At 72.5% G+C, this 53,858-nt stretch carries 63 protein-coding genes and 1 tRNA gene (1 of these 64 running past the window's edge); 35 read left to right on the top strand and 29 right to left on the bottom strand.

The features are described 5' to 3' along the window. From ABZX11_RS21600 to ABZX11_RS21580, 5 genes are all read left to right on the top strand, one after another. Window positions 1–122, top strand: partial view of a DUF3558 domain-containing protein gene (locus ABZX11_RS21600; RefSeq protein ID WP_254897169.1) — the 3' portion only. 871 nt of this gene lie to the left of the window's left edge; the window shows 122 of its 993 coding nt (coding positions 872–993); the start codon falls outside the window, past its left edge; the stop codon is at window positions 120–122. A 67-nt stretch (window positions 123–189) separates the two neighbouring features. After that, window positions 190–1,191, top strand: a complete 1,002-nt coding sequence (gene dhaK / locus ABZX11_RS21595) for a dihydroxyacetone kinase subunit DhaK (RefSeq protein ID WP_354915476.1) — start codon at window positions 190–192, stop codon at window positions 1,189–1,191. Then, on the top strand, window positions 1,191–1,820 hold the full coding sequence (gene dhaL / locus ABZX11_RS21590; protein WP_354915473.1) for a dihydroxyacetone kinase subunit DhaL: 630 nt from the start codon (window positions 1,191–1,193) through the stop codon (window positions 1,818–1,820). Before dhaK ends, dhaL begins: the two co-directional genes overlap by 1 nt. After that, entirely contained in the window at window positions 1,817–2,500 is a 684-nt protein-coding gene (dhaM, locus tag ABZX11_RS21585) for a dihydroxyacetone kinase phosphoryl donor subunit DhaM (protein ID WP_354915470.1), read from the top strand. Before dhaL ends, dhaM begins: the two co-directional genes overlap by 4 nt. A 118-nt stretch (window positions 2,501–2,618) precedes the next feature. Further along, window positions 2,619–4,388 (top strand): 3-hydroxybutyryl-CoA dehydrogenase, encoded by a 1,770-nt coding sequence (locus ABZX11_RS21580; protein WP_354915467.1) that lies wholly within the window; start codon window positions 2,619–2,621, stop codon window positions 4,386–4,388. Here the strand turns inward: ABZX11_RS21580 and tsaA are convergent, their stop codons facing one another. The 3 genes from tsaA to ABZX11_RS21565 are packed head-to-tail and all read right to left on the bottom strand — an operon-like array spanning window position 4,389 to window position 6,060. Continuing rightward, complete coding sequence (tsaA, locus tag ABZX11_RS21575) at window positions 4,389–4,799, bottom strand: tRNA (N6-threonylcarbamoyladenosine(37)-N6)-methyltransferase TrmO (protein ID WP_254897170.1); 411 nt, start codon at window positions 4,797–4,799, stop codon at window positions 4,389–4,391. It lies immediately after the preceding gene. Beyond that, window positions 4,796–5,224: a nucleoside deaminase gene (locus tag ABZX11_RS21570; RefSeq protein ID WP_176175232.1), complete on the bottom strand. Its 429-nt coding sequence runs from the start codon at window positions 5,222–5,224 to the stop codon at window positions 4,796–4,798. Before ABZX11_RS21570 ends, tsaA begins: the two co-directional genes overlap by 4 nt. After that, on the bottom strand, window positions 5,221–6,060 hold the full coding sequence (locus ABZX11_RS21565; protein WP_354915463.1) for an LLM class flavin-dependent oxidoreductase: 840 nt from the start codon (window positions 6,058–6,060) through the stop codon (window positions 5,221–5,223). Before ABZX11_RS21565 ends, ABZX11_RS21570 begins: the two co-directional genes overlap by 4 nt. 93 nt (window positions 6,061–6,153) lie before the next feature. Between ABZX11_RS21565 and ABZX11_RS21560 the strand changes: the two genes are divergently transcribed. After that, entirely contained in the window at window positions 6,154–6,618 is a 465-nt protein-coding gene (locus ABZX11_RS21560) for an Lrp/AsnC family transcriptional regulator (protein WP_176175234.1), read from the top strand. Then, window positions 6,602–7,126, top strand: coding sequence for an adenylate kinase (locus ABZX11_RS21555; protein WP_354915459.1), 525 nt, complete (start codon window positions 6,602–6,604; stop codon window positions 7,124–7,126). The genes ABZX11_RS21560 and ABZX11_RS21555 overlap by 17 nt, the downstream gene beginning before the upstream one ends. A gap of 2 nt (window positions 7,127–7,128) precedes the next feature. Here ABZX11_RS21555 and ABZX11_RS21550 read toward each other — a convergent pair whose 3' ends face one another. Further along, window positions 7,129–7,605 carry an Lrp/AsnC family transcriptional regulator gene (locus ABZX11_RS21550; RefSeq protein WP_176175236.1) on the bottom strand — a complete coding sequence of 159 codons (477 nt, stop codon included), beginning with the start codon at window positions 7,603–7,605 and terminating at the stop codon, window positions 7,129–7,131. 58 nt (window positions 7,606–7,663) lie between these two features. Between ABZX11_RS21550 and ABZX11_RS21545 the strand changes: the two genes are divergently transcribed. After that, a complete protein-coding gene (locus ABZX11_RS21545; RefSeq protein ID WP_354915456.1) occupies window positions 7,664–8,782 on the top strand; it encodes a PLP-dependent transferase in 1,119 nt (372 codons plus the stop codon). A 6-nt stretch (window positions 8,783–8,788) separates the two neighbouring features. On the opposite strand, the gene ABZX11_RS21540 is transcribed toward ABZX11_RS21545, so the two are convergent. Continuing rightward, window positions 8,789–9,001, bottom strand: a complete 213-nt coding sequence (locus ABZX11_RS21540; RefSeq protein ID WP_176175238.1) for a zinc ribbon domain-containing protein — start codon at window positions 8,999–9,001, stop codon at window positions 8,789–8,791. A 45-nt stretch (window positions 9,002–9,046) separates the two neighbouring features. Here ABZX11_RS21540 and ABZX11_RS21535 point away from each other — a divergent pair, with 45 nt between their 5' ends. The 3 genes from ABZX11_RS21535 (at window position 9,047) to ABZX11_RS21525 (ending at window position 11,856) form a co-directional block, all read left to right on the top strand. After that, window positions 9,047–10,171, top strand: coding sequence for a nucleotide pyrophosphatase/phosphodiesterase family protein (locus tag ABZX11_RS21535; RefSeq protein WP_354915453.1), 1,125 nt, complete (start codon window positions 9,047–9,049; stop codon window positions 10,169–10,171). Window positions 10,172–10,238: 67 nt separating this feature from the next. After that, window positions 10,239–11,339, top strand: a complete 1,101-nt coding sequence (locus ABZX11_RS21530; protein ID WP_354915450.1) for an NAD/NADP octopine/nopaline dehydrogenase family protein — start codon at window positions 10,239–10,241, stop codon at window positions 11,337–11,339. A 211-nt stretch (window positions 11,340–11,550) separates the two neighbouring features. Further along, window positions 11,551–11,856 carry a hypothetical protein gene (locus ABZX11_RS21525; protein WP_176175241.1) on the top strand — a complete coding sequence of 102 codons (306 nt, stop codon included), beginning with the start codon at window positions 11,551–11,553 and terminating at the stop codon, window positions 11,854–11,856. A gap of 67 nt (window positions 11,857–11,923) precedes the next feature. Here the strand turns inward: ABZX11_RS21525 and ABZX11_RS21520 are convergent, their stop codons facing one another. Further along, window positions 11,924–12,463, bottom strand: a complete 540-nt coding sequence (locus ABZX11_RS21520) for a GNAT family N-acetyltransferase (RefSeq protein ID WP_176175242.1) — start codon at window positions 12,461–12,463, stop codon at window positions 11,924–11,926. On the opposite strand from ABZX11_RS21520, the gene ABZX11_RS21515 reads away from it, so the two are divergent. Next, on the top strand, window positions 12,462–13,223 hold the full coding sequence (locus ABZX11_RS21515) for an alpha/beta hydrolase (protein WP_354915446.1): 762 nt from the start codon (window positions 12,462–12,464) through the stop codon (window positions 13,221–13,223). The genes ABZX11_RS21520 and ABZX11_RS21515 overlap by 2 nt on opposite strands. Here ABZX11_RS21515 and ABZX11_RS21510 read toward each other — a convergent pair. Continuing rightward, complete coding sequence (locus tag ABZX11_RS21510; protein ID WP_354915443.1) at window positions 13,211–14,026, bottom strand: phosphotransferase; 816 nt, start codon at window positions 14,024–14,026, stop codon at window positions 13,211–13,213. The two genes, ABZX11_RS21515 and ABZX11_RS21510, sit on opposite strands and share 13 nt — an antisense overlap. A gap of 135 nt (window positions 14,027–14,161) precedes the next feature. Between ABZX11_RS21510 and ctaD the strand changes: the two genes are divergently transcribed. From ctaD to ABZX11_RS21490, 4 genes are all read left to right on the top strand, one after another. Then, window positions 14,162–15,949 carry a cytochrome c oxidase subunit I gene (ctaD, locus tag ABZX11_RS21505; protein WP_354915440.1) on the top strand — a complete coding sequence of 596 codons (1,788 nt, stop codon included), beginning with the start codon at window positions 14,162–14,164 and terminating at the stop codon, window positions 15,947–15,949. A 115-nt stretch (window positions 15,950–16,064) separates the two neighbouring features. Then, window positions 16,065–17,294 carry a phosphoserine phosphatase SerB gene (gene serB / locus ABZX11_RS21500; protein ID WP_354915437.1) on the top strand — a complete coding sequence of 410 codons (1,230 nt, stop codon included), beginning with the start codon at window positions 16,065–16,067 and terminating at the stop codon, window positions 17,292–17,294. Beyond that, window positions 17,291–18,070 carry a peptidyl-tRNA hydrolase gene (locus tag ABZX11_RS21495; RefSeq protein ID WP_354915434.1) on the top strand — a complete coding sequence of 260 codons (780 nt, stop codon included), beginning with the start codon at window positions 17,291–17,293 and terminating at the stop codon, window positions 18,068–18,070. Before serB ends, ABZX11_RS21495 begins: the two co-directional genes overlap by 4 nt. Before the next feature lie 16 nt (window positions 18,071–18,086). Then, window positions 18,087–18,488 (top strand): OsmC family protein, encoded by a 402-nt coding sequence (locus ABZX11_RS21490; protein WP_176175248.1) that lies wholly within the window; start codon window positions 18,087–18,089, stop codon window positions 18,486–18,488. 242 nt (window positions 18,489–18,730) lie between these two features. Here the strand turns inward: ABZX11_RS21490 and ABZX11_RS21485 are convergent, their stop codons facing one another. From ABZX11_RS21485 to ABZX11_RS21475, 3 genes are all read right to left on the bottom strand, one after another. Beyond that, entirely contained in the window at window positions 18,731–19,072 is a 342-nt protein-coding gene (locus tag ABZX11_RS21485) for a hypothetical protein (protein WP_176175250.1), read from the bottom strand. Between the two features lie 58 nt (window positions 19,073–19,130). After that, window positions 19,131–21,179 carry an ATP-dependent DNA helicase gene (locus ABZX11_RS21480; RefSeq protein ID WP_176175251.1) on the bottom strand — a complete coding sequence of 683 codons (2,049 nt, stop codon included), beginning with the start codon at window positions 21,177–21,179 and terminating at the stop codon, window positions 19,131–19,133. A gap of 101 nt (window positions 21,180–21,280) precedes the next feature. Continuing rightward, window positions 21,281–21,868: a biotin transporter BioY gene (locus ABZX11_RS21475; RefSeq protein ID WP_176175252.1), complete on the bottom strand. Its 588-nt coding sequence runs from the start codon at window positions 21,866–21,868 to the stop codon at window positions 21,281–21,283. A 211-nt stretch (window positions 21,869–22,079) separates the two neighbouring features. On the opposite strand from ABZX11_RS21475, the gene ABZX11_RS21470 reads away from it, so the two are divergent. Further along, window positions 22,080–22,697 carry a choice-of-anchor P family protein gene (locus ABZX11_RS21470; RefSeq protein ID WP_354915800.1) on the top strand — a complete coding sequence of 206 codons (618 nt, stop codon included), beginning with the start codon at window positions 22,080–22,082 and terminating at the stop codon, window positions 22,695–22,697. 1 nt (window position 22,698) lies between these two features. Here the strand turns inward: ABZX11_RS21470 and ABZX11_RS21465 are convergent, their stop codons facing one another. Genes ABZX11_RS21465 through ABZX11_RS21455 form a run of 3 tightly spaced genes read right to left on the bottom strand, consistent with a single transcriptional unit; the run spans window position 22,699 to window position 25,251 of the window. Then, on the bottom strand, window positions 22,699–23,343 hold the full coding sequence (locus ABZX11_RS21465; protein ID WP_354915429.1) for a bifunctional 4-hydroxy-2-oxoglutarate aldolase/2-dehydro-3-deoxy-phosphogluconate aldolase: 645 nt from the start codon (window positions 23,341–23,343) through the stop codon (window positions 22,699–22,701). Beyond that, window positions 23,340–23,918, bottom strand: a complete 579-nt coding sequence (locus tag ABZX11_RS21460; RefSeq protein WP_176175254.1) for an isochorismatase family protein — start codon at window positions 23,916–23,918, stop codon at window positions 23,340–23,342. The genes ABZX11_RS21465 and ABZX11_RS21460 overlap by 4 nt, the downstream gene beginning before the upstream one ends. Window positions 23,919–23,949: 31 nt before the next feature. Continuing rightward, entirely contained in the window at window positions 23,950–25,251 is a 1,302-nt protein-coding gene (locus ABZX11_RS21455; protein WP_354915426.1) for a nicotinate phosphoribosyltransferase, read from the bottom strand. 74 nt (window positions 25,252–25,325) lie between these two features. Here ABZX11_RS21455 and clpS point away from each other — a divergent pair, with 74 nt between their 5' ends. The 3 genes from clpS to ABZX11_RS21440 are packed head-to-tail and all read left to right on the top strand — an operon-like array spanning window position 25,326 to window position 27,141. Further along, the gene (clpS, locus tag ABZX11_RS21450) at window positions 25,326–25,625 is read left to right on the top strand and encodes an ATP-dependent Clp protease adapter ClpS (protein ID WP_004560461.1); all 300 of its coding nucleotides are present in this window, start codon (window positions 25,326–25,328) and stop codon (window positions 25,623–25,625) included. Then, complete coding sequence (locus ABZX11_RS21445) at window positions 25,622–26,179, top strand: DUF2017 domain-containing protein (protein ID WP_176175256.1); 558 nt, start codon at window positions 25,622–25,624, stop codon at window positions 26,177–26,179. The genes clpS and ABZX11_RS21445 overlap by 4 nt, the downstream gene beginning before the upstream one ends. After that, window positions 26,176–27,141, top strand: coding sequence for a P1 family peptidase (locus tag ABZX11_RS21440; protein ID WP_176175257.1), 966 nt, complete (start codon window positions 26,176–26,178; stop codon window positions 27,139–27,141). Before ABZX11_RS21445 ends, ABZX11_RS21440 begins: the two co-directional genes overlap by 4 nt. 12 nt (window positions 27,142–27,153) lie before the next feature. Here the strand turns inward: ABZX11_RS21440 and ABZX11_RS21435 are convergent, their stop codons facing one another. Beyond that, window positions 27,154–27,531 (bottom strand): hypothetical protein, encoded by a 378-nt coding sequence (locus tag ABZX11_RS21435; RefSeq protein WP_354915422.1) that lies wholly within the window; start codon window positions 27,529–27,531, stop codon window positions 27,154–27,156. Between the two features lie 71 nt (window positions 27,532–27,602). Here ABZX11_RS21435 and ABZX11_RS21430 point away from each other — a divergent pair, with 71 nt between their 5' ends. The 3 genes from ABZX11_RS21430 (at window position 27,603) to ABZX11_RS21420 (ending at window position 29,301) form a co-directional block, all read left to right on the top strand. Continuing rightward, complete coding sequence (locus ABZX11_RS21430; RefSeq protein ID WP_176175259.1) at window positions 27,603–28,010, top strand: M67 family metallopeptidase; 408 nt, start codon at window positions 27,603–27,605, stop codon at window positions 28,008–28,010. Between the two features lie 64 nt (window positions 28,011–28,074). Then, complete coding sequence (locus ABZX11_RS21425; RefSeq protein WP_176175260.1) at window positions 28,075–28,347, top strand: MoaD/ThiS family protein; 273 nt, start codon at window positions 28,075–28,077, stop codon at window positions 28,345–28,347. Between the two features lie 3 nt (window positions 28,348–28,350). Continuing rightward, window positions 28,351–29,301: a cysteine synthase gene (locus ABZX11_RS21420; protein ID WP_176175261.1), complete on the top strand. Its 951-nt coding sequence runs from the start codon at window positions 28,351–28,353 to the stop codon at window positions 29,299–29,301. 1 nt (window position 29,302) lies between these two features. Here ABZX11_RS21420 and ABZX11_RS21415 read toward each other — a convergent pair whose 3' ends face one another. Next, window positions 29,303–30,124 carry an MBL fold metallo-hydrolase gene (locus ABZX11_RS21415; RefSeq protein ID WP_354915417.1) on the bottom strand — a complete coding sequence of 274 codons (822 nt, stop codon included), beginning with the start codon at window positions 30,122–30,124 and terminating at the stop codon, window positions 29,303–29,305. Between the two features lie 9 nt (window positions 30,125–30,133). Here ABZX11_RS21415 and ABZX11_RS21410 point away from each other — a divergent pair, with 9 nt between their 5' ends. Then, entirely contained in the window at window positions 30,134–30,850 is a 717-nt protein-coding gene (locus ABZX11_RS21410; protein ID WP_354915414.1) for an aspartate/glutamate racemase family protein, read from the top strand. Here ABZX11_RS21410 and ABZX11_RS21405 read toward each other — a convergent pair. After that, window positions 30,808–31,668 (bottom strand): arylamine N-acetyltransferase, encoded by an 861-nt coding sequence (locus tag ABZX11_RS21405; protein ID WP_354915797.1) that lies wholly within the window; start codon window positions 31,666–31,668, stop codon window positions 30,808–30,810. The two genes, ABZX11_RS21410 and ABZX11_RS21405, sit on opposite strands and share 43 nt — an antisense overlap. 83 nt (window positions 31,669–31,751) lie before the next feature. On the opposite strand from ABZX11_RS21405, the gene ABZX11_RS21400 reads away from it, so the two are divergent. Genes ABZX11_RS21400 through rdgB form a run of 5 tightly spaced genes read left to right on the top strand, consistent with a single transcriptional unit; the run spans window position 31,752 to window position 35,380 of the window. Continuing rightward, window positions 31,752–32,381 carry a rhomboid family intramembrane serine protease gene (locus tag ABZX11_RS21400; protein ID WP_354915411.1) on the top strand — a complete coding sequence of 210 codons (630 nt, stop codon included), beginning with the start codon at window positions 31,752–31,754 and terminating at the stop codon, window positions 32,379–32,381. Continuing rightward, window positions 32,378–33,184 (top strand): glutamate racemase, encoded by an 807-nt coding sequence (gene murI, locus ABZX11_RS21395; RefSeq protein ID WP_354915408.1) that lies wholly within the window; start codon window positions 32,378–32,380, stop codon window positions 33,182–33,184. The genes ABZX11_RS21400 and murI overlap by 4 nt, the downstream gene beginning before the upstream one ends. A 29-nt stretch (window positions 33,185–33,213) precedes the next feature. Beyond that, on the top strand, window positions 33,214–33,981 hold the full coding sequence (locus tag ABZX11_RS21390) for an MBL fold metallo-hydrolase (RefSeq protein ID WP_176175266.1): 768 nt from the start codon (window positions 33,214–33,216) through the stop codon (window positions 33,979–33,981). A 23-nt stretch (window positions 33,982–34,004) separates the two neighbouring features. Then, complete coding sequence (gene rph / locus ABZX11_RS21385) at window positions 34,005–34,781, top strand: ribonuclease PH (RefSeq protein ID WP_176175267.1); 777 nt, start codon at window positions 34,005–34,007, stop codon at window positions 34,779–34,781. Further along, window positions 34,778–35,380 (top strand): RdgB/HAM1 family non-canonical purine NTP pyrophosphatase, encoded by a 603-nt coding sequence (gene rdgB / locus ABZX11_RS21380; protein ID WP_176175268.1) that lies wholly within the window; start codon window positions 34,778–34,780, stop codon window positions 35,378–35,380. The genes rph and rdgB overlap by 4 nt, the downstream gene beginning before the upstream one ends. A gap of 222 nt (window positions 35,381–35,602) precedes the next feature. Here rdgB and bcp read toward each other — a convergent pair whose 3' ends face one another. From bcp to ABZX11_RS21360, 4 genes are all read right to left on the bottom strand, one after another. Beyond that, entirely contained in the window at window positions 35,603–36,076 is a 474-nt protein-coding gene (bcp, locus tag ABZX11_RS21375) for a thioredoxin-dependent thiol peroxidase (RefSeq protein ID WP_354915403.1), read from the bottom strand. 15 nt (window positions 36,077–36,091) lie between these two features. Beyond that, window positions 36,092–36,637 carry a hypothetical protein gene (locus tag ABZX11_RS21370; protein ID WP_176175271.1) on the bottom strand — a complete coding sequence of 182 codons (546 nt, stop codon included), beginning with the start codon at window positions 36,635–36,637 and terminating at the stop codon, window positions 36,092–36,094. 190 nt (window positions 36,638–36,827) lie between these two features. Next, complete coding sequence (locus tag ABZX11_RS21365) at window positions 36,828–37,010, bottom strand: hypothetical protein (protein WP_176175272.1); 183 nt, start codon at window positions 37,008–37,010, stop codon at window positions 36,828–36,830. A 130-nt stretch (window positions 37,011–37,140) separates the two neighbouring features. After that, window positions 37,141–38,028: a hypothetical protein gene (locus tag ABZX11_RS21360; RefSeq protein WP_354915399.1), complete on the bottom strand. Its 888-nt coding sequence runs from the start codon at window positions 38,026–38,028 to the stop codon at window positions 37,141–37,143. A gap of 248 nt (window positions 38,029–38,276) precedes the next feature. Between ABZX11_RS21360 and ABZX11_RS21355 the strand changes: the two genes are divergently transcribed. Continuing rightward, the gene (locus tag ABZX11_RS21355; protein WP_354915396.1) at window positions 38,277–38,513 is read left to right on the top strand and encodes a hypothetical protein; all 237 of its coding nucleotides are present in this window, start codon (window positions 38,277–38,279) and stop codon (window positions 38,511–38,513) included. Here ABZX11_RS21355 and ABZX11_RS21350 read toward each other — a convergent pair. Further along, window positions 38,507–39,463, bottom strand: coding sequence for a saccharopine dehydrogenase NADP-binding domain-containing protein (locus tag ABZX11_RS21350; RefSeq protein WP_354915393.1), 957 nt, complete (start codon window positions 39,461–39,463; stop codon window positions 38,507–38,509). The genes ABZX11_RS21355 and ABZX11_RS21350 overlap by 7 nt on opposite strands. A gap of 70 nt (window positions 39,464–39,533) precedes the next feature. Between ABZX11_RS21350 and ABZX11_RS21345 the strand changes: the two genes are divergently transcribed. After that, a complete protein-coding gene (locus ABZX11_RS21345) occupies window positions 39,534–40,451 on the top strand; it encodes a helix-turn-helix domain-containing protein (RefSeq protein WP_354915390.1) in 918 nt (305 codons plus the stop codon). A gap of 181 nt (window positions 40,452–40,632) precedes the next feature. Here ABZX11_RS21345 and ABZX11_RS21340 read toward each other — a convergent pair. Then, a tRNA-Leu gene (locus ABZX11_RS21340) sits at window positions 40,633–40,706 on the bottom strand. A 100-nt stretch (window positions 40,707–40,806) separates the two neighbouring features. Between ABZX11_RS21340 and ABZX11_RS21335 the strand changes: the two genes are divergently transcribed. Beyond that, window positions 40,807–41,028 carry a DUF3618 domain-containing protein gene (locus tag ABZX11_RS21335; RefSeq protein WP_004559246.1) on the top strand — a complete coding sequence of 74 codons (222 nt, stop codon included), beginning with the start codon at window positions 40,807–40,809 and terminating at the stop codon, window positions 41,026–41,028. A gap of 3 nt (window positions 41,029–41,031) precedes the next feature. On the opposite strand, the gene ABZX11_RS21330 is transcribed toward ABZX11_RS21335, so the two are convergent. Next, complete coding sequence (locus ABZX11_RS21330; RefSeq protein ID WP_176178195.1) at window positions 41,032–41,451, bottom strand: hypothetical protein; 420 nt, start codon at window positions 41,449–41,451, stop codon at window positions 41,032–41,034. Window positions 41,452–41,655: 204 nt separating this feature from the next. After that, the gene (locus ABZX11_RS21325) at window positions 41,656–42,213 is read right to left on the bottom strand and encodes a helix-turn-helix domain-containing protein (protein ID WP_354915794.1); all 558 of its coding nucleotides are present in this window, start codon (window positions 42,211–42,213) and stop codon (window positions 41,656–41,658) included. A gap of 113 nt (window positions 42,214–42,326) precedes the next feature. Between ABZX11_RS21325 and ABZX11_RS21320 the strand changes: the two genes are divergently transcribed. Then, complete coding sequence (locus tag ABZX11_RS21320; RefSeq protein ID WP_354915387.1) at window positions 42,327–43,784, top strand: NAD(P)/FAD-dependent oxidoreductase; 1,458 nt, start codon at window positions 42,327–42,329, stop codon at window positions 43,782–43,784. A 50-nt stretch (window positions 43,785–43,834) separates the two neighbouring features. Here ABZX11_RS21320 and ABZX11_RS21315 read toward each other — a convergent pair whose 3' ends face one another. From ABZX11_RS21315 to ABZX11_RS21305, 3 genes are all read right to left on the bottom strand, one after another. Then, a complete protein-coding gene (locus tag ABZX11_RS21315) occupies window positions 43,835–44,305 on the bottom strand; it encodes a helix-turn-helix domain-containing protein (RefSeq protein WP_176178197.1) in 471 nt (156 codons plus the stop codon). 180 nt (window positions 44,306–44,485) lie between these two features. Further along, window positions 44,486–46,159, bottom strand: coding sequence for an LCP family protein (locus ABZX11_RS21310; RefSeq protein ID WP_354915384.1), 1,674 nt, complete (start codon window positions 46,157–46,159; stop codon window positions 44,486–44,488). A 145-nt stretch (window positions 46,160–46,304) separates the two neighbouring features. Beyond that, window positions 46,305–48,458, bottom strand: a complete 2,154-nt coding sequence (locus tag ABZX11_RS21305; protein ID WP_354915381.1) for a phospholipase A2 — start codon at window positions 48,456–48,458, stop codon at window positions 46,305–46,307. 142 nt (window positions 48,459–48,600) lie between these two features. On the opposite strand from ABZX11_RS21305, the gene ABZX11_RS21300 reads away from it, so the two are divergent. Further along, on the top strand, window positions 48,601–49,608 hold the full coding sequence (locus ABZX11_RS21300; RefSeq protein WP_354915378.1) for a hypothetical protein: 1,008 nt from the start codon (window positions 48,601–48,603) through the stop codon (window positions 49,606–49,608). Here ABZX11_RS21300 and ABZX11_RS21295 read toward each other — a convergent pair. Further along, window positions 49,586–51,001, bottom strand: coding sequence for a GGDEF domain-containing protein (locus ABZX11_RS21295; protein WP_354915375.1), 1,416 nt, complete (start codon window positions 50,999–51,001; stop codon window positions 49,586–49,588). The two genes, ABZX11_RS21300 and ABZX11_RS21295, sit on opposite strands and share 23 nt — an antisense overlap. Before the next feature lie 284 nt (window positions 51,002–51,285). Then, window positions 51,286–52,500 carry an MFS transporter gene (locus ABZX11_RS21290; protein ID WP_354915372.1) on the bottom strand — a complete coding sequence of 405 codons (1,215 nt, stop codon included), beginning with the start codon at window positions 52,498–52,500 and terminating at the stop codon, window positions 51,286–51,288. Window positions 52,501–52,837: 337 nt separating this feature from the next. Here ABZX11_RS21290 and ABZX11_RS21285 point away from each other — a divergent pair, with 337 nt between their 5' ends. Then, a complete protein-coding gene (locus ABZX11_RS21285; protein WP_176175282.1) occupies window positions 52,838–53,737 on the top strand; it encodes an SDR family oxidoreductase in 900 nt (299 codons plus the stop codon). The last annotated feature ends 121 nt before the right edge of the window (window positions 53,738–53,858 follow it).

Below are 53,858 nucleotides of genomic sequence, written 5' to 3'. Positions count from 1 at the left end.
AGGGCGACGACGTCGAACTGGCCCAGGTGGACTACCAGGGCTACGACGACAACGACGGCGATCCGTGCGGCAAGGCGGTGGCCGTGGCGAAGAACGTGGTCACCAAGCTCCCCAAACCCTGACCTGGCGGCGAGCCGCGCGGAGAGGTAGGAAGGGGACACCCCACCCGCCGATGTGCCGGAGGCTGCCGTGAAGAAGATCATCAACGATCCGGCGAACGTGGTCGCCGAGTCGCTGCGGGGCCTCGCCGCAGCGCACGCCGATGTCCTTCGTGTCCAGTACGACCCGGACGTCGTGATCAGAGCCGACGCCCCGGTCGCGGGGAAGGTCGCCGTCATCTCCGGCGGTGGGTCCGGGCACGAGCCGCTGCACGGCGGCTTCGTCGGCCGGGGCATGCTCGCCGCCGCCGTGCCCGGCGCGGTGTTCACCTCGCCGACGCCGGACGCGGTGCAGGCCGCGGTCACCGCGACCACCGGCGAGGCGGGCGCCCTGCTCATCGTGAAGAACTACACCGGCGACGTGCTGAACTTCGAGACGGCCGCCGAGCTGGCCGCCGCCGAGGGCCTCGAGGTGCGCAGCGTGGTGATCGACGACGACGTCGCGGTCAAGGACTCGACGTACACCGCCGGCCGCCGTGGGGTCGGCGGCACGGTGCTGCTGGAGAAGATCACCGGCGCCGCCGCCGAGCGCGGCGACTCGCTCGACGCCGTGACCGCGCTGGCGCAGAAGGTGATCGGCCAGGTCCGGTCGATCGGCGTCGCGCTCACCGCGCCGACCGTGCCGCACGCCGGCACCCCCAGCTTCGACCTCGCCGACGACGAGATCGAATTCGGCATCGGCATCCACGGCGAGCCCGGCCGCGAGCGGCTGGCGGCCGAGCCGGCCGACGCGCTGGTGGCGCGGATGGTCGAGGCCGTCGTATCGGACCTGCCCTTCGCCTCGGGCGACCGCGTGCTGCTGTTCACCAACTCGATGGGCGGCACCCCGCTCGTCGAGCTCTACCTGGCCCACGGCATCGCCGAGCGGCTGCTGGCCGATCGTGGGATCGTGGTCGAGCGCCGGCTGGTCGGCCCGTACATCACCAGCCTCGAGATGCAGGGGATGAGCTTGACGCTGCTCAAACTGGACGACGAGCTGACCGAGCTGTGGGACGCGCCGGTCAACACCGCGGCCCTGCGGTGGGGGCTCTGATGGCCTGTACCGCCGAAGGGGTCGCGGCCGCGGTGCGCGCCGCCGCCGCGGTGGTCGCCGAGCACCGCGTGGAGCTGATCGACCTCGACCGCGCGATCGGCGACGGCGACCACGGCGAGAACCTCAACCGCGGTTTCGCGGCCGTCGTGGCGGCGCTGGACTCCGCGGTTCCGGACACCCCCGGCGGGGTGCTGAAGCTCGTCGCGACGACGTTGATCTCCAAGGTCGGCGGGGCCGCGGGGCCGTTGTACGGCACGGCTTTCCTGCGTGCGTCGGCCAAGCTGGGCGCGGCCGCCGACCTCGACGTCCCGGCGCTGCTGGACGCGCTGCGCGCCGGCCTCGAAGGCGTCCAGGCCCGCGGCAAGGCGGTGGGCGGCGACGCGACCATGGTCGACGCCCTGATCCCCGCGGTGGCGGCCGCGGAGAAGGCGGCCGAGGGCGGCGGCGACGTCGCCGCGGTGCTGACCGCGGCGGCCGACGCGGCCGACACCGGCGCGGAGTCCACTGTGGACCTCGTGCCGCGGAAGGGCCGGGCGTCCTACCTCGGCGAGCGGGCGGTGGGGCACCTCGACCCCGGCGCCCGGTCGTCGGCGCTGCTGCTGCGGGCGTTCGCGGAGGCCGCCCGGTGAGCGTGGGAATCGTGCTCGTGTCGCACAGTGCGAAGCTCGCCGAAGGCCTCGCCGAGCTGGCCGCCCAGATGGCGCCGGACGTCACCATCGTGCCGGCCGGCGGCCTCTCCGACGGCTCGATCGGCACGGACTACGACGAGGTCGTCGCCGCCACCCAGCGCGCGGACTCCGGCGACGGCGTCGTGCTGCTCTACGACCTCGGCAGTGCCCAGATGACCGCGGAGCTCGCCGTCGAATCGCTGGCCGACCCCTCGGCCGCGATCGTCGCCGACGGCCCGCTGGTCGAGGGCGCGATCGCGGCGGCGGTCGCCGCGCAGGCCGGTCGGGACCGCAAGGCGGTGGCCGAAGCCGCCGCGGCGGCCGGCCTCCCGGAGGACCTGGCGCCGCCCGCCGGAGACGACGCCGGCACTGCCGACACCGCCGAAATCGAACTGGAGCTGCACAACGAGGTCGGGTTGCACGCCCGGCCCGCCGCGGTGCTGGTGCGCACGCTCAGCGGGTTCGACGCCGAGGTGACCGTGCGGCTCGGCGACCAGGAGGCCGACGGCCACAGCGTCCTGGCCCTGATGTCGCTCGGCGCCCGCCAGGGCGACCGGATCCGCGTCCGGGCGCGCGGGCCGCAGGCTTCCGCCGCGCTGGAGAAGGCGAAAGAGCTGGTGGACGGCAATTTCGGCGAGTGAGGCCGCGTCGCCGACCGGGTGACTTGAGCGGTACTGACTCGATTCCGTCTGGGCTTCCGGCGATGGCCCTGGCAGTATCGAGGCCAATTACCAGCGAGTAACATCTCTGGAGGCCTCGATGGCGCGGGACATTTCGACGGTCGGTGTGGTCGGCCTGGGCACCATGGGGGCCGGCATCGCCGAAGTGCTCGCGCGCAGCGGGCTCGACGTGATCACGGTCGAACTCGACGAAGCCGGGGTGGCCCGCGGCCGCGGCCACCTCGAGCACTCCACCGAACGCGCGCTCGCCGGCGGCAAGCTGGACGCGGCCGGGCGTGCGGCGCTGCTGGGCCGGATCCGCTACCGCACGTCGCTTTCCGATCTGTCCGAAGTGGACCTGGTGATCGAGGCGATCCCGGAGAGCCTCGAGCTGAAGGCCGAGGTCTTCGCCGAGCTGGACAAGATCACCCGGCCCGAAGTGGTCTTCGCGTCCAACACGTCGTCGCTGTCGATCACCGAGATCGGCGTGCACACCGCGCGGCCCGGCAAGGTCGTCGGGATGCACTTCTTCAACCCGGCGCCGGTGCTGAAGCTCGTCGAGATCGTCAAGACGGTGGTGACCGAACCGGACGTGGTCGCCGAAGTCGTCGAGTTCGCCGAGCGCCTGGGCAAGGTGCCGGTGGTGATCGGCGACCGCGCCGGCTTCATCGCCAACGCGCTGCTGTTCGGCTACCTCAACCACGCGGTGCGGATGTACGAGCAGCGCTACGCCACCCGCGAGGACCTCGACGCCGCGATGCGCTTCGGCTGCGGCTACCCGATGGGCCCGCTCGCGCTGCTCGACCTGATCGGGCTGGACACCGCGAACGAGATCCTCGACACGATGTACCACCAGTCCCGCAACCGCCTGCACGCGCCGGCGCCGCTGCTGAAGCAGATGATCACGGCGGGCCTGCTGGGCCGCAAGACCGGCCGGGGCTTCTACACCTACGACGCCCCGGACTCGCCCAACGTGGTCGTGGATGCGGCGGCAGCGTCCACAGTGGAGGGAGCCCCGCCGCGCCCGGTGGCGCGGGTCGGGGTGATCGGCACCGGGACGATGGCCACCGGCATCGCGGAGGTGTTCGCCAAGCGCGGCCTCGACGTGGTGCTGCGCGCCCGGAGCCTGGAGAAGGCGCAGGCATCCGTGGCTCGCGTCAAGAAGTCGCTCGACAAGGCCGTGGTCCGGGGCAAACTGTCCGAAGAGGACGCTGCGCTTGCCTTGGCTCGCATCACCCCGGTCACCGATTTCGAGGCACTGGCCGACGTCGACCTGGTCATCGAGGCGGTGGCCGAGGAACTGGCGGTCAAGCAGGCGGTGTTCGCCGCACTGGACGAGGTGGTCCGCCCCGGCGCGGTCCTGGCGACGACGACGTCTTCGCTGCCGGTGATCGAGTGCGCGGCCTCGACGTCCCGGCCCGCCGACGTGATCGGCCTCCACTTCTTCAACCCGGCCCCGGTGATGAAGCTGGTCGAGGTGGTGTCGACGATCGCGACCGCCTCGGACGTGGTGGCGACGGCGAGCGCGGTCTGCGCCGCGGTGGGCAAGCACGCGGTGCACTGCGGCGACCGCGCGGGCTTCATCGTCAACGCGTTGCTGTTCCCGTACCTCAACGACGCGGTGAAGATGCTGGAGGCCCACTACGCGGGCGCGGACGACATCGACACGGCCATGAAGGTCGGCTGCGGCCTGCCGATGGGCCCGTTCGAGCTGCTGGACGTCGTCGGCCTCGACGTCTCCCTGGCCATCCAGCGGACGCTCTACAACGAGTTCCGCGAAGAAGGCTTCGCGCCGGCGCCGCTGCTGGAGCACCTCGTGACAGCGGGGCGGCTGGGCCGGAAGACCGGGAAGGGCTTCAAGGACTACTGATCAGCGCTCGGTCACCTCGCCGAGGACCGGCTTCACGTCGAGGACCGGCGTGCCGTCGATGGCTTCGGAGCCGGTGACGGTCACCGTGCCGCCCTCCACCGCCGTCACCGTCACCGTGTGGAGGCCGATCGGGTTCGGACGGTCCGGAGAGCGCGTCGAGAACACACCCTGCAGCGGCCGGTCCGGGTCGCTGCGCGGGTGGACCGCCTGCACCTCGCGGTCCGCCTCGTGCAGCCACGTCAGGAGGACCAGGCGGTCGCCCGGGCGGAGGTCGGCCGCCGCCGCGGTGAACGCCGGGTCGAACACCACCCGGGACGGTGGCGCGCCCTCGTCGCCCTGCTTCGGGGCCGCCGCGCGGTCCGTCAGCGGTGACTCGATGCGCGCCACCGGGTGCACCTGGTAGCTCGTCACTTGTAGTAGCCCTCGACCGGCACCCGGGCCTCGTCGAACAGCGCGGGACCCTCCAGCTTGTGGTCGCCCCACGTCACCGGCGGCCGCAGGGTGAGGAACTGTTCCGTCGACAGCGCGAAGACGACCCGGCCGAGCCCGGACCGCTCGATCGCCCCGGTGCACATCCCGCACGGCTGCGTGCTGGTGAACATCGTCGTGGCCGCCGCGGTTTCCGGGTCGAGGTGCTGCGCCGCCCAGCGGGCCAGCTTCAGCTCCGGGTGGGCCGTGATGTCGTTGTCCGTCAACGAAGTGTTGCGGTCCTCGGCCAGGATGTTCCCGTCGGCGTCGGCCAGCAGGGAACCGAACGGCGGGTTGCCGTGTTCCTCGCGCGCTTCGCGGGCCAGCTCGATCGCCCGCCGCAGCAGGGTTTCTTCGGTGTCCTTCACCGGTTCTCCTTCCAGGACGCGGCCACCGCCGCGAGGTCTCGCCACGCCACCTCCGGGCGCAGCGTTTCGGCCGGGTCCGTGTCGAACGGGTCGAGCACGACCGTGTCCGCCCCCAGCGCCCCCAGCTGCGCCAGATCGTCGAGGACCTGCTCGAGCGTGCCGTGCCCGGCGAGCCGGTCCGGCCCGTCCACCGGCGCCGCCGTCAGCCGCAGCAGGATCCGCGGCGCGAAGGCGGGCACCGGCCGGTCGCCTGCCAGCTTCTCCAGGCGCCCCAGGCCTTCCCGGAACCCGGCCGGCGTCAGCCGCAGCGGGTGCCAGGCGTCGCCGAGCTCGATCGCCCGGCGCAACCCGGCGTCGCTGTGCCCGCCGAGCCACAGCGGGATCGGGTCCACGCGGTAGTCGTCACGCTCGGCCCACGCGGCCCGGATCGCCCGCAGGTGCTCGGTGGTGAGCTTGCCGCGCTGCTCGAACGGCACGCCCAGCGCCTCGAACTCCTGCCTGGCCCAGCCGATCCCGGCCCCGATCACGAGCCGGCCGCCACTGAGCTGGTCGAGGTTCGCGGCCATCCGCGCCACCAGCAGGGGATGCCGGTACGGCACCACGAGCACGGTGGTGCCCAGCCGCACCTTCTGCGTCACGCCCGCCAGCCACGACAACGTCGTGAACGGCTCGTAGAACGGCGCCGGGTACTGCTCGGCGACGTCCGGCGTGATGGCGACGTGGTCGGACACCATCAGCAGGTCGAAACCGAGGCCCTCCACCGTCTGCGCCCAGGACCGCAGGACGCCCGGGTCCGTGCCGGGGCCGAAGTTGGGGACGTTCACGCCGATCTTCACCGGGAAAGGCTATCGACGTTTTGCCCGGATCCGGAAGGGAACGATCACGGCGTTCGGCCCGTTCGGCCGTGGATCCCACGGTATGTTCGGGGAATGACCGAGAGTCTCGACGCGACGGACTGGGCGATCCTCGCCGAGCTCCAGCGCGACGCCCGGCTGCCCCTCACCGAGCTCGGCCGCCGGGTGAACCTCAGCGCGTCCGCGGCCACCGAACGCCTCCGGCGGCTGGAGTCCACCGGCGTGATCAGCGGCTACCGCGCCGAGATCGACCTCGGCAAGCTCGGCTACCCGGTGCTGGCCGTGGTCCGGCTCAAGTACCCGGGCAGCAGGCACGAGCCGTTGCACAAGCTGCTCGCCGAGCGCTCGGAGATCCTCGAATGCCTGCGCACCACCGGCGACGACTGCTACACGCTCAAGATCGCCGCGGCCTCCATGGCCCACCTCGAGCGCACGGTGGACGAGCTGTGCCAGTTCGGCAGCACGACCACGAACCTCGTCTACAGCCAGACCCTGCCCTACCGCGCCCCGCGGGAGCCCGCTCGTGACCTCGACGCCTGACCGCATCGTCGTCTACGGCGTCACCGGCTCGGGCAAGTCCACGCTGGCGGCCCGGATCGCCGAGCGCACCGGCCTGCCCTACCACTCCGCGGACGACATCTGCTGGCAGCCGGGCTGGGTCGGCACCCCCGACGACGAGCAGCGCCGCCTGGTCGCCGAGGTGTGCGGGGAGCCGCGCTGGGTCCTCGACGCCGTCTACAGCAAGTGGCAGGACGTCGTGCTGCCTCGCGCCGAACTGATCGTGGGCCTCGACTACCCGCGCTGGCTTTCGCTGAGCCGCCTGGTGCGCCGGACGTTCGTGCGGGCGGTGACCCGGCGCCGGATCTGCAACGGCAACGTCGAATCGTTCCGCCAGGTGTTTTCCACGGACTCGATCATCCGCTGGCACTTCGCGTCGTTCGCGCGCAAGCGGGACCGCATCCGGGCGTGGGCGGCCGAGCCGCCCGGCCCGGCCGTCGTCCGGCTGACGTCCCCGGGCGAGACCCGCCGCTGGCTCGAAACGCTCTGAGTTCACGTTCCCGGCGGCAGCAGCGGGCCGCCGCTCCAGTGCTGGAACACCAGGTTCGTGTGGACGCGGGCGACCTCGTCCCGCGCGGTCAGCTCGTCGAGGACCAGCCGCTGCAGCTCGCCGGCGGAGCTGGTGGCGACGTGCGCGAGGAAGTCGTCCGGCCCGGTCAGGTGGTAGACCGCGCGCACCTCCGGCAGCGAAAGCAGGTGCTCGATGAACGGGTCCACCAGCGGCCGCCGGTGCGGCCGGACCTGGACGAACAGGAACGCCTCCAGCGGCCGCCCGAGCTTCGCCGCGTCGACCGACGCGTGCTGCCCGGTGATCACGCCGGTTTCCCGCAGCCGGGCGACGCGGTCCAGGCAGGTCGAGGGCGCGATGCCGACCGCGGCCGCCAGGTCCTTGTTGGTGATCCGGGCATCGTTCTGCAGCAGGCGCAGGATTTCGAGATCAACCGGACTGAGTTCGACGGAAGCGGACATCACCGAATCATATCCGAGAGTGTTGCTCCCGATCCGGGGAAAGCTCGACCATGCTGGCATGACCTCCTCGCTGCGCACGCGAGCCGTCCACGCCGGCCGTGACGATCTCACGGACCTCGGCGTGCACGCCGCTCCGCTCGACCTGTCCACGACCTATCCGTCCCGCGACAGTGCCGCCGAAGCCGCCCGGATCGACGCCTTCGCCGCCGGCGCCGAGCTCGACGGCCCGCCGATCTACGGCCGGGTGGGCAACCCGACCGTCGAACGGTTCGAGCGGGCGCTTGCCGAGCTCGAAGGCTTCGAGCACGGCGTCGCGTTCGCCAGTGGCATGGCCGCCGTCTCGGCCTGCCTGCTTTCCGCGGTGGCGCAGGGGAAGCGGCACGTCGTCGCGGTGCGCCCGCTGTACGGCTGCAGCGACCACCTGCTGGAGTCCGGGCTGCTCGGCACCGAGGTCACCTGGGCCGCACCCGACGCCGTCGCCGCCGCGCTGCGGCCGGACACCGGACTGGTGTTCGTCGAGACCCCGGCGAACCCGACGCTGGCCGAGGCCGACATCGCCGAGCTGGCGCTCGCCTGCGGCGACGCGCCGCTCCTGGTGGACAACACCTTCGCCACCCCGGTGCTCCAGCGCCCCGGCCGCCACGGCGCCCGGATCGTGCTGCACAGCGCGACGAAGTTCCTCGGCGGCCACGGCGACGTGATGGGCGGGATCGTCGCGTGCGACGCGGCGGAAGCCGCCCGGCTGCGGCAGATCCGCTTCGCCACCGGCGGCGTGCTGCACCCGCTCGCCGGATACCTGTTGCTGCGCGGGCTTTCCACGCTGCCGCTGCGCGTCACCGCGGCGTCGGCGACCGCCGCGACGCTGGCCGCCCGGCTCGGCGAGCACCCGGCCGTGACCGCCGTCCACCACCCGCGGATCGGCGGCCCGCTGGTGGCGTTCGAGGTCGACGGCGACCCGCACGCCCTGATCGGGGCCGTCCGGCTGATCACGCCGGCCGTCAGCCTGGGCAGCGTCGACACGCTGATCCAGCACCCGGGCTCGATCAGCCACCGGATCGTGGCCGAGGGCGACCGCCACGACGCCGGGGTGTCCGACCGGCTGATCCGGTTGTCGGCCGGTCTCGAGGACGTCGAGGACCTCTGGGCCGACCTGGAGCAGGCGCTGAAGGCGCTCTGAGCCCGGTCAGCCGCAGCAGCCGCCACCACAGCAGCCACCGCCACCGCCTGCCGGGGCCGCGGGACCGCCCGCGGCCCCGGTCAGCGCGACCGTGGTGAGCAGCTTGACGGTGTCGGCGTGGCCCTCGGGGCAGGTGGCCGGCGCGCCGGATTCGCTCATCGGGCGCAGGAGCTCGAACGTCTCGGTGCACTCGCGGCAGCGGTAGGCGTAGGTCGGCATGCGGCGATTATCGCCGGAGCCGCCCGGGGATGGGAAGCTGGGCGCGTGCAGCCGCCCTCGCTCGCCGACGTGCCCCACCTCGGCCAGGTCGTCCCGTCCCTGCTCGCCGCGCTCGGCGTACCCGGCTGCGGGAACACGCTCAGCCTGCCGGAGGCCCGCAGCGCCTGCGTGCTGCTCGTCGACGGGCTCGGCTGGGAGCTGCTCGCCGAGCACGCGGCGGACGCCCCGGTGCTGACCGAGCTCGCCCGCGAGCCGCTGCGCGTGGGCTTCCCGTCGACGACCGCCGCCGGGGTGGCCGCGATCGGCACCGGGCTCGCGTCGGGCGAGCACGGGATGGTCGGCTACACCTTCGAGATGCCCGGCGCCGGCGTGCTCAACGCGTTGCGCTGGTGCAGCCACGAAGACGGCAGCGACCTGCGCGGCGCGCTCCCGCCCCGCGAGGTGCAGCCGCTCCCGACGACGTTCGAGCGCGCCGCCGCGGCGGGCGTCGATGCGGCGGTGGTGTCGTCCGCCCAGTTCCGCGACACCGCCTTGACCCTGGCCACCCAGAGCGGCGCGCGGTACGCCGGTGTCCACGCGCTGGGCGACCTCGCCGCGCGGACGTTGTCGGTGCTGGAGGGGCACGCGTTCTGCTACGCCTACCACAGCGACCTCGACCTGCTCGGCCACATCCACGGCCCCGGCTCGACGGCGTGGCGCATGCAGCTGCGGCAGATCGACCGGCTCGTCGAGTCCCTTGTGGACGGTCTGCCGCCCGGCGCGCTGCTCGCGGTGGTGGCCGACCACGGGATGGTGACCGTCGACGACAAGCTCGACCTCGAAGACGCCCCGGAGCTGCTGGCCGGCGTCCGGACGTTCGGGGGTGAGGTCCGGGCCCGGCACGTCTACACCGAGCCGGGCGCGGCCGCGGACGTCCTCGCGGCCTGGCGGGAGGTGCTGGGCGAGCGGGCCTGGGTGCGCTCGCGCGAAGAGGCCGTGGCGGAGGGCTGGTTCGGGCACACGGTGAGCGACCGGGTGCTGCCGCGCATCGGCGACGTCGTCGCCGCGGCCCGTGGCGGGTTCGGGATGGTGCGGGAGCTCGCCGAGGCCGTCGAGAGCTCGCTGGTCGGGCAGCACGGGTCGCTCACCGGCGCGGAGCAGCTCGTGCCGCTGGCACTGGCCCAGGGGTAGGCCGGGAACTTTCGCCCGGCTGCTGCCGACCTGTCCACTGCGTACCGGACTGACGGGAGTGGGCGGGATGAGCGTGCTGGACGGGATCGGGGTCGTCGGGGCGGGCGGCGAGGGGCGGGCCGTGGCCGCGTACCTCGCCGCGCGGGACTTGCCCGTGCACCTGTACACCCGGGACCTCGACGCCGTCGGGGAGATCGCGCACCGCCGGGAGATCGTCGCGCGCGGGGTGCTCGACGGGCGCTTCCCGCTCCGGGACGTGACCGCCGACCCGGCCGGGCTGGGTGCGCGGGCCGTGGTCCTGGTCGCCACGGTGACCACGGCCTACCCGGAGGTCGCCGCCCGGCTGGCACCGCACCTGCGCCAGGGACAGGTGGTGGTGCTGTTCTCCGGCAAGCTGTGCGGGAGCGTCGAGTTCGCCTGCGCGCTCGCCGCCGCCGGGGCGCCGGAGGTCGACGTCGTCGAGACCGATGCGCTGTTCGCCGCGCGGCCGTCCGGGACCGACGGCGTCACCGTGCTCGGCGTCAAGGGCTGGAACCTGATCTCCGGGAGCAGCGAGGCCGCCGTCGCCCGGCGGGCCGGGTTGCTGTGCGAGTGGTTCCCGATGCTGGAGGTCGCGCGCAATCCGGTGGAGCGCGGCCTGCACGACTTCGGCGCGGTGGCGCACGTGCCGATCGCGCTGGCCAACCTCGGCACCATCGACCGGGCGGAGGAGCTGCTCTTCTACGTCGACGGCGTTTCGGCGCGGACGATCGCCCTGCTCGAACGCACCGAGGCCGAGTTCGCCGCCGTGGCGGACGCGTACGACGCCCGGCTGCTGCCCATGACGGAGGTGCTCGACCGGTACTACGGCTGCCCGGCCACGACGTTGCTCGACGCGTTGCGGACGGTGCGGCCGTACCGGACGATCGCCGCGCCGACCAGCCTCGACCACCGGTTCCTGACCGAGGACATCCGGTCGACGCTGGTGCCGCTGCAGGCGCTGGCGCGGTGCGCCGGGGTCGCGACGCCGATGGTGGACGCGGCGATCACGATCATGTCCGTCCTCGGCGGGGAGGATTTCCGGCGGACCGGCCGGACCCTGGCTCGGCTCGGGTGGGACGACCTTGAGCACGGGGCGATCCTGGACCGGCTCGGTGCCGGGGGCCGGGTGGCGGGCCGGGCGGCTTGAGCTTCCTCCGGTGTCTCGGGTGATTCGAGGGGCATCACCCGTGACTGGGGAGGCATCACGTGTGATTGGAGGGGCATCACTCGTGATTGGCGGGTCGACTCGCGTGCTTGGACGGTCGACTCACGTACCGGGACGGTCGGTTTGCGTGCCTGGAGGGTCGGTTTGCGTGCCGGGGCGGTCGGTTGGCGGGGGTGGCGGTTAACGTTTGGGCGTGCCACGACGCAACCGTCCCGGCCGCCGTTCGGAGGGCGGGCCGCCCGAGCGTGACCTGGGGGCCGCGACCGGGTGGGCACGGGCCGAGTCCGGGACGGACGGAGACTGGCTCGTGCGGACGGTGCCCGGCAGCCAGGCCACCAAGGTCTACCGCTGCCCCGGCTGCGACCACGAGATCCGGCCGGGGACGCCGCACCTGGTGGTCTGGCCCGCCGACGAGACCGGCTCGGTCGCCGACCGACGGCACTGGCACCGCGCCTGCTGGGAGGCCAGGGCCCGGCGGCGCCCGCATCGCCGCTGGTGACCTGCCTGTTGCGGCCTCGGCTGCCGGTAGGTGTTCGCTCTGGAGTTGTCAAACAACGGCCGGTCCGTCAGAGCCGGTAGTGCCTCGACATCGCGCCCTCGTGCATCTCCTCCGTGTACTCCGTGAAGCCGAGGCGCTCGGCCACCCGCAGCGACGGCTTGTTCGCGATGCTCACGCTCGCCAGCACCGGCACGGACGGCAGCTCGCGGGCGCGCCACTCCAGGACCGCCAGCCCCGCCTCCACCGCGTAGCCCTTGCCCCACGCCGACGGGCGGAAGCGGTAGCCGAGGTTGAGCACCTTCTCGCCGTGGAACTCGCGCAAGCGGACGCCGCACGTGCCGAGCACCTCCGCTCCGCCGCGCTCGAGGACCGCCGGGTAGCCGAAGCCGTGCTCGGCCCAGTGCGCCAGCCACTCCGAGAACATCGCCGACGCGCGCGGGACGTCGGGCGGGTCCGGGTGGAAGCGGTTGGTGCGCGGGTCCGTGTGGATGTCGACCATCGCCTGCCGGTCCGCCTCGTGGAGCGGACGCAGCCGGAGCCGGTCGGTTTCGATGTCGGTGAACACATCGGCGACGCTAACGAGGGGGTCCGACAAAATGACGCGCATGACCGAACTGCCGCTGGTCCTGCTCCACGCCTTCCCACTGGATTCCCGCATGTGGAACGCGGTGCGCGAGCCTCTCGCTTCACACCTTCGGGTGATCACCCCCGACCAGCGCGGGCTCGGCCGCTCGCCGCTGCCCGAAACCGGCCGTGAACCGAGCCTGGGAGACGCCGCGCGGGACGTCGTCGCGCTGCTCGACCGGCTGGAGCTCGACCGCGTCGTGCTCGGCGGCTGCTCGATGGGCGGCTACCTCGCCATGGCCGTGCTGCGGCTCGCGCCCGAGCGGGTCGGCGGGCTCGTGCTCATCGACACCAAGGCCACGCCCGACACACCCGAGGCCGCGCAGACGCGGCTGGACGTCGCGGCCCGCGTCGAGCGCGAAGGCATCCGGACCTGGCTCGCCGAGGCCAATCTGCCGAACCTGCTGGCCGCGTCGGCGCGCGAACAGCGTCCCGAACTCGTCGAAACGGTCCGGGAGATCATCGAGTCGCAGCCGCCGGCCGGGATCTCCTGGACCGCACTGGCGCTGCGGACCCGGCCGGACTCGCTGGACCTGCTGCGGGACTCGAAGGTCCCCGCGCTGGTCATCGTCGGCGAAGAGGACCCGATCACCCCGGTCGCGGCGGCGAGCGAGATCGCCGAGGTCATGTCCGGCGCGACGCTCGTCGTGCTGCCGGGCGCCGGCCACCTGACCCCGCTCGAAGACCCGGCCGGCGTGGTCGAGGCGATCCTGTCCTGGTACCCGGCGACTCACGAGAAGTAGTCGGCGAGCGCGGAGCGGGCCTCGGGGAGCCGGTGCGGGAACCGCTGCGCGATCACGAAGCGCCACGCGACGGCGAAGAGTTCTCGCAGCCGTGTGTACGCGCGAAGGGCTTCTTCGGGCACCGAGCCGGGGTAGGCGGCCAGGTACTCCGGGCCGCCTTGGCGCGCCAGGATGCCGAGGTCCCAGGCGAGCGGCCCCAGCCAGGTGTCCTCGAAGTCCAGCCAGCAGGGGCCGGCCGCGGTCGCGATCAGGTTGCCGGGGTGGGCGTCGCCGTGCAGCGGCCGGACCGGGGCGTCCGGCAGCGCGGCTTCGAGCCGGGCGGCCTCCGCGCGCAGGCGGGGGTCGAGGTCCAGCCGGTCGAGGAGTCCTTCGAGCTCGGCCAGCGGGCCGCGGCGGGGCAACTCGCCGGGGTACTCGAGCAGGGCCGCGTGCAGGTCGGCGAGGGAGCGCGCGACGACTTCAGGGGTGTACCGGTGACCCGGATCGTGCAGGGTGTGGTGCCAGAGCGTGACCGGCAGCCCGTCCGCGAAATGCGGCCCGGCCGGGGGATCGGTGGTGGGTGAGACGACGAGCACACCACGATCCGTGAGGAACCTCGAGACGGCGACGTCCCGGGCCAGCCAGGCCGACGGCTCCGGGCGCAGCAGGCGGGTCGTGGCGGGCACCCTGGCAACCAGCGGACCCAGCCTCACCAGCACGTTCGACCGCTCGTGGAGCACTTCGGGATCGTGGCGGGGCAGCCCCAGCCGGGTGGTCACGGCACGGGCCGCGCGGACCGCCGCGCGGGTGTAGTCGTCGGCCACGCCCCGATCTTGCCAGCCGGTGCGCGCGACTGTCGGTAGCGAGGGCTACGATCCACCTAAGCCGCCGGATCGGGCCTTCCCGACCCCCGGTGGCGCGACGATGACCACCACAAGGTTTCAGTGTTGGAGGCAGGAGTGACGGCCGTAGCCCCCAAGCCGATCGCGACGCGCCCGTATCCCGCGCGCGAGTCGGTCAAGGGTTCGTACCTGCTGCGGTTGTTCCGCACGACGGACCACAAGCAGATCGGGATCATGTACCTGGTCACGTCGTTCGCCTTCTTCATGGCGGGCGGCGCGATGGCCATGCTGATCCGCACCGAGCTGGCGCGGCCGGGGCAGCAGTTCCTGTCCCAGGAGCAGTACAACCAGCTGTTCACCATGCACGGCACCGTGATGCTGCTGCTGTACGCGACCCCGATCCTCTTCGGCTTCGCGAACTTCGTCCTGCCGCTGCAGATCGGCTCGCCGGACGTCGCCTTCCCGCGGCTGAACGCGTTCTCGTACTGGCTGTACCTCTTCGGCGGCCTGATCGTGATCTCGGGCTTCCTGACCCCGGGTGGCGCCGCCGACTTCGGCTGGTTCGCCTACACCCCGCTGTCGGACGCCATCCACTCGCCGGGCGTCGGCGCGGACCTGTGGATCTCCGGCCTGGTGGTCTCCGGTCTCGGCACCATCCTCGGCGCGGTCAACATGATCACCACCGTGGTCTGCCTGCGCGCGCCGGGCATGACGATGTACCGGATGCCGATCTTCACCTGGAACATCCTGGTCACCAGCATCCTGGTCCTGCTCGCCTTCCCGATCCTGACCGCGGCCCTGATGGGCCTGCTGGCGGACCGGCACCTCGGGGCGCACGTGTTCGACCCCGAAAACGGCGGCGTGATCCTCTGGCAGCACCTGTTCTGGTTCTTCGGCCACCCCGAGGTGTACATCGTCGCGCTGCCGTTCTTCGGCATCGTGTCGGAGATCTTCCCGGTGTTCAGCCGCAAGCCGCTGTTCGGCTACAAGAGCCTGGTCTGGGCGACGCTGGCCATCGCGGCCCTGTCGGTCGCGGTGTGGGCGCACCACATGTACGCCACCGGCGCCGTGCTGCTGCCGTTCTTCTCCTTCATGACGTTCCTGATCGCCGTCCCGACCGGCATCAAGTTCTTCAACTGGATCGGCACGATGTGGAAGGGCCAGCTGTCCTTCGAGACGCCGATGATCTTCTCGATGGGCTTCATCGTCACGTTCCTCTTCGGCGGCCTTACCGGCATCCTGCTGGCCGCGCCGGCGATCGACTTCCACGTGTCGGACAGCTATTTCGTGGTCGCGCACTTCCACTACGTGCTCTACGGCACGATCGTGTTCGCCACCTTCGCCGGCATCTACTTCTGGTTCCCGAAGATCACCGGCCGGATGATGGACGAGAAGCTCGGCAAGTGGCACTTCTGGACCACGTTCATCGGCTTCCACGGGACGTTCCTCGTCCAGCACTGGCTGGGTGCCGAGGGTATGCCGCGGCGGTACGCGGACTACCTGACCAGTGACGGCTTCACCACGCTGAACACGATCTCGACGATCGGCGCGTACATCCTCGGTGCCTCGACGCTGCCGTTCATCTGGAACGTCTTCAAGAGCTACCGGTACGGCGAGATCGTCACGGTGGACGACCCGTGGGGCTACGGCAACTCGCTCGAGTGGGCGACGTCCTGCCCGCCGCCGCGGCACAACTTCACCGAGCTGCCCCGGATCCGCTCCGAGCGGCCCGCGTTCGAGCTGCACTACCCGCACATGATCGAGCGCATCCACTCCGAAGGCGAGATCGGCTTCTTCGGGAAGCAGAAGGTCAACAGCCACGCGGCGCCGTCGCAGCTGCTCACCGAAGCGGTGATCCCGGGAGACCACTCCAAGGACAACGCGAGCGAGCAAGGCGACAAGTAGAACCTGATCGAGTGAGCGCGTGCCCGGCTTATGTGAAGCCGGGCACGCGCTCTACTTATGTTCGACCCCGGACCGGCAGACTGGTCGTGCAGCGTTGCCGAGCGAGGGATGACCAGTGACCCAGACCCCCGTCCTGATCACGACGACCGGCCCCGACAAGCCGGGTGTTTCGTCCGTGCTGTTCGCCGTGCTGACCCGGCACGACGTCGACGTGCTCGACGTCGAGCAGGTGGTCATCCGCGGGCAGCTCGTGCTCGGGGTGCTCGCCGGGGTCTACCGCGACCCGGAGGGCCTGCAGGAGTCGGTCGAGCAGGCGATGGCGTCCGTCGGCATGCAGGTCGACGTGAAGATCGGCAGCGCGATCGGTGACGACCCGTTCGCGCTCGGCCGCCGCGACTCCTCGCACGTGCTGGTCATCCTCGGCCGCCCGGTCACCGCGCGCGGGTTCTCGGAGGTCGCGCGCCGGCTGGCCGCGTTGGGCGCCAACATCGACTCGATCCGCAGCGTCGCCGACTACCCGGTGACCGGGCTGGAGCTGTACGTCTCGGTCCACGAGGACAGCCTCGACGCCGACGCCGCGTTGCGCTCCCAGCTCGCGGACGCCGCCGTCGAGGCGGGCGTCGACATCGCCGTGGAGCGGGCGGGCATCATGCGGCGGGCCAAGCGGCTCGTCGTGTTCGACGTGGACTCGACCCTCATCCAGGGCGAGGTCATCGAGATGCTGGGCGCGCACGCCGGCGTCGAGCCGGAGATCCGCGAGATCACCGAAGCGGCCATGCGCGGTGAACTGAACTTCACCGAGTCGCTGGAACGGCGGGTCGCGCTGCTGGCCGGCCTGCCGGCCTCGGCGATCGAGCAGGTCGCCGCGTCCCTCGAGCTGACCCCCGGCGCGCGCACCACGATCCGCACCCTCAAGCGGATGGGCTTCCGCACCGGCGTCGTCTCGGGCGGCTTCACGCAGGTCATCGCGGGTCTGGCCGAAGAGCTGGGGCTCGACTTCGCCGTGGCGAACGAGCTCGAGATCGCCGACGGCGAGCTCACCGGGAAGGTCGTCGGCGAAGTCGTCGACCGTGCCGGCAAGGCGAAGGTGCTTCGCCGCTTCGCCGCCGAGTACGACATCCCGCTCGAGCAGTGCGTCGCCGTCGGGGACGGTGCCAACGACATCGACATGCTCTCGGCCGCGGGCATGGGCGTCGCGTTCAACGCGAAGCCCGCGCTGCGCGAGGTGGCCGACACCGCGCTGTCGCACCCGTACCTCGACGCCGTGCTGTTCATGCTCGGCCTCACCCGGGGCGAGGTCGAAGCGGCCGACGCCGCCGACGGGCTCGAGCTGATGCGTCCGTGAGCAGCGTTCTCGACCCCCTGGGTGCCCGCTACGCCTTCTGGCTGGGGCTGCCGGCCGAAGACACTTCCGACACCTCCGACGAGCTCCCGGAGGAGGTCCGGGCCATGCCGGTCATCCTCCGCATCGAACGGGCCGAGCCGCCGGGCCGCACCCCGCTGCTGGAGTCGGCGGCCGCCGCGGCGCTGGCGGTGTGCCTCGACGAGCGTTCGCAGCCCGGCGGCGAATGGGCCGAGCCGATGCAGGCCTGGCTCGACAACCGGATCCGGAAGGTCGCGCGGCGGGCGCGGGGCGCGCACTGGGCGGCCGTGCAGGAGCTGCCGGGCATCACGGTCGAGGTCGACGGCGCCGAGGCCCGGGCCCTCGTGCCGGGGCTGGTCACCGAAACGCCCAAGGAGGTCGCGCGGCTGCAGATCTCCGGCAGCGAGCTGCCGCCGGACGAGCCGGGCCCGGTCCCGGACGGCGTCCCGCTGCTGCTGCTCAACCCGCACGTCCCGATGACCGTCGGCAAGGGCGCCGCCCAGGTCGGGCACGCGACGATGATCCTCGCCGCGCTGCTGGACGACGCGGAGCGGGCCGCCTGGGCCGAGCAGGGCTTCCGCGTCGCCGTGCGCACGGCGACCCCGGTGCAGTGGAAGGAACTGCACCCGGGCGACGACCCGGAGGGCGCGTGGCGGCGCGACCGCGTCGTCGCCGTGCGGGACGCCGGGTTCACCGAGGTCGACCCGGGCACGATCACGGTTCTCGCCCAGTGGGCGCCGGAACAAGCGGTTTCCTGACCGGGTTGGAGCGGACATGACACTGGAAGTGGAACGCACGGGCGAGCACGCGTTCGTCGGGCGCAACGAGCGTGGCGCGGAGGTCCGGCTGGGCCGCAAGGGCGCCGAAGGGGCGTTTTCGCCCGCCGAGCTGCTGCAGATCGCGGCGGCGGGCTGCAGCGCGGTGACGGCGGAGGAGTTGATCGTCCGGCGGATCGGCGAAGAGGCGAAGTTCCGGGTGGCCGTGACCGCGGACCGGCGTGAAGGTGCTGCGGAGCTGGACGCCGTGCACGTCGCTTTCGATGTCGACGTGTCGACATTGGCGGCGGATCAGCGGGAAGCGCTCGCCGGGGCCGTGGATCGCGCGATCGAACGGCTCTGCACGGTGAGCCGGACGCTCAAGAAGGGGATCCCGGTGACGGAGGAGTTTCCGGCGTAGGGTCCGGCGCGACGGGGATCAGCTCGTCCCACTTCTCGGCGAGCTCCTGCCGGTGGCGCTGGTCGAGAAACGGCACGACGGCGAGGCATGACCGGCAGACCCGGGCCCGGCCGACCAGGAAGATCGGCCGGGCCTCGAGGAATCCCGGCCGCTTGAACAGGAGCCGCAGCGAACCGGACGACGAGTCGAAGTCGGCGAGCGGGCTCAAGGTGTTCTCGGAACCGCAGACCGGGCAGCGCACGTCAGTTCTGACCGGATTCCCAGACGACGTACGCCTGGTCGGCGTCGGTCGTCATGGCTTCGATGAACTTCTCGTTGTCGAAGCCCGGAAGGGCCTGCAGGCGCTCGATCAGCGCGTCCGCCGCCGGGTCGCCGCTCGGGACCGCGGTGCCCTTGCCGTCGGTGCCCACCAGCATGAAGAAGACGTCTTCGTTCCACGGGCCGTCGGGGATGACCCGCACCATCACCGATGACAGGTCGGACCACGTGACGGCTTCTTCGCTGCCGTCCGCGAGCCGCCGCCGCACGCCGGTGTCGTCGACGCTGACGGTCCGGGACTGGGCGCTGGACGAATCCTGGGTCAACCGGTGCTCCCTTGTTGCTTCGGTTGCTTCACCGTACCGGGCGATGCTGTGGACCGCGTCACGCGGGCGCGGCAGCGTCCAGCCTGCGCAGCGCCTCCCGGACCACCTTCGGGTCCATCGTGGGCCAGAACGGCGGCAGGGACGCACGCAGGAAGCCGCCGTAGCGCGCGTTCGCCAGCCGCGAATCCAGCACCGCCACCACCCCGCGGTCGCTGACCGCGCGGTGCAGCCGCCCGGTGCCCTGCGCCAGCAGCAGAGCCGCGTGCGTGGCCGCCACGGTGAGGAACCCGTTGCCGCCGCGGGCTTCCACCGCGCGCTGCCGCGCCGAGGACACCGGGTCGTCCGGGCGCGGGAACGGGATCCGGTCGACCACCACCAGCTGCAGCGACGGGCCCGGCACGTCCACGCCCTGCCACAGGCTCAGCGTGCCGAACAGGCACGTGCGGACGTCCTCGGAGAACTTCTGGACCAGCAGCGACGTCGCGTCGTCGCCCTGGCACAGGATCGGGAAGTCCAGCCGCTCGCGCATCTCCTCGGTGGCCTGCTTGGCCGCCCGCATCGAGGAGAACAGCCCGAGCGTGCGCCCGCCCGCGGCCTCGATCAGCTCGGCCAGTTCGTCCATTGTGGACGGCGTTAGGCCGTCACGGCCCGGCGGCGGCAGGTGCTTGGCCAGGTACAGGATGCCGTTGCGCCGGTGGTCGAACGGCGAGCCGACGTCCAGGCCGGTCCACTTCGGGCCCGAGTCGTCCGACGGTGCTTCCTTCTCCGTCGCGGCTCCCGGCGCCTGCTCCACCCGGGCCGCGCCCGGCGGCAGGCCCCACTGGCGCGCCATCGTGTCGAACGTGCCGCCCAAGGTCAGCGTCGCCGACGTCAGGATCGTCGTGTGCTGGTTGAACACGCGCTCCCGCAGCAGGCCGGCGACGCCCAGCGGCGCCACCTTCAGCGCCGGCGGCCGCGGGTTCGACGAGTACTTGTCGCCGGAGAGCCAGACGACGTCCCGCTGGTGCGCCTGGTCCTCGTCGAACGCCTCCAGCAGCCGGACCGCGGTGTCGTGCACCTCGTCGAGCAGCGACCGCGCCAGCTTGCGCGCCGTCGCCCCTTCGACGTCCTCCTTGCGGTCGTTGCCCAGCGCGGTGATGCACGCGTGCGCGGCGTCGCGGACGGCCGGGATGGCGCCCTTCAGCGGCCGCGGCAGCTCGTCCATCCGGCCCGCGGGCAGGTCGTCCACGATCAGCGCCAGCCCGTCACCCGCCTCCAGCAGGCGGTCGGCGACGTCGGCGTCGATCAGCTTGCCGCAGCGGCGGGCAGCCGCGGCGCACATCGCGCTGGTCAGCTCGCCGGTGGCGACCGAGGTGACCCGGTCGACCAGGTCGTGGGCCTCGTCGATGATCACCACGTCGTGGTCCGGCAGGACCTGGTAGCCCTGCAGCGCGTCGATCGCCAGCAGCGCGTGGTTGGTCACGATGACGTCGGCGCGGCCGGCCTCGGCGCGGGCCTTCTCGGCGAAGCAGTCCGTGCCGATCGGGCAGCGCGAAGCGCCGAGACATTCCTTCGCCGTCACCGAAACCTGGCGCCACGCCTGGTCGGAGACGCCGGGGACGAGCTCGTCGCGGTCGCCGGTTTCGGTGTCCGAGGCCCACTCCCGCAGCCGCGTGACCTCCTTGCCCAGCCGGGACACCGCGAACGGGTCGAAGAGCTGGGCGTCCTCCGGCTCGTCCGGCGCGCCGGAATCCAGCCGGTGCAGGCACATGTAGTTGCGCCGCCCCTTGAGGATGGCGAAGGTCGGTTCGCGGCCGAGCGGCTTCTTCAGCGCCTTCGCCAGGCGCGGGAGGTCGCGGTCGACGAGCTGGCGCTGCAGCGCGATCGTCGCCGTGGAGACCACGACGGTGGCTTCTTTCTCGACGGCGTGGCGGATCGCGGGCACGAGGTAGGCCAGTGACTTGCCGGTGCCGGTGCCGGCCTGCACGGCCAGGTGCTCACCGGTGCGGATGGCGCGGCCGACGGCGTCGGCCATCTGGACCTGCCCTGGGCGCTCGGCACCGCCGACGGACTCCACCGCGTGGGTGAGGAGTTCGAGGACGCCGGGGAAATCGGTTCGGGCGGGCACAGCGACACAGTAGCCGCCGCCACCGACAAAGATCGGTGCTCCGTCGCGAACGGGCCACTCGCGTCGCGGGGGCCTCCGGTGGCGGAGGCCCCCGCGGGCGGTCAGTCCTCGGAGCGGCCGGAGACGAGCTTCCAGGTCAGCGGCAGCAGGCCGGCGGCGACGACGATCTTGATCGCGTCCCCGACCAGGAACGGCGTGACGCCCTTGGCGAACGCCGTCGACAGGTCGAACCCGGTCGAGGCCATCAGCCACGGCACGCCGAACGCGTAGATGACCAGGTTGCCGAGCACCATGGTGCCCGCGGTGCGCACCGGCGTCCGGTCGCCGCCGCGGCCGGCCAGCGCGCCGACCAGGGCACCGGCGAACACGAACCCGACGATGTAGCCGGCGCTCGCGCCGGACAGGCCCGCGGTGCCGTGCTGGAACCACGGCACGCCCACCGCGCCGACCAGCAGGTACACCAGCATCGAGGCGGCACCGCGCGACATGCCGAGCGACGCGCCGACGAGCAGCGCGGCGAACGTCTGGCCGGTCATCGGCACCGGGCTGCCCGGCACCGGGATCGTCAGCTGCGCGGCGGCGCCGGTGAGCACGGCACCGCCGGCGACCAGCGCGATGTCCCGCACGAGCGAGCCGGGCACGAGATCGGCCAGCACGGGCCGCTTGCCGGCGAAGGACAGCGAAGACACGAAACCTCCCGAGGTGAACAGGCGACGACCGAGGTTAACGCTCGTTACCGGCCCGTGGGTCCGCCGAGTTGCCTTCCTCACCGGCCACTCGTCCGGGTGGACCCGATCAGGGCGGGCGCCGGACCGGCCGATGACGAAGGGCAGAGCCCGAGATCCGTCACGGGACCGAGGAGGCCGGAGCATGCGGAACGCCGGGAAGAGGACAGGTCGGTTGCTGGCCGTGACGACGCTCGCGGGGTCGCTCCTCGGCGCGGCGGCCCCGGTGACGTCCACCGGATGGGCGTCGTCCGGCTCGGTGGACGTGACCATCGACAACGAGCACATCGTCACCGGTGAGCTGGCGAAATGCACCGTCGACGGCCCCTACCGGGGCTGGACGCAGGGCGGTGCCACCGGGGACGTCGCGACGTTCGGCGCCGGTGACACCGGCTGCGGGCGCTCGGGCGCGGTCTCGATCGCCCAGGCGGCCGGGCGGCGCTTCCGGGCGACCGTGCTCAAGCGCTACGGCGGCCCCGAGCTCAGCGTCCGCACCTTCTCGGCGAAGTGCGCGACCACCGACATCGGCAGCTCCGGCGAGGTGGCGGTCGGCGCGGTCGAGGGCGTCACCGTGCCGTCGGAGATCCCGCCGAACTACCGGATCGTGATCCCCGGCGGCGCCGCCGGCACCGCGCTGGCGACGGTCGTGCTCAACGAGACCGTGACGCCCCAGCCGCCGGACGGCAGCCTGGTGACGCACGCGGTGCACATCAAGCTGTTCCCGCAGGGCGGCCCGGCGAGCGGCGACCTCTACCTGGGCACGGCCGCCTGCGACCCGTTCGGGAAGAAGTAGCTCAGGTCGTCGTGAAGCGGGCCGCGGCCGCGACGAACTCGCCGGCCCGGGTGGCCAGGTCCGGCAGGCTGCCGCCGGAGGCCAGCGCGTCGCCAAGCAACGGCGTCGCCGCGGCGACCGCGATCGCGCCGGCGCGCAGGTAGCCCTCGACGTCGGCCAGGTGGACGCCGCCGGTCGGCACCAGCGGGACGTCGGGCAGCGGCGCCCGCACCGCGCGCAGGTACGCGACGCCGCCCACGGCCGCCACCGGGAACACCTTGACCGCGGCCGCGCCCAGCCGCCAGGCCTGGTCGATCTCCGTCGGCGTCAGCGCGCCGCAGATCACCGGCGTGTCCAGGGCCGCGGCGCGCTCCAGGACCGCGGGGTTGACCGTCGGCGTGATCAGGTAGCCGGCGCCCGCGTCCACCGCGATGTCCACATCGGACGGCTCGCGGACGCTGCCCGCGCCGACCAGCGCGTCCTCGCCCAGCGCCAGGCGCAGCGCGGTGATGGCCGCGGGTGCGCCCGGCGTGGTCAGCGTCGCTTCGAGCAGGCGGACGCCCGCCGCGTGCAGCACCATCGCCGCGTCGGCGAACCGCGAAGCGTCCGGCGCGCGCAGGATCGCGACGAGCCGGTGTTCCGCCAGCGCCGCCTGCAGGTCCTTCACGCGGCCGGGCCGACGACCGCGGTGCCGGTGTACGCGACGCCCGCCTCGTCGAAGTCCTTCAGCGTCGCGTCGACCGTCGGCTGCGAGCCGCCGACGGTCAGGTCCAGCAGCACCCGCACGCCGAAGCCGGCCTTCGCCGCGTCCAGGGCCGTCGCGCGGACGCAGAAGTCCGTCGCGATGCCGACCACGTCGACGTCGGTCACGTCGTGCTCGCGCAGCCACGCCTCCAGGGACTTCCCGTCGCGGGCCGCCCCCTCGAAGCCGGAGTAGGCGGCGCTGTACTCGCCCTTGGAGAACACCTCGCCGATCGGGACGACGTCGAGCGCGGAGTGGAACGACGCGCCCGCCGTGCCGGCCACGCAGTGCACCGGCCAGCTGTCCTTGAAGTCCGGCGTCTCGCTGAAGTGGGCGCCCGGGTCGATGTGGTTGTCCCTGGTGGCCACGACGTGGCTGTACCCGCCTTCGGCGGCCTGCTTGGAGATGGCGGCGGCCGCGGCGGCCCCGCCCGGCAGGCCGAGCGAACCCCCCTCACAGAAGTCGTTCTGCACGTCCACCACGATCAGCGCGGTACCCATCGGTCGGACTCCCTCTCAGAGACAGCGTCGTTCACAAGAACTGCGTCGGGATTGCGGGCTCGCCGTGCGAGAGCTTGAGGCCCTCCCACGGCAGGCTGACCAGGCCGCGGCGCAGCCGCTGCCTCGCATCGTCGAGCGTAGGCAGGTCCGCCTCCGGGCGGCCAGCGCGGATCAGCGGAATCTGCAGCGGCCGGTCGTTGGCGTCGGCCTCGGGCGCGGGACCGGCGGTCGTCCAGACGACCTCCTCGACCGCCGTGCCGGTGCCGCGGTGGCGCCGCAGCGCGGACTTGCGGCCGCCGCGCGACTCCTTGTGCGCACTGCGCTTGGCCACCGGCTTGCCGTCCACCTCGACCAGCTTGTAGACCATGCCGGCGGTCGGCGCACCGGAGCCGGTGACCACCGAGGTGCCGACGCCGTACGCGTCGACCGGCTCCGCGCGCAGGGCCGCGATGGCGTGCTCGTCCAGGTCGCCGGACACCACGATCCGGGTGTCCTTGGCGCCGAGGGAGTCCAGCTGCTCGCGGGCGCGGCGGGCGAGCGGGCCGACGTCACCGGAGTCGATCCGGATCGCGCCGAGCTCGGGCCCGGCGACGCGGACCGCCGTCTCGATGCCCGCGGTGATGTCGTAGGTGTCGACCAGCAGCGTCGTGTCCGGGCCCATCTTGTCCACCTGGGCGCGGAAGGCCGCCTCTTCGCTGTCGTGCAGCAGCATGAAGGCGTGCGCGACGGTGCCGCGGGTCGGGATGCCGTAGCGGCGCCCGGCTTCCAGGTTGGACGTCGTCGCGAAGCCGGCCAGGTAGGCGGCGCGGGCGGCGGCGACGGCGGCGTACTCGTGCGTGCGGCGGCCGCCCATCTCGATGATCGGGCGGCCGTGCGCGGCGCCGGACATCCGGGCCGCCGCCGACGCGATGGCGCTGTCGTGGTTCAGGATCGACAGGACCAGCGTCTCCAGCAGCACGCACTCGGCGAAGGAGCCGGTGACGGTGAGGATCGGCGAGCCGGGGAAGTACAGCTCGCCCTCGGGGTAGCCGTCGATGTCACCGGAGAACTCGTAGTCGGCCAGCCAGGCCAGCGTCGCGTCGTCGACCACCGCTGTGGCCTCCAGCTGCGCGAGTTCGGCGTCGGTGAAGCGGAAGTCCGCGATCGCGTCGAGCACCCGCGCGGTGCCCGCGACCACGCCGTAGCGGCGACCGTCCGGCAGCCTCCTGGCGAAAACCTCGAACACGCAGGGCCGCGCGTGCGTCCCGTCGGCGAGCGCGCTGCCCAGCATGGTCAGCTCGTAGTGGTCGGTGAGCAGCGCAGTGCTGGCCGTGACCGGCTCCGGTGAACCCATGGGGTAAGCCTATTCACCCACATGGCCGGACCTGGCGCGGCGTACCCCGTCACCCCCGTGACACCATGGGGTGCATGTCCACGCCTGTCGCATCCGAACAGACGCAGGTCGAACCGGCCGGTGCGGAAGTCGCCGAGTCGGACACCCCCTGGCGGACCGTGGTCTGGAACGACCCGGTGAACCTGATGTCGTACGTGACGTACGTGTTCCAGAAGCTGTTCGGTTACAGCCGCGACCACGCCACGAAGCTGATGCTGGACGTGCACCACAAGGGCAAGGCGATCGTGTCGTCCGGCAGCAAGGAGAAGGTGGAGACCGACGTGGCCAAACTCCACGCGGCCGGCCTCTGGGCCACCATGGAGCAGCCCTCGTGAACGGTTGGCGGCGCAAGGGTGCGGTGATCCACGCGGGGTTCGAGCAGCAGGAGGCGGCCGTCCTGCGCGGGCTGGTCAGCCAGCTCGAGGACATGCTGACCGCCCGTGCCGAAGAGGCGCCACAGGACGAGCTCGCCGAGCTCACCGGCATCCGGACCGGGCCGACCGAGTCCCCGGACGACCCGGTGCTCTCGCGGCTGCTCCCGGACTTCCACCGGCTCGACCCGGACAACCCGTCCCGCGAGGACATCGACTCGGTCGCGGCGATGCGGTCGCTGCACGAGCCGGAGCTGCTCGACATCAAGGTCGGCGTGGCCAAGATCGTGCTCGACACGCTGCCCCGCGACGGCGGCCACGTCCGGCTGACCGAGGAGCAGGCCGACGCCTGGCTGGGCGCGCTCAACGACGTCCGGCTGGCGCTGGGCACCGCGCTCGACGTCACCGAGGACATGCCCGACGAGCTGCCCGAGGACGACCCGCGGGCGCCGCACCTCGGCGTCTACCACTGGCTGACCTGGGTGCAGGAGACGCTGATCCAGGCGCTCACGGGATGATCACCGACGTGCCGGGTGTCCTGGTCGGGCACCACGAGCGGATCGGCGACGGCTGGGCCACCGGGACGACGGTGGTGCTCGTGCCCGGGGGTGCGGTCGGCGCGGTGGACCAGCGCGGCGGCGCGCCCGGCACGCGGGAGACGAACCTCCTCGAGCCGGAGAATCTGGTGCAGCGGGTCAACGCCGTGTGCCTGTCGGGCGGCTCGGCGTACGGGCTCGCCGCGGCCGACGGCGTGATGCGGTGGCTGGCGGAGCGCAACCTGGGCTTCCCGGTCGGCGCGCAGCCCCACGAAGTCGTGCCGATCGTGCCGGCGGCGGTGCTGTTCGACCTGCCGCGCAGCGAGTGGGGCAACCGGCCCGACGCCTCCTTCGGCTACGCAGCCTGCGAAGCGGCTTCGGCTTCCTTCGCGCAGGGGACGGTCGGCGCGGGCGCGGGGGCCGCCGTGGGGTCGCTGAAGGGCGGGCTCGGCTCGGCCGGCGAGGTCGTGGACGGGTTCACGGTGGGTGCGCTGGCCGTGGTCAACGCGGCCGGCGAAGCCGTGGACCTCTCGACGGGCCGGGCGTACGCGGCCGACCACGGCGACTTCGGCGTGACGTGGCCTTCGCGGGCCGTCTCGCTCCCGTCGAGGCGGACGGACCTGAACACGACGATCGGCGTGGTCGCGGTGGACGCGGCGCTGTCGAAGGCCGAGGCGCGGCGGATCGCCGTCACGGCGCAGGACGGGCTGGCGCGGGCGGTGCGGCCGGCGCACTCGATGTTCGACGGCGACACGGTGTTCGCGCTGGCCACGGGCGCGCGGGAGCTGCCGGCGGACTTCCCGGGCCGTCCGGCGGTCCTGGACACGCTGTGCGCGGCGGCGGCCCGGGTGTTCGCGCGGGCGATGGTGCACGGCCTGCTGGCCGCGACCACCGCGGGCGGGCTGCCCGCGTACCGGGACGTGTGGCCGGAGGCGTTCGGCTGAGCCGTCCGCGGGTCAGAGGTCCGGCAGCGGGTCCGGCGGCAGGTCGCGGGCCCCTTCGAGGTTCGCCGCGCGGACGGCGCTGACGTACTCCTCGGCGATCTCCAGGTGCAGCCGGGCGAAGGTCAGCACCGGGCCGAGCGAGGGGTGGACCTCGACCGGGCCGATCTCGGTGCGCCGGGGCAGCCGGTCGTAGACCGCCTTGGGCGCGTAGCGGCGGAACCGGCCGCCGTAGAGCACCGTGATCGCGCGGTCGGTGACCACGATGAAGAAGGCCGCGCGGGTGCGGACGCCGTCGACGTAGAGTGAGATGCCGGGGACGAGGTACTGGATCACCTCGCCGTCTTCGAGGAACTCGCGGCAGCGTTCGCGGGCGTGCGCGGGCATCGGCATCCCCCGATTGTCCTCGTGAGCGCAATATCTCATCATCTGGACCGGACTGGTCCACCAACTAAGATGTCGGTGTGCTCCGGATCCGCCGTGACCTCGTCGACGAGATCGTCGCCCACGCCCGTCGTGACCACCCCGACGAGGCGTGCGGGGTGATCGCCGGGCCCGAGGGCTCGGATTCCCCCGAGCGGTTCATCCCGATGCTGAACGCGGCCCGGTCGCCGACGTTCTACGAGTTCGACTCCGGCGACCTGCTCAAGCTCTACCGCGAGATGGCCGCCAACGACGAGGTGCCGGTGGTCATCTACCACTCGCACACCGCGACCGAGGCCTACCCGTCGCGGACCGACGCGAACATCGCGGCCGAGCCGGACGCGCACTACGTGCTCGTCTCCACCCGCGACCCCGAAGTGCACGAGTTCCGCTCGTACCGGATCGTGGACGCCGAGATCACCGAGGAGCCGGTCGAGATCATCGACTGACGACCCGGAACAAACCGCGCGCCGAAGGCGTCTGCGTCTAGGAAACCACCGGAGGTAAGAACCCATGGCCGTGACCGTCTCCATCCCGACGATCCTGCGCACCCACACTGGCGGCGAGAAGTCCGTCGAGGCGAAGGGCGCGACCGTCCTCGAGGTCATCGACGACGTCGAGTCCCGGCACGCCGGCCTGAAGGCGCGCCTGGTCAAGGAGGAGAAGCTGCACCGCTTCATCAACGTCTACGTCAACGACGAGGACGTGCGCTTCGCCGGCGGGCTCGAGGCCGAGGTCAAGGACGGCGACACCCTGACCATCCTCCCCGCCGTGGCCGGTGGCTGATCGATGGCTCGCTTCGAGTCGCTGCTCGACGCGCTCGGCGGCACCCCGCTGGTCGGGCTGCCCCGGCTCTCCCCGACGCACGACGTGCGCCTGTGGGCGAAGCTGGAGGACCGCAACCCGACCGGCTCGATCAAGGACCGGCCCGCGCTGGCCATGATCGAAGCCGCCGAGCGTGAAGGCAAGCTGCGGCGCGGCTCCACGATCCTGGAGCCGACGTCGGGCAACACCGGCATCTCGCTGGCCATGGCCGCCAAGCTCAAGGGCTACGGGCTGGTCTGCGTGATGCCGGAGAACACCTCCACCGAGCGCAAGCAGCTGCTGCAGGCCTACGGCGCCCGGATCGTCTTCTCCCCGGCCGCTGGCGGCTCGAACGAGGCCGTCCGGCGGGCGAAGGAGCTGGCCGAGGCCAACCCGGACTGGGTGATGCTCTACCAGTACGGCAACCCGGCCAACGCCGACGCGCACTACCGCGGCACCGGCCCCGAGCTGCTCAAGGACCTGCCGACGCTGACGCACTTCGTCGGTGGCCTCGGCACGACCGGCACGCTGGTCGGCGTCGGGCGGTACCTGCACGAAGCGAAGCCGGACGTCCAGATCATCGCGGCCGAGCCGCGCTACGGCGAGCTGGTGTACGGCTTGCGCAACCTCGACGAGGGGTTCGTGCCGGAGCTGTATGACGCTTCGGTGCTCAACGGCCGGTACTCCGTGGGCGCGTACGACGCGCTGCGGCGCACCCGGGAGCTGCTGGAGCACGAAGGCATCTTCGCGGGCATCTCGACGGGCGCGGTGCTGCACGCGGCGCTGGCGGTGGCCGAGAAGGCCGCGGCCCGCGGCGAGCAGGCGGACGTCGCGTTCGTCGTCGCCGACGCCGGGTGGAAGTACCTCTCCACCGGGGCCTACGCCGGGTCGCTGGACGAGGCGGCCGAACGGCTCGACGGGCAGCTCTGGGCCTGAGCTACTCGAGCCGCCACAGCTCGGGCAGGGCGAGGTCGACGCCGTCGGCCAGCCGCTCGAAGGTGGCCATGGTGGCGCCCAGGTCGTCGAACGCCCTCGGCAGGGGCTTGAGCGGCTTGCCCAGCGGCCGCCAGAACGCGTCCCAGTGGATCGGCCGGACGGTCCGCGCGCCGACGGCTCCGGCGGTCTCGCGCCAGTACCGTTCCCGCCACTGCTCGGTCTGCTTCCCCGCCTGCCCGACACCGAGATAGACGACGTCGGCCCGGAAGCCGGCCAGCGCGCCGGGCACGAAGTTGGCCGACGCGTGGACCAGGACGCTGCCCGCCGGGTGGGCGATGTGGAACGAGTAGCAGCGGCCGGTCCGGAACGCCCTGGTCCTGGCCGGCAGCCGGACCGGCTCGGTGATCTCGCCGGGCACCCGGTCGCCGTCGCTGTGGCGGGCGCCGACCGGGGTCACGGTGAACGCGCCGAACCCGACCGGCCGGCCCGGCACCAGCTCCTCGAACGGCTCGCCGGCCAGCCCGTAGCCCTCCTGGATCCGGCGCGTCGACGCCGACCCGGCCAGCGTGGCGCCGGTCAGCTGCGCGACGACCGGTGCGTCCAGGGCGTGGTCGAGGTGGGAATGCGCGACCAGCACGGCGTCCAGCGTGGTGACCCCGAGGCGCCGCAGGGCTTCCTCGATCCGCCGGCGGTCCGGCGCCACGCGCGTCGCCATCTTCAGCGGTGACGGCCGCGAGAAGAAGCCGTCGACCAGCACGGCCGAAGCGCCGTCGGTGACCAGGACGGTCGACACCCCGGCGAACGCCGTGCGCGGTTCGGGCATGCTGAGAGTATGAAGGTCATCGGGCTGCTGGGCGGGATGAGCTGGGAATCTTCGATCGAGTACTACCGGCTGGTCAACGAGCGGGTGAAGGCCGTGCTCGGCGGGTTCCACTCCGCGCACACCGTCCTCTACTCCGTCGACTTCGCCGCGGTCGAAGCCATGCAGGCCGAGGGACGCTGGGACGACGCCGGGGCCGAGCTGAACCGGGCGGCGAAGGCCCTCGAAGCCGCCGGGGCCGACTTCGTCGTGCTCTGCACCAACACCATGCACAAGGTCGCTTCCCAGCTGGAAGACGGCCTCGGCATCCCGCTGCTGCACCTCGGCGACGCCACCGCCGCGGCCATCAAGGCCGCCGGTGTCCGCCGGGTCGGGCTGCTCGGGACCGGCTTCACCATGGGACAGCCTTTCTACCGCGACCGCCTCGCCGCGCACGGCCTCGACGTGCTCGTGCCGAGCGCCGAAGACCGCGACCTCGTGCACCGGGTGATCTACGACGAGCTGGTGCTCGGCGTCGTCGAAGACGCCTCGAGGGAGGCCTACCGCGGCGTGATCGCACGGCTGGCCGAGGCGGGCGCCGAGGGCGTCATCTACGGCTGCACCGAGATCGAGCTGCTGGTCGGCCCGGAGGACAGCCCGGTGCCGACCTTCCCGACGACCCGCCTGCACGCCGAAGCGGCGGTGGACTACGCGCTGGGCACCACCTCGCTGCCCCGGCCGCCCACGTGAGCCTCGTGCTGCGCGACGCACTGCCGCCAGAGCCGCTCGCGCTCCTCCGCCGTGAACAGGGCCGCCGGGATGCCGAAGACGTCACCCGCGGCCGCCCACCAGTCGCCCGGTGAGCCGATCAGCTCCTTGGCGCCGTGCCTGTCCAGGGTGAGCGCGCGCAGGCTGTCCACCCCCGCTTCGTCCCGCCGCTGGACCACGCAGACCCGCACGAACCCGGACTCGGGCGCGCTCGAGAGCCAGGCGTGCTTCTCCGCGAAGTCCGCCATCTCCGCGACGCCGGGCGTGAAGTCCATGCCGGTGAAACTGGCCGAAGGGTCGTGGTCGAACCGCCAGCCGCCCGGCGCCACCTCCGACGGCCGCAGCCGGTAGGTGTGCGGGCCCTGCACGTAGGTGCCTTCCCGGAGGGGGAGCGGCTCGTGCGGGCCGTCGCCGAGCCCCACGTCGACCAGCCACGCCTGCTCCGGGGCCTCCGGCAGCCCGGAGACGGTCAGCGCCAGGTGGTTCCGGTCGACGTTCGGCGCGTCCGCCGCGCTGCCCTGCACCCCGCCCAGGTGCCGGGTGACGCGGTAGCCGAGCGCCGCCAGCAACGCCGAGAACGCCCCGTTCAGGTGGTAGCAGTACCCGCCGCGGCCCTGCCGGATCCGCGCCAGCGACGCCGACGGCTCGAGCGGGGTCGGCCGCCCGAGCTGCACCTCCAGTGCCTCGTACGGCACGCGTTCGACGTGCGCCGCGTGCAGCCGCCGCAGCGCGCCGAGGCCCGGCGGCTCGGGATCGAGGCCGAGCCGCGCGAGATAACCGATGACGTCCATGCCCGACAAGCTAGCGGCGACCACCGACAAAACCCGCGGATCAGGGATTTCACCCGAGGTGGAGCGGCGGTGGCCCGCCTAGCCTCGAAGACGTGAGCACCTTGCAACCCGCCCCGGGAACCGACGCCGCCAAGCGCGTGCTGCCGCCGAAGCCGGCGGCGGCCGCGATCGTCGCGCTGTCGTTCACCCTGCTGCTGTACCTGGTCGAGCTGGTCGACGTCATCCTCCCGGCCGATCTGGACCAGGGCGGCATCCATTCGCGGTCGCTGTCCGGCCTCGACGGCGTGCTGTTCGCGCCGGTCCTGCACGCCGGCTGGTCCCACCTGTTCGCGAACACCGTCCCGGTGCTGCTGTTCTCCTTCCTCGCGATGGCCGCCGGAATCGGCCGGTTCGCGCTGGTCACGGCCATCATCTGGGTGGTCTCCGGGCTCGGTGTGTGGCTGGTCGGGCCGTCTCAGGGCGTCACGGTCGGCGCGTCCGGGCTGGCCTTCGGCTGGCTCGCCTACCTGCTGGTCCGCGGCCTGTTCAACCGCGCGGCCGGCCAGATCGTGGTCGCCGTCGTCTTGCTCGGCGTGTGGAGCGGCATGCTGGCCGGGCTGCTGCCGGGCAACCCGGGCGTCTCCTGGCAGGGCCACCTCTTCGGGGCGCTGGCCGGCGTTCTGGCGGCCTGGCTGACCACCCGGCGGTCCCGCAAGCCGGCCCCGGGTAACCTCGAAGCGTGACGTCTCCGCCCGCTGATGCCCCGATCGGTGTGTTCGATTCCGGCGTCGGCGGGCTGACGGTCGCACGGGCGATCCTCGAACAGCTGCCCGCCGAGCAGCTCCGCTACGTCGGTGACACGGCGCACAACCCGTACGGCCCGCTCCCGATCGCCACCGCCCGCAGCTACGCCCTCGCGGCGCTCGACGAGCTGGTGGAGAGCGGGGTGAAGGCGCTGGTGATCGCCTGCAACACGGCGTCTGCGGCCTGCCTGCGCGACGCACGGGAGCGCTACGACGTCCCGGTCATCGAGGTCGTCCTGCCCGCCGCGCGCCGCGCCGTCGTGGCGACGCACACCGGGCGCGTCGGCGTGATCGGCACCGAGGGCACCGTGCGCTCGCGGGCCTACGAAGACGCCTTCGCCGCGGCGCCGGACATCACGCTCACCAGCGTCGCGTGCCCGCGGTTCGTCGACTTCGTCGAGCGCGGGATCACCACCGGGCGCCAGGTGCTCGGGCTGGCGCAGGGCTACCTGCAGCCGCTGCTCGACGCCCAGGTCGACACGCTGGTGCTCGGCTGCACGCACTACCCGCTGCTGCAGGGCGTGCTGCAGATCGTGATGGGCCAGGAAGTGACCCTGGTGAGCAGCGCCGAGGAGACCGCCAAGGACCTCGTCCGCGTGCTGACCGAGCGGGACGAGCTGACCACCCGGGAAACCCCGCCGCGGCACGAGTTCCTCGCCACCGGCTCGGCCGAGCCGTTCACCCGGCTCGCCCAGCGGTTCATGGGGTTCGCGCCGGGTGTCCTCGCTCCCACCACCGCGTGATCGCGGTGGTGGGCGCTTAGGGTGTCGTCGTGCGACTGACCATCCTCGGGTGCTCCGGCAGCATCCCCGGGCCGAACACCGCCGCGTCCGGTTACCTCATCGAGGCGGAGGGCTTCCTGCTCGGCCTCGAACTCGGCAACGGCACCCTCGCGCAGCTGCAGGCCGTGGCCGACCCGTTCGACCTGGACGCGCTCGTGCTCACGCACCTGCACCCCGACCACTGCGCCGACGTCAGCGCACTCACCGTCCTGCGGCGCTACCACCCGGCGCCGCCGTACCCGGCGCGCCCGCGGCTGCTGCCGCTGTACGCCCCGCCGGACGCGCCGGGCCGGCTGGCCAACGCGTACGCGCCCAACGAGACCGAGCGGGCGGTCACGGACCTGTCCGACGTCTACGACTTCCGCCCGCTGCGGCCGGAGCCGTTCCGGCTCGGGCCGTTCGAGGTCCTCGCGGTCGAGGTCGACCACCCGACCCCGGCGTACGGGCTGCGGATCTCCTACGGGGGCCGGATCTTCGCGTTCACCGGCGATACCGGGCCGTGCCGGGCGCTGAACGAGCTCGCCGATGGCGTCGACCTGCTGCTCGCCGAGGCGTCCTGGACGGACTCGGCGGAGCGGCCGGCCGGCGTCCACCTGTCCGGCAAGCAGGCGGGTGAGCTGGCGCGCGACGCCGGTGTCGGGCGGTTGCTGCTGACGCACATCGCGCCGTGGACGGACGCCGGAGCGGTGCTGGCCGAGGCGTCGGCGGCGTTCCCGGGTGCGGAGGTCGTCAAGCAGGGTGCCGTCTACGACGTCTGAGCGGGCGGTCATAGAGTGCACCTGTGGCTCGTAAAGATGGCAGGAACGACGACCAGCTCCGCGACATCAAGATCACCCGGGGATTCCAGCAGTGGCCGGCGGGGTCGGTGCTGATCGAATTCGGCAACACGCGCGTGCTGTGCGCGGCGAGCGTCACCGAAGGCGTGCCGCGCTGGCGGGCCGGCTCCGGCCTCGGCTGGGTGACGGCGGAGTACGCGATGCTGCCGTCCGCGACCAACACGCGCAGTGACCGCGAGTCGGTGAAGGGCCGGATCGGCGGCCGCACGCACGAGATCTCCCGGCTGATCGGCCGGTCCCTGCGGGCCTGCATCGACCTGGCGGCGCTGGGCGAGAACACGATCGTCATCGACTGCGACGTCATCCAGGCCGACGGCGGCACCCGCACGGCCGCGGTGACGGGCGGTTACGTGGCACTGGCGGACGCGATCACCTGGCTGGGCGCCGCGAACCGGTTGAACGACCCGCAGCCGCTGTCGTCCTCGGTGGCGGCGGTGAGCGTGGGTGTGGTCGACGGCCGCGTCCGGCTGGACCTGCCGTACGAGGAGGACTCGCGAGCCGAGGTCGACATGAACGTGGTGGCCACGGACGCCGGCACGCTGATCGAGGTCCAGGGCACCGGCGAGGGCGCGACGTTCGCGAGGTCCACTTTGGACACGATGCTGGACGTGGCGCTGGCGGGCTGCGCGGAACTGACCCGGCTGCAGAACGAGGCACTGGCGCTGCCGTACCCGGGCGAGCTGCCGGAGCCGCGTCCGGACAAGAAGAAGGGCTCGAAGTGACGAAGCTGCTCCTGGCGACGCGCAACGCGAAGAAGCTCGGCGAACTGCGCCGGATCGTTGCGGCGGAAGGGCTTTCCGGGCTCGAGATCCTCGGTCTTGCCGACGTGCCTCCGTTCCCGGAGGCGCCCGAGACGGCGCCGGACTTCGAGGGCAACGCGGTCGCGAAGGCTCGCGACGCCGTTGCCGCGACGGGATTGCCTTCCATCGCGGATGACTCGGGGATCGCTGTCGACGCGCTGAACGGGATGCCGGGGGTGCTGTCGGCCCGGTGGTCCGGGCGGCACGGGGACGACGAGGCGAACCTGGATCTGGTGCTGGGGCAGCTGTCGGACGTGCCGGACGAGCGGCGCGGGGCGCAGTTCGTGTGTGTGGCGGCGCTGGTGTTGCCATCGGGCGAGGAGACGGTGGTCCGCGGCGAGTGGCGGGGGACGCTGGTTCGGTCGCGGCGCGGGACGAATGGGTTCGGGTACGACCCGATCTTCCAGCCGGATGGGGAGTCGCGGACGTCGGCGGAGATGTCGCCGGGGGAGAAGGACGCGGTTTCCCACCGGGGGCTGGCTTTGCGGGCTTTGGTGCCTGCGTTGCGGGAGCTGGGTTAGCGGAGTTCGACGCCGGGGCCGAGCCTGGCGAGGACGTCGGCGAGCGCGCGGGGCTGGAACGACGGCAGGCGGCGGCCGCCTGGGCGTCAGCAGCCGCTCGCCGGCGAGGCTGCCGCGGATCTTCCTCGCCAGTTGCTCCGGATCCGCGTCCTCCCGCCCTCCGACCGCCGGATGATTCCGGCGGTCGGAGGGCGGGACAAGCCTGCGATCGGGTGGCGCGGGTCAGGAAGCCAGGCCGAGGTCCCGGATCAGCTTCGCCACGTGGCCGCTCGCGCGGACGTTGTAGAAGGCGTGCGCGATCTTGCCCTCCGGGTCGACGACGAACGTCGAACGGATCACGCCCATGTAGGTCTTCCCGTAGTTCTTCTTCTCGCCGTACGCGCCCCAGGCCTCGATGACCGTCTTCTCCGGGTCGCCGAGCACCGGGAACGTCAGGCCTTCGTTCGAGACGAACTTCGCCAGCTTCGCCTGCTTGTCCGGCGAGATGCCGACGACCTGGTAGCCGGCGTCGTTGAGCTCGGCGAGGTTGTCGCGGAAGTCGCAGGCCTGCTTGGTGCAGCCCGGGGTGCTCGCCGCCGGGTAGAAGTACACCACCACCGACTGGCCGCGGAAGTCGCGCAGGGACACGTCCTTGCCCTCGCTGTCGGGCAGGGTGAAGTCCGGGGCTTCGTCACCCGGGGAAAGGCGCTCGGTCATGCCCCGAGCCTAACGTCAGGCCGGACCGCAGTAGGTGACCGCGGCGGCTTCCGTCGCGCTCGGCCGGATCTGCAGCCGCAGCTGCGTCTGCTCGCGCGGGACCGCGAAGGCGAGCGTGATGTGCACCGAACGGCCCGGCAGCACGTCCTTGCCCGCGTCGGTGATGCCGGTGAAGCCCTGGGTGGTGTCCACGACCTGCTTGACCGCGGCGCCGGCCGCGGTGGCGGTGACGTTGAGCCCCGAGAGCTTGTACGTCGTCGAGCCGTCGTTGGTCAGCTGGACGTCGAAGGCCGCGCCGCGCGGGCTCTGCGGGTACGCCGACGTGCTGGGGCGGAACGACTGCGGGGAGCCGACGGAGATGGTGAGACCGCTGGCGAACCGGTGGTCGGCGCCGAACTTGAGGTCGTTGGCCGCCGGTGCGGCGGAGGCGCCGGCGCCCGCGGGGGAGCCGGCCGCGCCGAGGGCGGCGGTGCCCTCGCGTGCCGAAGGGACCCCGCACGCCACCGCCAGGCCGAGCAGTCCTGCGGTGAACATGATCTTGCGGGTGCGCGCGAGCGCCATTGCGGGTACTCCAGTCGGCGGGTCGGGTGCCGTCGGCAACGGGGGATTGCCGCGGGAACCCGCTCCACTCTGGCCGTGATCGCGCGCGGTTACGAGGCGCCACCGGGGGTTGTCGCGCACCTGGTGCCACCCCGTGGCCAATCCGTGACCGGAACGGCACGGCTGGTGACAATCTCTGGCAACATGCCACTTAAACGGCGAGCGCGAACAGCAGGATGAAGATCGCGACGCCGGCCACCCACGCCGTCATCAACCAGCCGAAATCCCGCACCGGGTCGACCGCCCGGCTTTCTTCGCCGGGCACGTACACGCCGCGCTCCTCGAACCAGTCAGCCCAGCGGGCGATCCAGCGCAACGGGTTGCGCGACGCCATGCTTCACCTCCGGGGACCGGGTTGCTCCCGTCACAGTACGCGTTCGGTCACGCACGCCGGAAGGTGCGGGCGGCCGTCCACTCCCGACTGGCCACGGCCGGGTGAACTTCGGTGCCACTCGTGTAGAAGTTCAGACCAGGCCGTGACGGCGTAGGATCGTCACCGCACGGACCGTCGCGTACCCGCGCCATTCGAGTGCCGCGGCGGGCGAGAAGCTCGCGAAGTCGACCCGCCAGCCGCCATCGTCCCGTTGGGCGGCCGCGAGCCGCCGCAGTTCCGCGTCAATGACGTCGGCGGCGAACAACGCGCGCGCCGGGCGGTCCGGCAGCGGCGCGAAGTCCAGGGCGCGGAGGGTTTCGCCCTCCGACCCGCCGGCCACCGGGGCCAGCCCGTCGGCCGGGACGAACGCGGCGAGGTGGTCCAGCAGCGCGGGTGCCTCCTCGTGGAGCTCGTGGGCCGCGTCCACGAACTGCACCGCGAAGGACAACGCGATCGCGTGCGGCGGCTCGGAAAGCTCGCGGATGGCGCGGAAGCAGTACCGCGTGGCCGCGGCGAGCCACGGGTGTTCGCGGACGGCCCGGTCGTGCCGGGCGACGCGCAGGGCCACGCCGGCGGTGAACGCGGTGCTCTGCAGGGTGGCCACCGCCGGATCGGCCTCGGCCCAGAAGGGCGCGCACCCGGCGGGATCCGCCACCGGCAGGGCGAACGGGAGGCCACCGTCCGGACGGGACGCCGTCGCCAGCCAGTCGCAGAGCGCCACGGCGTGCGGTGTCGTCCGCGGGGCGATCTCCTCGAGCACCTCGAAGGCGTGGAGGGCACCGCCGGGCTGGCTTTCCGGGGCCCGCAGGTCCGGCTCGAGGCCCCAGCCGTAGCCGCCGTCGGGGTTGCGGTAGCCGTCCACGGCGGCCAGCACGGCGTCGGTGCTCGTGGCGCCGTCCAGCAGTTCGAAGCGGCGGCGGTCGAGGAGGCGGGCGCGCGTGGCCATGAAGGACGCGGCCGCGGGGAGGTTCACGGGCATGCCGCCAGCCTCGCACCCGGCGGGACCGGCCGTCTTGAACGGATCGGACCTCAGGGCAGCTGCGGCCCGGCCGAGGCGGCGTCGCGCAACTGCGCCGCGTCCTGCCTGGCGCTGGTGCCGTGGAGCCCGCTGAAGAACGGCTTCCTGTCCGGCAAGTACCGCCGTGACGCCGCGACGCCGGATTCCGCCCGCGCGGCCTACGTCGGCGGTGGCGCTGGCGTGGCTGCGGGGCCCGGCCCGGCACGGTGGTGCCGATCATCGGCGCGCGGCGGCTGGAGCACCTGACCGGCAACCTCGCCGGGCTGGACGTGACGCTGACGCCGCCGCAGCCGGCCGCTTTGGACGGGGTTTCCGCGCCGGAACTGGACTATCCGGCCCCGATGCACGGCGCCCAGCGGGCGATGCTGCAGTTCGCGGGCGCGACGGTCGACGGCGAACCGTCCACTGTGTACCCGCCGTTGCTGCAGAGCGACGTCCGCTACTGACTGCTCAGGCGGGCGACCGTGATGTGCGGCGCCAGCGCGTGCAGGAAGTCGGCCGCGTCGAACATCTCGCCCGCCGTCGCGACGGCCTTCACCTTCGTCCGCCCGGTCAGGATCCGGTCCACCGCCTCGACCGCCAGCGGTGCGCTCACCGCGTAGATGTCCTCGCCGCTCGCCACGATCCGGCGTTCGCCGTCGCCGGTCCGCACCACGACGTCCACCACGAACGTCTCGGCCGCGTCGCGCTCACCGGCCGCCGCGAGGCCCTGCGCCGCGTCCACCGTCATGTAGCTCGTGACATCGCGGACCTTCAGGTGCCGCGGGATGGTGACGATGTCGGCCATCGAGAACTCGCCGAGGACGGGCCGCGTGCCGAGCGGCTCGGGGAACGCCCATTCGCGCTCGGGCAGGGCGTCGTCGCGGTGCTCCAGCCGGCCGCCCGCGTACCGGATTCGCTGGCCGCCACGGCGTTCGCGGGACACTTTGCCCGCGGCGAGGGTGCCCGCCGTCGGGCGCCAGCCGCTGAGGCCGTAGGCGACGTGCACCTCGTCGGCCGTCGTCTCGTCGCCCAGCGCCGCCGTGGCCAGCAGGTCGGCCAGCCCGCCGAAGAACGCCATCGCGGGCACCACCGCGGTGTCGGCGGTCAGCGCGAGGGTGTCGAGGTTCGCCTCGATCTCGGCGGCGACGTCGACGTACGGGACGCCGGCCCGGATGGCCGCCCGCGCGACCGGGAGGGCCGTTTCGGCGAACGGACCTGCGCAGTTGATCACCGCGTCGACGCCGTCGAGCGCGCGGTCGAGGGCCGCCGGGTCGTCGACCGAGGCGGGCCGCCCGCCCGGCAGCTTCGCCGCGTTCCGTCCGGAAAGGACCGCGTCGAACCCGCGTTTCTGCAGCTCAGCGACCACGAAGCGGCCGGTGTGCCCGTAAGCGCCGTAAACCAGTACCGAAGTCATGGGGCAATCCTGGCGACGGCCGGGCGTCGTCACCAGTGTCCGGAACGACGTGCTACGTACACTTTCGGACATGCACGCTGTCGCCCTCGCCGCCACCGACGGGATGCTGTCGTTCGAGCTGACGATCGCTACCGAGGTGTTCGGCGACGACCCCCGGTACGGCTTCGCGGTCTGCGGTTCGGCGCCGGTGCGGGTGGGCCGGTTCCTGCTGGAGCCGGACCACGGCCTCGGCGGGCTGGCGCACGCGGACACGGTGATCGTCCCCGGCTGGGCCGACGTCGACACCGCCCCGCCTGCCGACCTGGTCGCCGCGGTCCGGGCGGCCCACGCCCGCGGCGCGCGGGTGGCCTCGCTGTGCACGGGCGCGTTCGTGCTGGCGGCGGCGGGGCTGCTGGACGGCCTGCGGGCGACGACGCACTGGGCGCACACGGACGTCCTGGCCGCCCGCTACCCGGAAGTGACGGTGGACCCGGACGTGCTCTACGTCGACAACGGCCGGGTCCTCACCTCGGCGGGCAAGGCGGCGGCGATGGACCTGTGCCTGCACCTGGTCCGCGCCGACCATGGCCCGGCGGCGGCCAACGCGATCGCCCGCCGCCTGGTGGTGCCCCCGCACCGGGCGGGCGGCCAGGCCCAGTTCGTCACGGCGCCGGTACCGGCCCGCGACGACCACCCGCTGGCCGCGCTGCTCCCGTGGATCACGGCTCGCCTCGACCGGGCGTTGACGGTGGAGGACCTGGCCCGCCAGGCGAACATGAGCTCCCGCCACTTGGGCCGCCACTTCCGCTCCGCGACGGGCACGACCCCGTTGCAGTGGCTGCTGAACCAGCGCATCCGGCGCGCGCAGGAGCTGCTGGAGAACACGGACGCGAGCGTCGACGCGGTCGCGGAGGCGGTGGGGATGGGCACGGCGGCGACGCTGCGGCGGCACTTCAACCGGACGGTCGGGGTACCGCCGGACGCCTACCGGCGGACGTTCCGCAGCTGAGGGGCACTGGGGGAAGCCGGGCCACGGCGGGGCGAAGGTGAGGGTCGCCGCCAAGCCGGACCACGGCGGGGGTCCGGGGGCGGAGCCCGCCGGGCGGGGTCTGGGGGTTGCACCCCCAGAAGACACGACGAGGGGGACGGGGCGAGCGCTCTCCGCGAGCAGACCTCGCCCAACCCCCGAGTGGGCCCGGAGAGACTCGAACTCTCACTGGCATGGACCTAAACCATGTGCCTCTGCCAATTGGGCTACGGGCCCCAGCAACTGGAAGCGTAGCGGTGCGGCGTGGCCCGTGCGGCGGCGGCGGGGCGGTCGACTAAGTTGAGGCTCTGGAAGTCCCATGCGGCGAGGAGGACACGTGGCCCGCGATCCCGAGACGATCGAGCGTGAGATCGAGCAGGCTAGGACCGCCCTGGCGGCGACGCTCGACCAGCTGACCGTCAAGGCCGACCCGAAGAAGCTCGCCGACGCGGCCAAGGACGGCGTGCGCGCCAAGCTGGACAACCCCAAGGTCAAGTTCCCGCTGATCGGTGCGGGCGTCCTCGTGCTGGTCCTGCTGGTGCGCAAGCTGCTCAAGTAGCGCTCAGGCCTGCTTGGCCGGCGCCTTGCTCTCCGCGGCGGGCGCCGGCGAAGCCGGGCTCTTGCGGTCTTCGACCGCCTTCGGGAGCTGCTTGCTCGGCGGGAGCTGGGGCTTCTTGTCCGCCGCCGACGGTGTCTGCTGCTTCGGCACGCTGCCCGGCGGCGGGACCTCGAGCGGCGGCAGCTTCGGCAGCGTCAGCCGGGCCGTCATGTACGCGCTGGTGAAGTCCAGCGCACTGCCGTTGAGCAGGTGCACCACCGTCGTCTTGGTGTCGCCGGCGAGCTCTTCGACCAGCTGGTCGGCCCGGTCGCGCGCGGCGATGATGCCGGGCTCGCGAGCGGTCAGCTCCTTGCCGAGGCCGCTGACCTTGATGGCCCAGTCGGCGTCTTCCTGGACGTACGTCGCCGTGATCGTTTCCACCATCTGCCTCACGCCCCTCTCCCTCACCAGCATCCTTACACAACCGTGACGCGGTCACTGCGCTTTCGTGACGCGGCTCCCGTGCCCCTCCTCCGGTCGCGAAGGTCCAGCACACTTTCTACCGTGTCAGCTGAACAGTAGAGCAACTCTGTGTCACAGACCACGGTTGCGCAGAGTGATGACTCCATGGCCCAATGCACGCGCAAGCTAACGTGCACGGCCCTGCAGGCCGCTCCACAGCACGTCCATGGCGTATCCGGTCGCCAGTTCGGGGCTCACCTCGTCGTGCCGCTCGCACCAGATCGCGAGCCGCTCGCACGCTCCGACCACGAATTCCGCGGCCGCTTCGGCCCGCAGTTCGTCCCCGTTGTCGAAGTAACCGCTCATCAGTGCGGCGATCAGGTCGGTCTGCTGGCGGCGGGTCTCCTCGACCTCGTCCGCGGCCGGCGTGCCGATCAGCGCCATCTCGTGCCGCAGCAGCGACCACGCCTGGCGGCGCTCCCGGATGAAGACGAAGAAGGCCAGCAGGCCGCGCCGCAGCGCGTCCTCGGCGTCCACCGCACCGACCGTCGCCTGCTCGGTGGCCTCGCGCAGCACCGCCCGTGACTCCCGGATGCAGGCCAGCAGCAGGCCTTCCTTCGAGTTGAAGTACTCGTAGAGCATCGGCTTCGAGACGCCGACCAGCTCGGCGATCTCGTCCATCGACGCCGCCGCGTAGCCGCGAGCCGAAAAGACCTGCTCGGCGACCTCGATCATCTGCCGCATCCGGTCGGCCCGTGGCATGCGCTTGCGCTTGGCGGTGGTCACGGGTCACACTCTACCGCTGGTAACCTACTCCCAGTAAGATGGACGACGAGTAACAGGAACCCGGAGGCGTCATGGGCAACCGCACGGAGACCGGGGTCGTCATCGTCGGGACCGGCTTCTCCGGTCTCGGCATGGCGATCCAGCTGCGCAAGGAGGGCCGCGAGGACTTCGTCATCCTGGAAAAGGCGCACGACGTCGGCGGCACCTGGCGCGACAACAGCTACCCGGGCTGCGCCTGCGACATCCCGTCGCACATGTACTCGTTCTCCTTCGAGCAGAACCCGGGCTGGTCGCGGGCCTACTCGCCGCAGCCGGAGATCTGGCGGTACATGCGCGAGGTCGCCGACAAGCACGACCTGCGCCGGTTCATCCGGTTCGGGCAGGAGATGACCGGTGCCCGCTGGGACGCGGAGGAGAACCGGTGGCACGTGGCCACGAGGGGCGGCGACGAGTTCACCGGGACCGCGCTGGTCGCCGGGGTGGGCGCCCTCCACCTGCCGATGATCCCCGAGCTGCCGGGCATCGAGAAGTTCGAGGGCCCCGCCTTCCACTCCGCGCGGTGGCGGCACGACGTCGACCTGAAGGGCAAGAAGGTCGCCGTCGTCGGCACCGGCGCCAGCGCGGTCCAGTTCGTGCCGAAGATCGCGCCCGAGGTGGCGGAGCTGACGCTGTTCCAGCGGACGCCGCCGTGGATCATGCCGAAGGCCGACCACGAGATGGCCGGCCGGACGCGCGCGCTGTTCAAGGCGTTCCCGCCGGCCCAGCGCGCCTACCGCACCCTGCTCTACTGGCTGCTCGAAGCGCGGGCGATCGGCTTCAACGGCCAGCCGTGGGTGATGAAGCTCGGCCAGCGGATCGCCAAGCGGCACATCGACCGGGCGATCGAGGACCCGCAGCTGCGGCGCAAGGTCACCCCGGACTACACCATGGGCTGCAAGCGCGTGCTCATCTCCAACGACTACTACCCGGCGCTGGCGCGCGACAACGTCGACGTCGTGACCGACGGCGTGCGCGAGGTCCGCGAACGCAGCGTCGTCGACGCCGCCGGGGTCGAGCACGAGGCCGACGTCATCGTCTACGGCACCGGCTTCCACGTCACCGACGCCTTCGACGACCTGGAGATCGTCGGCCGGGACGGGCGCAACCTCGGCAAGGAGTGGGCGACCGAGGGGATGCGGACGCACCTGGGCATCACCGTCGCCGGGTTCCCGAACCTGTTCTTCCTGCTCGGCCCCAACACCGGCCTCGGGCACAACTCGGTCGTGTTCATGATCGAGGCGCAGATCTCCTACGTCGCCGAAGCGCTGCGGCTGGCGCGCGGCCGGGCGCTCGAACCGAAGCCCGAGGTGCAGGAGCGGTTCAACACGCGGATCCAGCGCAAGCTCGCGAAGGGCATCTGGACCCGCGGGGGCTGCAAGAGCTGGTACCTGGACGCGAAGGGCGTCAACCGGACGATCTGGCCCGGCTTCACCTGGCGCTACTGGCTGGACACCCGGAAGGTGCGGCGCGAGGACTTCCTGATCGGCTGACCCGGCCCGGGCCCGCACCGGGGGAGGTGGTGCGGGCCCCGGCCGGGGGATCAGCGGGAGGTGTAGCGGCGGAGACGGGCGATCAGCTCCACGGTCGGCAGGCTGCACAGCTCGGCCATGCGCTCGAGCGCGGGCAGGTCGAGGGCGATCTCGCCGCCACCCTGCTCGCCGGCCTGCCGCAGCCGGTCCTCGGCCCACCGGCGCAGCGGCAGCAGGTCGGCCGGGGCGTCGGCGACGACCTTGCGCAGGTCGACGCGGACCCGCCCGGGCTCGTCGAGGAACACCCGCCGGTGCACCTTGGCCAGCAGGTCCTGGGGCAGTTCGTCCATCGCGACGCACAGCTCGACCAGGCGCACGACGGAGCACTGTCTGGTGCCCAGCTCGTAGGTGGCCAGCGTCTGCAGCGAGATCTCGCTCTGCAAGTGCTGGTTCAGCTCCTTGCGCGTCCACCCTCGGCTGCGCCGGAGCTTGCGGAGCTCGTCTCCGAGGATCCGCTGGTACTCCTCAGCGTCGATCAGCACATCAATGTCCCCTGCCGTGCGCTCCCACGGCACCTGCATGGGCGTGATGATTCCCGTGCAGGTGCACCCTCACGTGTATGTAAGTGCGCCGGAGCCCGGCCCTTACGCGATTTCGCGCATGTCTTTGATACCGATTGCGCGAGTTAGGCCGAACGGGTGAACGGCGGCTCGCTCACCGGGTCAGTTCACGCAGGGAACGCCCTCGGCGGTGATCGGCTTCTCGTCGCTCGCGGCCGGCGGCGGCGCCGCTGCCTGCGACGTCGCGCTCGCGGCCCCCGCACCGGCGCCCGAGCTCGCGTCGGAGGCCGTGCCCTGGTAGTCCGCGCCGAGGAAGACCGTCACGTGGCCCGCGGCCACGCTCTTGTCCTCCTGGATCGTCGGCGAGCCGCCGAGCGCCTCGGCGACGGCCTGGCCCTTGTCCTTGCCGCCCTTCGGCACCCAGATCACCGTGGTCTTGCGCGCGGTCGCGTTGGACGTCTCGCCCGGGGTGAAGCCCTTGCCTTCGAGCGTCTTGGCGACGCCCGCGGCGAGGCCGGTGCGGCCGGAGGCGTTGCGGACGTCGACCGTGGTCGCCTTGTTGGCCGGGTCGGCCTGCTGGGCGGGCGGGGCCGACTCGCCCGGCTGCGGCCCGGCGAGCCCCTGCACGAACTGCTTCACCTCGGCGGGGTCGACCTGGATGGCGACGCCGTCCTCGGGCGTGCGGTACTCGACGTTCTTCACCGGGATGGTGCGGAACTCGAGCTGGCCGCCGGTCAGGCCCTTCATCTGCTGGGCGAACCCGAAGATGTCCCAGTTCTGGTTGAGCACGACCGATTTCTTGATCGCCTCGATCAGGTCGTTGAGCTTGGTCGGGTTGGTCAGCGTGCCCGCCGAGAGCACCTTGCGGGCCATGCCGGCCATGAACACCTGCTGGCGCACGACGCGGTCGAGGTCGCCGTTGGGCAGGCCGTGGCGCTGCCGGACGAACTCGAGGGCCTCGACCCCGGAGATCGTGTGCTGGCCCTTGGTGAAGTTCGCGCCGGAGTACTGGTCCTTGACGTTGTTGTTCAGGCAGACGTCGACGCCGCCGATGGCCTTGGTGATCTCGCTGAAGCCGAGCAGGTTGACCGCGGCGTAGTTGTCGATGGTCGACCCGGTGAGCTTCTCGATGGTCTCGATGAGCTCCTTCGCCCCGGCCTGGTTGGCCTTGACGTCGAGCTCCTTCGGGTCGGTGACGCCCTGCTTCTGCAGGTCCTTGCGCGCCTGCAGCATCGCGCGGGCGTACGCCGAGTTGATCTTGTGCTTGCCGTAGCCGGGGATGTCCACGTAGGAGTCGCGCGGCAGGGACATCGCGACGGCCTTGCTGCCGTCGTTCGGGATGTGCACGAAGATCAGCGAGTCGGTGTTGAGCTCGCCGTCGGCGTCGCCGGCGCGCAGCTCGTCGAGCACCTCGCGCGGCAGCGGGTTGCCCTGGGCGTCGGTCCGGCTGTCGAGGCCGACCAGGAGGATGTCGCGGGCGCCGTCGGCCGGCTTCTCGCCACCGCCGCCGTCGCTGAGCACGTTCGTGTAGTTCAGCCCGTTGACCAGGCCCTGCATGGCCGCCCACGCGTACCCGGTCAGGCCCATCACCAGCAGCGAGACGACGGTCAGCGCGATCTTCGCGCCGCGGAAGGAGTTGCGGCGGGCCCGCGGGGCCGGGCGCGGCTGCGGACGGCGGGCCGCCGGCGGGGCCGCGCGGCGGGCGTCGACCGGCTCGCGGCGGGGTGCGGGGCGGCGCGGCGGGCTGTCGCGCCGGGCGTCGTCCCGGCCTGGCTCGTCCTGCCAGGGCCGGGCGGGGCGGCGGCCGCCTTGCCCGTTCCGAGGCGGGTGGTCCACGCGGGCGACTCCTCACTCCATCGATCGGGTGGTGCTACTGGTTGGGACGCATGGTGCCTGCCCCGGGTTGCCGTAGCGTTACACATCCCCCTGCCGATGTGTCATGCACCACCCATTTTCCCGCAGGTCCGACGGTTTCGCCTGGTCAGGACGGCAAGTTCGCCGTCCGCCGGACCGGGAGCAAGGTACCCGCGGCGGCCAGCAGGGCAAACGCGGCGGTGACGGCGTGGAGCGTGACGCCGAGGAAGCCGGGCGTGCTGCCGTCGGCGGCGAACAGCAGCGACGGCGCGCAGGCGAGCGCCGTGGCCAGCCACGTGCCGGTGGCCGCGCCTGCCCCGATCCGGATCGTGTGCAGCAGGAAGACCCCGAGCAGCAGGTGCACCAGGCTCTGGATCGGGTCGAGCCGCAGGCCGAGCAGGTCGGCGTCGGCGGCGACCCCGCCGAAGCGGGTCAGCGCGAAGCCGAACACGCCCAGCGTCGCGTAGCCGATCCCGAGCCCGGCCGCGGCCCGGGTGAGCACCGTCGTCCGGCGGCCGGGGTCGTCGGCGGCCCGCGGCTGCCGGACACCGTGGGTGTGCCGTTCGAACCACCAGAAGACCAGCGTCGCGGGCACGGCCAGCAGCCCGACCGCGACCAGCGTGCGCGGGCGGACCAGCCAGCTGAGCCCGTCGGCGATCCGGCCGGGCAGGTAGACGACGGCGACCAGCAGCAGCATCGCGGCGAGGAAGGCCAGGTAGAGGCTCATCGGCGCGCGCAGCACGAACCGGCAGGCGCGGGTGACGCCCGGCCGGTCGCCGAGCCGGGCGAGCGGCCGGGCCAGCAGCCCGAGCACGCCCAGCTGGACCAGGCCGAGCAGCAGCACGCCCCACGGCGGGGCGGAGAACGCGCCGGGCGCGCCCGGGCTGCCGAGCAGGACGGGTGGCCCGTCCCGCAGGACGCTCACCCCGGCGAGGCCCGCGAGCCCGGCCGCGGCGGCCGCGGCGAGTAGCCGCCGGGACGGGCGGACGCCGTCGGCGTGCGCGAAGGCGAGCTGCTGGGCGAGCAGGGCGATGGCGAACGTCGCCGCGTAGCGCGGCAAGGGCGAACCGGACCAGCTCGCGGCCAGCTCGCCGGCCCCGACCACGGCGAGCAGGCCGACGGCCGCGCTCACCGGCGCCCGGCGGTGCAGGGCCAGCAGCGGCGGCGTGCCGACGATGGTGAGCAGGTAGACGCCGAGCAGCCAGAGCGGGTGCAGCGCGATCCGCATCACCGTCGCCGTCGTCCCCGCCGGGCTGCCGAGCAGCTCCAGGGCGAGCGGGGTCAGCAGGGCGACGACGGCGAAGATCAGCGCGGGCCGCAGCAGCGGGCTCGCGCGTTCGGCGAGGAAGTGGCGGTAGCCGCCGCCGGTCTCCTGTTCGGCACGCCAGCCTGCTGCGTTGGCGTGCCCACCGGCGAAGTAGATCAGCGGGGCGAGCTGGGCCAGCCAGGTCAGCGGCCACAGCGCGGGCTCGGGCGCGCCCGCCCAGTGCGCGAGGGCCGTCACCGATTCGCCGAGCAGCAGCAGGACGACCCCGCCTGCCCCGAGCAGCGCCCACCGGCCGACGGCCGCGGGATCGGCGGCAGGCACCGGCGCCCGCGGCTCGCGGCGGGCCCGCAGCCAGCCGCGCAGCCGGAAGACCAGCAGGCAGCCGATGACCAGGACGCCGGCCACCATCGGGCCGATCGGGTCGCCGACCGGCGGGCCCCAGCGCTGGTGCCACGAGTTGACGACCAGCCCGGCCGAGTAGAAGGAGGCGACGGCCCGGCAGGACAGCGCCGAGTTCATCGGGTTGAGGTCGCAGGTGTGGTGCATGTCGGAGGACAGCCGGTCGTCCAGCGCCTCGCGGACCTCGGGGCCGAGCGGGTGGCCCTTGCGGTCGGCGTACCGGAGCAGGTCGTAGCCGAGGTCGTGGGCCTTGCACGGCACGGCGTAGTCCCACTTCGTGTTGTCGTCGCCCCACGGCGTCGAGCAGCCGCCGTCGACGTGCACGGCGCGGACGGTGCCGTCGCGGGCCGGCAGCGCGCCCGGGGTGACGCCGCTGAGCGCGGTGAAGTCCTTCGGCAGCCGGGCGAGCGCGTCGGGGTGCGGGCCGGGGTGGACCAGCGCCTCGATGGCGTTCTGCGCGGCCAGCACGTCCCCGGTCGGCGGACCCTGGTCCGGCGGCGACGGCGGCCGCGAGGCGATCAGCCCGAACGCGAAGACCACCAGCAGGACCAGCAGCAGCCACCCCGACGTCGACCAGGGTCGGCGGGTGCGTGGCGGATCGGTCAGGGCCGGCATGGGTCCAAGGGTGCCAGCCCTGCCGTTAGGCCGACATGGGGATAACCGGAGGGCTGCCCGGACGGCTGCCCGTTCTTCCCTTCCGCGGCGCAGGTGCCCCGGCGAGACTGGCGGAAGGGGGCGCGGCGACCAGGAGGCAGCAGTGCGCTCGACCGAGCTCGCCGTGCCCGCGGAGAACACCGTGCACGCACTGCGCCGGCTCGCCCCCGGCGCCCGGCTGCGCACCCCGCGCACGCCGGACCTGCGCGTTCTCGCGGGGGCGCTGCGCGAATGCGCGCCACCGGAGCTGGCCGGGGTCCACCCCGGGCCGGTCACCCGGGTGGTGCTGGCCGCCCAGCTGCGGGCACTCGACCGGGCGATGACGGGGTTCTTCGGCACGGGCGATCCGGCGGCCGCGCGGCTGGTGCGGGCCGCACGATTCGGCCGGGTGCGTCCCCGGCGGCCGCTGCGCGACCGGCTGGACACCGAGCCCGGCCTGCGCATGGCGGCGCTGGCGTGGGCGGAGGTGCGGGGGCACCGGATCCTGGCGGGGGAGCTGCGCGGGGTGCGCGAGCTCCCGGACGAGGACGACGGCAGGCTGGCGGCGGAGCTGGCGGTGGCCGCGGTGCTGCCGGAGGTCGAGGCCGGGACGGGCGGGCGTGAGGTGCTGCTGCCCCGGCCGGAGGACGGCCGGTCCGGCTTGCCTCCGCGGCCCGGTGGCCCGGTGACCGGCGGCAATGGCCGGTTCGGCTTGCCGGCGGAGGCCGGCGCTCCCGCAGGCTCGCGGCCCGGACCGGGTGCCGGCAGCGCCTTCCTCCGCGTGCGTTCGGTCCGCGTCGGCGACCTCGGCTTCCAGGTCGACGTGCACGCCGATCCACCCGCCGAGCTCCTTCGCGACGGTGACGGCCTCACCCTCCGCGCCCTCTGGTGGAACGGCCTCGGCCGGATCGCCGACGATCTCGGCCACGAGTACCTCGTGCTCGCCAAGGACCCCGGCGGCACCGGGACCGTCCGGCACTGGTGCCACCCCCGGCTCGCGCCCGGTGCACGTGTCCTGCGGCTCGAATCCGCCGGCTACCGGGGCGAGCGGATGCGGCTGGAGCCCGCCGCCGCCGGGACCTGCGCCGAGGTGCTCGTCAAGCTCGAACTCACGGTCCGGCTGGGGGCGTGATCGGGTCCGGGGCGAAGCAGACCTGGTCACGGCCGCTCTCCTTCGCCAGGTAGACCGCCGCGTCGGCGGACTGCAGGAGGCGCTCGAGGGTGTCGCCGTGGCGGGGGTGGCGGGCCACGCCGATCGACGTCGTGCGGTCGGCGATCGTCGCCGGGTCGCCGCGCTTGTCCGTCGTCACCATGTGCAGCTTCGCGATCGCGATGCGGATGCGCTCCGCCGCGTCCCAGGTCGCCTCTTCGTCGATGTCCGGCAGCAGAACGAGGAATTCCTCACCGCCGAAACGGCCGACCAAGTCGCTCGGCCTGGTCACTTCGTCCAGCGTTTGCGCAACGGTGCGCAGCACGTCGTCGCCCGCCGGATGACCATAGGTGTCGTTAATCCACTTGAAGTGGTCCAGATCGACCATGAGCAACGCCAGTTGATCACCCGATCGGGCGGTCCGTTCGAGTGCCCGTTCCGCCGCCTCCGACCAGCCGCGCATGTTGAGAATGCCCGTTTTCGGGTCCGTCCGGACGTCGTTCTGGAGCTGGTCGAGTTCGGCGAGGCGATTGAAGACGACCGTGACCACGGCCATCACCGCCACCATCGGCGGGACGGCCGCGAGCAGGATCGCGGTCACCGCGCCGAGGCCGATGGTGATGGCCTCGAGCAGGTTGTCGGCAGGGCTGCCCAGCACGTTGCGAACCGTGCGCCCGGCAGGGGATCCCAGCAGCAGGACCCCGCCCACGTACGCGATCTGGATCGCTTCGTAGATGGCCCCGGTGACGACGATGGTGCCGAACTCGCGGAGGAAGTCGCCCCAGCCCGGCCGGCCGAGCAGGTGCGGCCCGAGTCCCGTGTAGGTGAGGTGCGCGAGCGCGGCGGCGAGGCCGTGCGTGATGGACGAAAAAATGAAGTTGTGGGCAGGCCGCCGGGCGATGAACCAGTGCTGCAACCGGATCACGGCGATGACGGAAAGGATGAGCGGAACCGGCAGTATCATCGCCGCGGAAAACGTCCACACGGCGGTGAGGTCGATCAGCACCGTTTTGGTCCGGTTGCGCCGCCGCTCTTCCTGGCGCTGGGTCAGTTGAATGTGGACGGTGGCACCCGCGGCCAGGATCGCGAAATTGATCCAGTCGTTTCCGGACGGAATCGGCGAGCGCGCGAACGAGACGGCGAGAATCGCGACCGCGACGGCTTCGGCCGTCAGCATGAACGCGACCTGCACCGGACGGCGGCGCCAGAGCGCCCAGTTGCCAGGCCAGTACGCGTGCCGGACCCGGGGACCACCGGTCGTGGTCGCGGGCGTACCTGCGGTTACGCCCGACGTGGCAGCGCTTTCGGCGTGCCCGGGAGCCGGGCCGCCCGGTTCGCCCGGTGCGACCGGGGTCCCGTCCGGTCCTGGATGCAATTGGTCACCTCCTTTCCAGCCTAGTCTCGCCCTTGAGTAATCTCATCGGTACCTGGCAGAGTGTTCACGCATTCCGTGGCCGGGTACCATCCCACAGCAACGGCTCGGCCAAGGCCCCGGAGTAACTGCCGGGAACGCGGCGCAAAAGGTTCTGCGAGACTCTCCCCGCATGGAGGTGGCCCCCATGAGCAACCGCGACTTCTGAACCACCCTCGAATTGTCGCCCGTGCCGTCCGCGAATGCCATTCATGATCTTGGCCGTACCCGGAGGTGGGACCCGGCGCTCATGACGGCCAGGGTTGCGGGTCCGTCCCGCCGACCCGGCGCCAGGCGAACGCCACCGGCACGGCCAGCAGCAGACCCACCGCGCCGGCGAGTGCGATGGTCGCGTGCGCGGACCCCAGCGCCTGCGCGGCCAGCCCGCCCAGGCCCACGCCGACGCCCTGCGCGACCCGCAGGCCGGTCCGGTAGAGGCCGCCCGCGCTGCCCCGGATGTCGTTCGGGACCCACGTGATGAACGTGGCCGACACCGTGATGACGTACGCGCCCGTCGCGCCGGCCAGCGCGAGCAGGATCAACGCGAACACCAGGTTCGGCCGCAGCGCGAACGCCGCCAGCGCGGCCAGCGGCAGCGCGGCCAGCACGCCGAGCAGCTTGCGGCGGTGCTCGGTGGTGACGAACCGCGACAGCAGGAACGTCCCGGCCACGAAACCCAGCGGATCGGCGGCCAGCAGCCAGCCGACGGCCACCTCGCCCGCGCCCAGCTGTGCGGCGAGCGGCGCGGCGAGGCCCTCCGGGATCACCGCCAGCCCGACGAGCCAGGACAGGTAGAGCAGCACCCGCAGCCGTTCGTCGCCGAAAACCTGCCGGACAGCGCCGAACCACGGGGCGCCGCCGTTGCCCGCGGCGGGACGGCGCAGCACCAGCAACCGCACGGCGACCGCGGCCACCAGGAACGTCAGCGCGTCGATCGCCAGCGCCCACGACGACCCGATGGTGGTCACCAGCAGCCCGCCCGCGGCCAGCCCGGCCAGCATCGCGGTGTTGTTCGTGATCCCCCGCAGGTCCTGGCTCTGCAGGTAGACGTCGTCGTCGGCGAAGACCTCGCGGCCGAGCGCGTTCTGCGCCGCGTTGCCCGGCGCGTTCGCCAGCCGGGCCAGGACGAACAGCGCGAACAGCCAGCCCAGCGGCATCCCCGGCAGCGCCATCAGTCCGATCAGCACGGCCTGCGCGAACGAGCTCGTGACCAGCACCGCGCGCCGGGGGAACCGGTCGGCGAGCTGGGCCAGCCCGAGCCCGCCGGCCAGCGCGGGCAGGAACGTCAGCGCGTAGACGACGGCCGACAGCAGCGGCGATCCGGTCCGCTCGAAGGTGAGGATGGCCAGCGCGACGATGGTCAGCTGGTCGCCCAGCATCGACTGCGTCTCGGCGAACCACAGCGCGCGGAACTCGCGATCGGCCAGCACGGCACGGAGCCGGGGTGTCGCGCGCGTCGTCACCTCGTCACCACCGTCCTCCGATCGAGTGAATGCGGACCGTCCGCATTGTGCCTCTCCGGTGATGACTCCATCCGGGTGAGTCACCGGTCTACCACCGGAAAGCACCCACAGTATGCCGCCGGTTACGCCGCGATGTCCCCGGAACGGCCGCCGGTCACCCCCTCGTGACCGGCCCGCGGGTACGTCCCGACTGATCGAACCGGACTCGCTCGGCGCAGGGCGGCGGCCGCTCGTCGTCGCGCCGATGCCGCGTTGGACCGAATGGGCCAAGACTGGACAGTGAGCCGGCCGGGGTGGACGGACCGCGCGCCGCCGGCGCTGCAGATCGGGGAGAGCGATGGACGGGTTGTTGCAGGGCAAGGCGGTCGTGGTCACCGGCGCCGGCCGCGGCCTGGGCGAGGCGTTCGCGGTGCACGTCGCGCGCGAGGGCGGGGCGGTGGTGGTCAACGACGTCGACGCCGAGCTGGCGGAGCGCACGGCGGAGAACATCCGCGCGCACGGCGGCCGCGCCGTGGCGAGCGGGCACAGCGTGGCCGAGGCGGGCGAGGCGCAGGAGATCGTCGACCTCTGCGTGAAGGAGTTCGGCGGGATCGACGGGCTGGTCAACAACGCGGGGCTGAACTACGAGGCACTGCCCTGGGAGGACGACGCCGAGCAGGCGCGCGAGCTGGTCGCGGTCAACGTCCTCGGCGTGGTCAACACCGGACTGGCCGCGATCAAGGCGATGGTCGACGCGGGCACCGGCGGCTCGATCGTCAACATCTCTTCGGGCGCCTCGCTCGGGCAGCGCAAGCTCGGCGTGTACGCGGCGAGCAAGGGCGCGGTGGCGTCCCTGACGTACTCCTGGGCACTGGACCTCGAGGACGTCGGGATCCGGGTCAACGCCGTCTGCCCGCTCGCGCACACCCGGATGGTGTGGAAGTCCGAGCGATCGCTGCGCGCCTGCCCACCGGACCGCACCCCGGCGCGGATCGCCCCGGTGGTGCTGTTCCTGCTCGGCGGGGGTTCGCACGGCATCACCGGCCAGATGATCCGGTGCAACGGCCCGCAGCTGCACGTCATGGGCCAGCCGTTCCTGAAGCAGCCGATCCTCGAGCGCCCGGTGTGGGACACGGAGACGGTGCAGAAGGCGTTCGACGAGGTGTTTTCCGCGCACTTGGAGAACTACGGCCTGGAGAAGCGCGTCCCGCCACGGCTGCGGAAGTGGACGGAGACGACCTCGCCCCGGACGGCCTGACCAGACCCGGTCGTGCGTGGTGAGGCGGGTTCTCGACCCGCCTCACGCTGGCTGCGGCCGTGATGCCGTCCGCTCTCGCGTCCGCCTCGCCCGCCCCGGCCGCCCAGCCTGCCACCGCCGC

The organism is Amycolatopsis sp. NPDC004169 (genome assembly GCF_040610315.1).
In the GTDB taxonomy this organism is placed as follows: domain Bacteria; phylum Actinomycetota; class Actinomycetes; order Mycobacteriales; family Pseudonocardiaceae; genus Amycolatopsis.
Note: the sequence above shows the minus strand (reverse complement) of the source record. Positions and strands in the feature narration are given on the sequence as shown.

Bases quoted from the DNA above. Each gene is read 5' to 3' on its own strand.
- dhaL (WP_354915473.1), top strand. From the start codon at position 1,191: ATGGCCTGTACCGCCGAAGGGGTCGCGGCCGCGGTGCGCGCCGCCGCC.
- ABZX11_RS21580 (WP_354915467.1), top strand. From the start codon at position 2,619: ATGGCGCGGGACATTTCGACGGTCGGTGTGGTCGGCCTGGGCACCATG.
- ABZX11_RS21560 (WP_176175234.1), top strand. From the start codon at position 6,154: ATGACCGAGAGTCTCGACGCGACGGACTGGGCGATCCTCGCCGAGCTC.
- ABZX11_RS21550 (WP_176175236.1), bottom strand. From the start codon at position 7,605: ATGTCCGCTTCCGTCGAACTCAGTCCGGTTGATCTCGAAATCCTGCGC.
- ABZX11_RS21545 (WP_354915456.1), top strand. From the start codon at position 7,664: ATGACCTCCTCGCTGCGCACGCGAGCCGTCCACGCCGGCCGTGACGAT.
- ABZX11_RS21540 (WP_176175238.1), bottom strand. From the start codon at position 9,001: ATGCCGACCTACGCCTACCGCTGCCGCGAGTGCACCGAGACGTTCGAG.
- ABZX11_RS21530 (WP_354915450.1), top strand. From the start codon at position 10,239: ATGAGCGTGCTGGACGGGATCGGGGTCGTCGGGGCGGGCGGCGAGGGG.
- ABZX11_RS21515 (WP_354915446.1), top strand. From the start codon at position 12,462: ATGACCGAACTGCCGCTGGTCCTGCTCCACGCCTTCCCACTGGATTCC.
- ABZX11_RS21520 (WP_176175242.1), bottom strand. From the start codon at position 12,463: ATGCGCGTCATTTTGTCGGACCCCCTCGTTAGCGTCGCCGATGTGTTC.
- ABZX11_RS21490 (WP_176175248.1), top strand. From the start codon at position 18,087: ATGACACTGGAAGTGGAACGCACGGGCGAGCACGCGTTCGTCGGGCGC.
- ABZX11_RS21460 (WP_176175254.1), bottom strand. From the start codon at position 23,918: ATGGGTACCGCGCTGATCGTGGTGGACGTGCAGAACGACTTCTGTGAG.
- ABZX11_RS21455 (WP_354915426.1), bottom strand. From the start codon at position 25,251: ATGGGTTCACCGGAGCCGGTCACGGCCAGCACTGCGCTGCTCACCGAC.
- clpS (WP_004560461.1), top strand. From the start codon at position 25,326: ATGTCCACGCCTGTCGCATCCGAACAGACGCAGGTCGAACCGGCCGGT.
- ABZX11_RS21440 (WP_176175257.1), top strand. From the start codon at position 26,176: ATGATCACCGACGTGCCGGGTGTCCTGGTCGGGCACCACGAGCGGATC.
- ABZX11_RS21435 (WP_354915422.1), bottom strand. From the start codon at position 27,531: ATGCCGATGCCCGCGCACGCCCGCGAACGCTGCCGCGAGTTCCTCGAA.
- ABZX11_RS21425 (WP_176175260.1), top strand. From the start codon at position 28,075: ATGGCCGTGACCGTCTCCATCCCGACGATCCTGCGCACCCACACTGGC.
- ABZX11_RS21420 (WP_176175261.1), top strand. From the start codon at position 28,351: ATGGCTCGCTTCGAGTCGCTGCTCGACGCGCTCGGCGGCACCCCGCTG.
- ABZX11_RS21415 (WP_354915417.1), bottom strand. From the start codon at position 30,124: ATGCCCGAACCGCGCACGGCGTTCGCCGGGGTGTCGACCGTCCTGGTC.
- ABZX11_RS21410 (WP_354915414.1), top strand. From the start codon at position 30,134: ATGAAGGTCATCGGGCTGCTGGGCGGGATGAGCTGGGAATCTTCGATC.
- bcp (WP_354915403.1), bottom strand. From the start codon at position 36,076: ATGACCGAGCGCCTTTCCCCGGGTGACGAAGCCCCGGACTTCACCCTG.
- ABZX11_RS21370 (WP_176175271.1), bottom strand. From the start codon at position 36,637: ATGGCGCTCGCGCGCACCCGCAAGATCATGTTCACCGCAGGACTGCTC.
- ABZX11_RS21365 (WP_176175272.1), bottom strand. From the start codon at position 37,010: ATGGCGTCGCGCAACCCGTTGCGCTGGATCGCCCGCTGGGCTGACTGG.
- ABZX11_RS21360 (WP_354915399.1), bottom strand. From the start codon at position 38,028: ATGCCCGTGAACCTCCCCGCGGCCGCGTCCTTCATGGCCACGCGCGCC.
- ABZX11_RS21350 (WP_354915393.1), bottom strand. From the start codon at position 39,463: ATGACTTCGGTACTGGTTTACGGCGCTTACGGGCACACCGGCCGCTTC.
- ABZX11_RS21345 (WP_354915390.1), top strand. From the start codon at position 39,534: ATGCACGCTGTCGCCCTCGCCGCCACCGACGGGATGCTGTCGTTCGAG.
- ABZX11_RS21330 (WP_176178195.1), bottom strand. From the start codon at position 41,451: ATGGTGGAAACGATCACGGCGACGTACGTCCAGGAAGACGCCGACTGG.
- ABZX11_RS21325 (WP_354915794.1), bottom strand. From the start codon at position 42,213: ATGCGGCAGATGATCGAGGTCGCCGAGCAGGTCTTTTCGGCTCGCGGC.
- ABZX11_RS21320 (WP_354915387.1), top strand. From the start codon at position 42,327: ATGGGCAACCGCACGGAGACCGGGGTCGTCATCGTCGGGACCGGCTTC.
- ABZX11_RS21305 (WP_354915381.1), bottom strand. From the start codon at position 48,458: ATGCCGGCCCTGACCGATCCGCCACGCACCCGCCGACCCTGGTCGACG.
- ABZX11_RS21285 (WP_176175282.1), top strand. From the start codon at position 52,838: ATGGACGGGTTGTTGCAGGGCAAGGCGGTCGTGGTCACCGGCGCCGGC.